This is a genomic window from Sphingobium sp. (assembly GCF_035511395.1).
Taxonomy (GTDB): Bacteria; Pseudomonadota; Alphaproteobacteria; order Sphingomonadales; family Sphingomonadaceae; genus Sphingobium.
Genome location: NZ_DATKFP010000176.1, coordinates 1 through 53,010, shown reverse-complemented (window position 1 = coordinate 53,010; position 53,010 = coordinate 1). Strand labels below are relative to the sequence as shown.

General features: G+C 64.2%; 56 protein-coding genes. 23 read left to right on the top strand and 33 right to left on the bottom strand.

What is annotated here, in order from left to right:
* The 5 genes from VMR39_RS12020 to VMR39_RS12000 form a co-directional block, all read left to right on the top strand.
* A partial coding sequence (locus VMR39_RS12020) for a His/Gly/Thr/Pro-type tRNA ligase C-terminal domain-containing protein (RefSeq protein ID WP_325416206.1) occupies nt 1-264 on the top strand: 264 nt, incomplete at its 5' end.
* Nucleotides 265-394: 130 nt separating this feature from the next.
* Nucleotides 395-928: a translation initiation factor IF-3 gene (gene infC, locus VMR39_RS12015; protein WP_325416204.1), complete on the top strand. Its 534-nt coding sequence runs from the start codon at nt 395-397 to the stop codon at nt 926-928.
* A gap of 498 nt (nt 929-1,426) precedes the next feature.
* Nucleotides 1,427-1,822, top strand: coding sequence for a hypothetical protein (locus tag VMR39_RS12010; protein ID WP_325416202.1), 396 nt, complete (start codon nt 1,427-1,429; stop codon nt 1,820-1,822).
* Between the two features lie 254 nt (nt 1,823-2,076).
* Nucleotides 2,077-3,369: a class I SAM-dependent methyltransferase gene (locus tag VMR39_RS12005; RefSeq protein ID WP_325416200.1), complete on the top strand. Its 1,293-nt coding sequence runs from the start codon at nt 2,077-2,079 to the stop codon at nt 3,367-3,369.
* Nucleotides 3,370-3,519: 150 nt separating this feature from the next.
* A complete protein-coding gene (locus tag VMR39_RS12000; RefSeq protein ID WP_325416199.1) occupies nt 3,520-5,307 on the top strand; it encodes an ABC transporter transmembrane domain-containing protein in 1,788 nt (595 codons plus the stop codon).
* 32 nt (nt 5,308-5,339) lie between these two features.
* Here VMR39_RS12000 and VMR39_RS11995 read toward each other — a convergent pair whose 3' ends face one another.
* The 5 genes from VMR39_RS11995 to VMR39_RS11975 form a co-directional block, all read right to left on the bottom strand.
* Entirely contained in the window at nt 5,340-5,663 is a 324-nt protein-coding gene (locus VMR39_RS11995) for a PilZ domain-containing protein (protein ID WP_325416198.1), read from the bottom strand.
* A gap of 166 nt (nt 5,664-5,829) precedes the next feature.
* Nucleotides 5,830-6,252 carry a biopolymer transporter ExbD gene (locus tag VMR39_RS11990; protein ID WP_325416197.1) on the bottom strand — a complete coding sequence of 141 codons (423 nt, stop codon included), beginning with the start codon at nt 6,250-6,252 and terminating at the stop codon, nt 5,830-5,832.
* Between the two features lie 24 nt (nt 6,253-6,276).
* Nucleotides 6,277-6,765: a biopolymer transporter ExbD gene (locus VMR39_RS11985; RefSeq protein ID WP_325416196.1), complete on the bottom strand. Its 489-nt coding sequence runs from the start codon at nt 6,763-6,765 to the stop codon at nt 6,277-6,279.
* Between the two features lie 114 nt (nt 6,766-6,879).
* A complete protein-coding gene (locus tag VMR39_RS11980) occupies nt 6,880-7,635 on the bottom strand; it encodes a MotA/TolQ/ExbB proton channel family protein (RefSeq protein WP_325416210.1) in 756 nt (251 codons plus the stop codon).
* 71 nt (nt 7,636-7,706) lie between these two features.
* Nucleotides 7,707-8,369 carry a TonB family protein gene (locus VMR39_RS11975; protein WP_325416195.1) on the bottom strand — a complete coding sequence of 221 codons (663 nt, stop codon included), beginning with the start codon at nt 8,367-8,369 and terminating at the stop codon, nt 7,707-7,709.
* 255 nt (nt 8,370-8,624) lie between these two features.
* On the opposite strand from VMR39_RS11975, the gene VMR39_RS11970 reads away from it, so the two are divergent.
* Entirely contained in the window at nt 8,625-9,509 is an 885-nt protein-coding gene (locus VMR39_RS11970) for a hypothetical protein (RefSeq protein ID WP_325416194.1), read from the top strand.
* Between the two features lie 80 nt (nt 9,510-9,589).
* Entirely contained in the window at nt 9,590-10,894 is a 1,305-nt protein-coding gene (locus tag VMR39_RS11965; protein ID WP_325416193.1) for a homoserine dehydrogenase, read from the top strand.
* 7 nt (nt 10,895-10,901) lie between these two features.
* On the opposite strand, the gene VMR39_RS11960 is transcribed toward VMR39_RS11965, so the two are convergent.
* Entirely contained in the window at nt 10,902-11,312 is a 411-nt protein-coding gene (locus VMR39_RS11960) for a hypothetical protein (protein ID WP_325416192.1), read from the bottom strand.
* A 131-nt stretch (nt 11,313-11,443) separates the two neighbouring features.
* On the opposite strand from VMR39_RS11960, the gene glpX reads away from it, so the two are divergent.
* A complete protein-coding gene (gene glpX / locus VMR39_RS11955; RefSeq protein WP_325416191.1) occupies nt 11,444-12,430 on the top strand; it encodes a class II fructose-bisphosphatase in 987 nt (328 codons plus the stop codon).
* Between the two features lie 53 nt (nt 12,431-12,483).
* Here glpX and VMR39_RS11950 read toward each other — a convergent pair whose 3' ends face one another.
* From VMR39_RS11950 to VMR39_RS11915, 8 genes are all read right to left on the bottom strand, one after another.
* Nucleotides 12,484-12,861, bottom strand: a complete 378-nt coding sequence (locus VMR39_RS11950) for a MerC domain-containing protein (RefSeq protein ID WP_325416190.1) — start codon at nt 12,859-12,861, stop codon at nt 12,484-12,486.
* A gap of 87 nt (nt 12,862-12,948) precedes the next feature.
* Nucleotides 12,949-14,733, bottom strand: a complete 1,785-nt coding sequence (locus VMR39_RS11945; protein WP_325416189.1) for a diguanylate cyclase — start codon at nt 14,731-14,733, stop codon at nt 12,949-12,951.
* A 37-nt stretch (nt 14,734-14,770) separates the two neighbouring features.
* Nucleotides 14,771-16,270, bottom strand: a complete 1,500-nt coding sequence (locus tag VMR39_RS11940; protein WP_325416188.1) for a glycerol kinase — start codon at nt 16,268-16,270, stop codon at nt 14,771-14,773.
* Nucleotides 16,270-17,778, bottom strand: a complete 1,509-nt coding sequence (locus tag VMR39_RS11935; protein WP_325416187.1) for a glycerol-3-phosphate dehydrogenase — start codon at nt 17,776-17,778, stop codon at nt 16,270-16,272. The genes VMR39_RS11940 and VMR39_RS11935 overlap by 1 nt, the downstream gene beginning before the upstream one ends.
* Before the next feature lie 107 nt (nt 17,779-17,885).
* Nucleotides 17,886-18,491 carry a hypothetical protein gene (locus tag VMR39_RS11930; RefSeq protein ID WP_325416186.1) on the bottom strand — a complete coding sequence of 202 codons (606 nt, stop codon included), beginning with the start codon at nt 18,489-18,491 and terminating at the stop codon, nt 17,886-17,888.
* A gap of 122 nt (nt 18,492-18,613) precedes the next feature.
* The gene (clpS, locus tag VMR39_RS11925; protein WP_325416185.1) at nt 18,614-19,024 is read right to left on the bottom strand and encodes an ATP-dependent Clp protease adapter ClpS; all 411 of its coding nucleotides are present in this window, start codon (nt 19,022-19,024) and stop codon (nt 18,614-18,616) included.
* A gap of 118 nt (nt 19,025-19,142) precedes the next feature.
* Nucleotides 19,143-20,057, bottom strand: a complete 915-nt coding sequence (locus VMR39_RS11920) for a phasin family protein (protein WP_325416183.1) — start codon at nt 20,055-20,057, stop codon at nt 19,143-19,145.
* A 141-nt stretch (nt 20,058-20,198) separates the two neighbouring features.
* Nucleotides 20,199-21,938: a class I poly(R)-hydroxyalkanoic acid synthase gene (locus VMR39_RS11915; protein ID WP_325416182.1), complete on the bottom strand. Its 1,740-nt coding sequence runs from the start codon at nt 21,936-21,938 to the stop codon at nt 20,199-20,201.
* Nucleotides 21,939-22,081: 143 nt separating this feature from the next.
* On the opposite strand from VMR39_RS11915, the gene VMR39_RS11910 reads away from it, so the two are divergent.
* The 3 genes from VMR39_RS11910 (at nt 22,082) to VMR39_RS11900 (ending at nt 24,574) form a co-directional block, all read left to right on the top strand.
* The gene (locus VMR39_RS11910; protein ID WP_325416180.1) at nt 22,082-23,290 is read left to right on the top strand and encodes an LL-diaminopimelate aminotransferase; all 1,209 of its coding nucleotides are present in this window, start codon (nt 22,082-22,084) and stop codon (nt 23,288-23,290) included.
* 226 nt (nt 23,291-23,516) lie between these two features.
* Nucleotides 23,517-23,999, top strand: a complete 483-nt coding sequence (locus VMR39_RS11905; protein ID WP_325416179.1) for a DUF2721 domain-containing protein — start codon at nt 23,517-23,519, stop codon at nt 23,997-23,999.
* Nucleotides 23,996-24,574, top strand: coding sequence for a (2Fe-2S)-binding protein (locus VMR39_RS11900; RefSeq protein WP_325416177.1), 579 nt, complete (start codon nt 23,996-23,998; stop codon nt 24,572-24,574). Before VMR39_RS11905 ends, VMR39_RS11900 begins: the two co-directional genes overlap by 4 nt.
* Before the next feature lie 70 nt (nt 24,575-24,644).
* Here VMR39_RS11900 and VMR39_RS11895 read toward each other — a convergent pair whose 3' ends face one another.
* From VMR39_RS11895 to VMR39_RS11885, 3 genes are all read right to left on the bottom strand, one after another.
* Nucleotides 24,645-25,454: a class III extradiol ring-cleavage dioxygenase gene (locus tag VMR39_RS11895; RefSeq protein WP_325416176.1), complete on the bottom strand. Its 810-nt coding sequence runs from the start codon at nt 25,452-25,454 to the stop codon at nt 24,645-24,647.
* Between the two features lie 258 nt (nt 25,455-25,712).
* Nucleotides 25,713-28,274: an HWE histidine kinase domain-containing protein gene (locus tag VMR39_RS11890; RefSeq protein WP_325416175.1), complete on the bottom strand. Its 2,562-nt coding sequence runs from the start codon at nt 28,272-28,274 to the stop codon at nt 25,713-25,715.
* A complete protein-coding gene (locus tag VMR39_RS11885) occupies nt 28,267-28,806 on the bottom strand; it encodes a biliverdin-producing heme oxygenase (RefSeq protein ID WP_414712501.1) in 540 nt (179 codons plus the stop codon). Before VMR39_RS11885 ends, VMR39_RS11890 begins: the two co-directional genes overlap by 8 nt.
* Before the next feature lie 248 nt (nt 28,807-29,054).
* On the opposite strand from VMR39_RS11885, the gene VMR39_RS11880 reads away from it, so the two are divergent.
* The 3 genes from VMR39_RS11880 to VMR39_RS11870 all read left to right on the top strand — a co-directional run bounded on the left by VMR39_RS11880 (nt 29,055) and on the right by VMR39_RS11870 (nt 31,490).
* Entirely contained in the window at nt 29,055-30,032 is a 978-nt protein-coding gene (locus VMR39_RS11880; protein WP_325416174.1) for an RcnB family protein, read from the top strand.
* A gap of 128 nt (nt 30,033-30,160) precedes the next feature.
* A complete protein-coding gene (locus VMR39_RS11875; RefSeq protein ID WP_325416173.1) occupies nt 30,161-30,835 on the top strand; it encodes a 2OG-Fe(II) oxygenase in 675 nt (224 codons plus the stop codon).
* A gap of 184 nt (nt 30,836-31,019) precedes the next feature.
* Nucleotides 31,020-31,490 (top strand): RcnB family protein, encoded by a 471-nt coding sequence (locus tag VMR39_RS11870; protein ID WP_325416172.1) that lies wholly within the window; start codon nt 31,020-31,022, stop codon nt 31,488-31,490.
* A 204-nt stretch (nt 31,491-31,694) separates the two neighbouring features.
* Here VMR39_RS11870 and VMR39_RS11865 read toward each other — a convergent pair whose 3' ends face one another.
* Nucleotides 31,695-33,275: a lysine--tRNA ligase gene (locus tag VMR39_RS11865; protein WP_325416170.1), complete on the bottom strand. Its 1,581-nt coding sequence runs from the start codon at nt 33,273-33,275 to the stop codon at nt 31,695-31,697.
* Between the two features lie 127 nt (nt 33,276-33,402).
* Between VMR39_RS11865 and VMR39_RS11860 the strand changes: the two genes are divergently transcribed.
* From VMR39_RS11860 to VMR39_RS11845, 4 genes are read left to right on the top strand one after another with little or no spacing between them, the layout of a single operon-like run.
* The gene (locus tag VMR39_RS11860; RefSeq protein WP_325416169.1) at nt 33,403-33,762 is read left to right on the top strand and encodes a PilZ domain-containing protein; all 360 of its coding nucleotides are present in this window, start codon (nt 33,403-33,405) and stop codon (nt 33,760-33,762) included.
* Between the two features lie 41 nt (nt 33,763-33,803).
* Nucleotides 33,804-36,557 (top strand): ATP-dependent DNA helicase, encoded by a 2,754-nt coding sequence (locus VMR39_RS11855; RefSeq protein WP_325416168.1) that lies wholly within the window; start codon nt 33,804-33,806, stop codon nt 36,555-36,557.
* Nucleotides 36,554-37,096: a histidine phosphatase family protein gene (locus tag VMR39_RS11850; RefSeq protein WP_325416167.1), complete on the top strand. Its 543-nt coding sequence runs from the start codon at nt 36,554-36,556 to the stop codon at nt 37,094-37,096. The genes VMR39_RS11855 and VMR39_RS11850 overlap by 4 nt, the downstream gene beginning before the upstream one ends.
* Entirely contained in the window at nt 37,097-37,618 is a 522-nt protein-coding gene (locus tag VMR39_RS11845; protein WP_325416166.1) for a GNAT family N-acetyltransferase, read from the top strand.
* Nucleotides 37,619-37,624: 6 nt separating this feature from the next.
* Here the strand turns inward: VMR39_RS11845 and VMR39_RS11840 are convergent, their stop codons facing one another.
* The 5 genes from VMR39_RS11840 to rpmF form a co-directional block, all read right to left on the bottom strand.
* Complete coding sequence (locus VMR39_RS11840) at nt 37,625-37,972, bottom strand: MerR family transcriptional regulator (protein ID WP_325416165.1); 348 nt, start codon at nt 37,970-37,972, stop codon at nt 37,625-37,627.
* 87 nt (nt 37,973-38,059) lie between these two features.
* On the bottom strand, nt 38,060-38,344 hold the full coding sequence (gene ihfA, locus VMR39_RS11835; protein WP_179044278.1) for an integration host factor subunit alpha: 285 nt from the start codon (nt 38,342-38,344) through the stop codon (nt 38,060-38,062).
* A gap of 98 nt (nt 38,345-38,442) precedes the next feature.
* Nucleotides 38,443-39,411, bottom strand: coding sequence for a beta-ketoacyl-ACP synthase III (locus VMR39_RS11830; RefSeq protein ID WP_325416164.1), 969 nt, complete (start codon nt 39,409-39,411; stop codon nt 38,443-38,445).
* A complete protein-coding gene (gene plsX, locus VMR39_RS11825; RefSeq protein WP_325416207.1) occupies nt 39,408-40,433 on the bottom strand; it encodes a phosphate acyltransferase PlsX in 1,026 nt (341 codons plus the stop codon). The genes VMR39_RS11830 and plsX overlap by 4 nt, the downstream gene beginning before the upstream one ends.
* 68 nt (nt 40,434-40,501) lie before the next feature.
* Complete coding sequence (rpmF, locus tag VMR39_RS11820; protein WP_298401966.1) at nt 40,502-40,681, bottom strand: 50S ribosomal protein L32; 180 nt, start codon at nt 40,679-40,681, stop codon at nt 40,502-40,504.
* Nucleotides 40,682-40,966: 285 nt separating this feature from the next.
* On the opposite strand from rpmF, the gene VMR39_RS11815 reads away from it, so the two are divergent.
* Complete coding sequence (locus tag VMR39_RS11815) at nt 40,967-41,395, top strand: MAPEG family protein (RefSeq protein WP_325416161.1); 429 nt, start codon at nt 40,967-40,969, stop codon at nt 41,393-41,395.
* A 39-nt stretch (nt 41,396-41,434) separates the two neighbouring features.
* Here VMR39_RS11815 and VMR39_RS11810 read toward each other — a convergent pair whose 3' ends face one another.
* From VMR39_RS11810 to VMR39_RS11790, 5 genes are all read right to left on the bottom strand, one after another.
* The gene (locus tag VMR39_RS11810; protein WP_325416160.1) at nt 41,435-42,094 is read right to left on the bottom strand and encodes an MBL fold metallo-hydrolase; all 660 of its coding nucleotides are present in this window, start codon (nt 42,092-42,094) and stop codon (nt 41,435-41,437) included.
* A gap of 154 nt (nt 42,095-42,248) precedes the next feature.
* On the bottom strand, nt 42,249-42,677 hold the full coding sequence (locus VMR39_RS11805) for an Rrf2 family transcriptional regulator (protein WP_325416158.1): 429 nt from the start codon (nt 42,675-42,677) through the stop codon (nt 42,249-42,251).
* Nucleotides 42,678-42,742: 65 nt separating this feature from the next.
* The gene (locus VMR39_RS11800; protein WP_325416157.1) at nt 42,743-43,786 is read right to left on the bottom strand and encodes a glycerophosphodiester phosphodiesterase; all 1,044 of its coding nucleotides are present in this window, start codon (nt 43,784-43,786) and stop codon (nt 42,743-42,745) included.
* Nucleotides 43,783-44,139, bottom strand: coding sequence for an ArsC family reductase (locus VMR39_RS11795; RefSeq protein ID WP_155182656.1), 357 nt, complete (start codon nt 44,137-44,139; stop codon nt 43,783-43,785). Before VMR39_RS11795 ends, VMR39_RS11800 begins: the two co-directional genes overlap by 4 nt.
* Before the next feature lie 15 nt (nt 44,140-44,154).
* Nucleotides 44,155-44,535: a RidA family protein gene (locus VMR39_RS11790; protein WP_325416156.1), complete on the bottom strand. Its 381-nt coding sequence runs from the start codon at nt 44,533-44,535 to the stop codon at nt 44,155-44,157.
* 137 nt (nt 44,536-44,672) lie between these two features.
* Between VMR39_RS11790 and VMR39_RS11785 the strand changes: the two genes are divergently transcribed.
* Both VMR39_RS11785 and VMR39_RS11780 read left to right on the top strand, forming a co-directional pair.
* Entirely contained in the window at nt 44,673-44,972 is a 300-nt protein-coding gene (locus VMR39_RS11785; RefSeq protein ID WP_325416154.1) for a hypothetical protein, read from the top strand.
* A gap of 242 nt (nt 44,973-45,214) precedes the next feature.
* Nucleotides 45,215-45,817 carry a thermonuclease family protein gene (locus VMR39_RS11780; RefSeq protein WP_325416153.1) on the top strand — a complete coding sequence of 201 codons (603 nt, stop codon included), beginning with the start codon at nt 45,215-45,217 and terminating at the stop codon, nt 45,815-45,817.
* A 1-nt stretch (nt 45,818) separates the two neighbouring features.
* Here the strand turns inward: VMR39_RS11780 and VMR39_RS11775 are convergent, their stop codons facing one another.
* From VMR39_RS11775 to VMR39_RS11760, 4 genes are all read right to left on the bottom strand, one after another.
* Complete coding sequence (locus tag VMR39_RS11775) at nt 45,819-46,403, bottom strand: glycine zipper 2TM domain-containing protein (RefSeq protein ID WP_325416152.1); 585 nt, start codon at nt 46,401-46,403, stop codon at nt 45,819-45,821.
* 421 nt (nt 46,404-46,824) lie between these two features.
* Entirely contained in the window at nt 46,825-46,986 is a 162-nt protein-coding gene (locus VMR39_RS11770) for a hypothetical protein (RefSeq protein ID WP_325416151.1), read from the bottom strand.
* A gap of 80 nt (nt 46,987-47,066) precedes the next feature.
* Nucleotides 47,067-47,306, bottom strand: a complete 240-nt coding sequence (locus VMR39_RS11765) for a hypothetical protein (protein ID WP_325416150.1) — start codon at nt 47,304-47,306, stop codon at nt 47,067-47,069.
* 124 nt (nt 47,307-47,430) lie between these two features.
* Nucleotides 47,431-48,480 carry a ribonucleotide-diphosphate reductase subunit beta gene (locus VMR39_RS11760; RefSeq protein ID WP_325416149.1) on the bottom strand — a complete coding sequence of 350 codons (1,050 nt, stop codon included), beginning with the start codon at nt 48,478-48,480 and terminating at the stop codon, nt 47,431-47,433.
* A 102-nt stretch (nt 48,481-48,582) separates the two neighbouring features.
* On the opposite strand from VMR39_RS11760, the gene VMR39_RS11755 reads away from it, so the two are divergent.
* The gene (locus tag VMR39_RS11755) at nt 48,583-48,846 is read left to right on the top strand and encodes a DUF2171 domain-containing protein (RefSeq protein ID WP_325416148.1); all 264 of its coding nucleotides are present in this window, start codon (nt 48,583-48,585) and stop codon (nt 48,844-48,846) included.
* Between the two features lie 46 nt (nt 48,847-48,892).
* On the opposite strand, the gene VMR39_RS11750 is transcribed toward VMR39_RS11755, so the two are convergent.
* Nucleotides 48,893-50,836, bottom strand: coding sequence for a ribonucleoside-diphosphate reductase subunit alpha (locus tag VMR39_RS11750; RefSeq protein WP_325416147.1), 1,944 nt, complete (start codon nt 50,834-50,836; stop codon nt 48,893-48,895).
* Between the two features lie 676 nt (nt 50,837-51,512).
* On the opposite strand from VMR39_RS11750, the gene VMR39_RS11745 reads away from it, so the two are divergent.
* Nucleotides 51,513-53,010 (top strand): fumarate hydratase (locus VMR39_RS11745; protein ID WP_325416146.1); only part of this gene is annotated, 1,498 nt, incomplete at its 3' end.

The following is a 53,010-nucleotide window of genomic DNA, read 5'->3' as shown; positions in this document are numbered from 1 at the left end:
GACGACTACGCCAAGGCGGCGGTGGAAAAGCTGCGCGCCGCCGGCATCCGCGCCGAACTCGACGTCCGCAACGAGAAGATCAACTACAAGGTGCGCGAGCATAGCCTTGGAAAGGTGCCGAATCTTCTGGTCGTGGGCCGCCGCGAGGCGGATGAGGGCACGGTGGCGCTGCGCGAACTGGGCAAGGAAGGGCAGAGCGTGATTTCGCTCGATGATGTGATCACCCGTCTTGCAAATGAGGCCAAGGCACCCGATATGCAGTGAGGCAGAAATGCCGCAAGGGTGCGTGATTCCGTTACGACGGAGGTACGCACCCCTTTCGGCTTTTCGTAAAAGCCGCTAAGAGCCGTCCGTTTTTGAAACGACCGTAGGAGATACCGCTATACGTCCCCCGATGATGCGCCGCCCGCTGGCGCCGCCGCCGAAGTCCGGCCCCCGCTATAATGAGTTCATCAACGTGCCCAAAGTGCGCGTGATCGATGACGACGGCGAAAATCTGGGTGTGATGTTTACGCAGGAGGCGATCGAGCAGGCCTATGAGGTCGGTCTCGACCTCGTGGAAGTCTCGCCGAACGCCGATCCGCCGGTCTGCAAGTTCCTGGACATCGGCAAGTTCAAGTACGAAGCCCAGAAAAAGGCGAATATCGCCCGCAAGACCCAGAAGACGCAGGAACTCAAAGAGATCAAGATGCGTCCGAACATTGACGATCATGACTATGATACGAAGATGAAGAAGGTCCATGATTTCATCGGCGACGGCGACAAGGTGAAGATCACCCTGCGCTTCCGTGGCCGCGAACTCAGCCACCAGCAACTGGGCATGAACCTGCTCCAGCGCGTGGCGGAAAATGTTCAGGAAATCGCCAAGGTCGAAGCCTATCCGCGCATGGAAGGCCGCCAGATGCTGATGGTGCTGGCGCCAAAATAAGCGCGACGCCGCATTGATAAGCTATGCTCGTCGGGCGGAGTCTGGATACAGGCTCTGCCCGATGGCATTTGAGGGGCGGGAAGCGTCCATTTGGAGACACCCAACATCCATTCGGGCTGAGCCCGTCGAAGCCGCCTTCTTTCTTTCAAGCCTTGTGTTTTGAAGAGAAAGTAAGGCCCTTCGACAAGCTCAGGGCGAAGGATCTTGGGGAAACTTGCCAGCCTGCCGGTCGCATTCGCGTCGCGCGGCTGTGGCGTTCATAGCGCGCGATCGACGCGCAAGTGTCGCACAGCCGTCGCGGCGGCGGCGCGAACCTGTCGCGTTCCTGTCGCGTTCCTGTCGCAATTTCTGCGAATCGCCCCGAAATTGCCCTGCGACATCGTGAACTTCGGGCCGTCGCGTCGACGCGACGGGAAAACAGCATCCTGCCGCAACACCGACTCGCCTCGTCCCTCCTGCCCTTGTCGGACGAGGACCGTCCTCCTAGCCGCCTTCAGCATGAAGAATTTGCGCCTTTCCCTCACCGCTGCCGCGCTGGCCGCCGCCTTCCCCGCCACCGCCCATGCCGAAGGGCTGGGTGCGGAAATCAATTATGGCCGCGCGGACGGCCACTGGGGGACGGAGATCGGCGCGGGCTATGCGATGGGCATTGCCGGTTTCAGCCTGACGCCGGGCGGCGGCGTCTATTTGCGCGACGGCGACACCAAACTCTATGGCCGGGTCGAGGCCGCCTATACCCTGCCGATGTCGGCCACGATCGGCGCGGGCGTGCGCTTCAGCGGCGACAATACCCGTCCCTATGCGACGCTCGCGATGCCGCTCATCCCCAAGCTGCGCGCCAAGGCCAATGTCGGCCCCAAATATTATGCGGTCGGCCTGACCCTCGGCTATTGAGGCTTTTCTCGACCGTCAGGATCGCAGGGGCTTGAAGTCCCCGCTCCGCAGCGGACCGGGATGGCGCCGGCGGATCGTGCAGGATGCGTCGCCCGTCCCGGTCCTTCGTCCTGATCCCGACCCACGGCGGGTCGCGGAAATTATACGGGTTATCGGCGTTCCCCGCGTCAGCAATTGACCCCCATGACGGGCGTCATATGCCTGACACAGGAGGCCGGGCATAAGTCCGCCTTTTCAGAAGGAATGCGTTTTCCGTGACATCCCGCGAACTGACCGGTTTTCTTCCCCTGAGCGAGACGCAGGCCGGCGAGGATGACCTTCGCCGCCGCCTGTCCGACATGGCCTGGCGCATCGGTTTCGGCGCCATCGGCTGGCCCTGGCTGCTCGCCAGCCTGTCGGGTGGGCGCAAGGCGGACAAGCGCGCGCTGCTGGACGAACTCGGCCTTGCCCATGACGCCCTGCCCCATCTGGGCAGTTGGAAAGCTGATGTCGGTTTCCTGCGCCATATCGTGCGGGAAATCGCCCGTCTGCGGCCGACCCATGTCGTAGAACTGGGCGCCGGCGCTTCCTCGCTGGTCGCGGCGCGTGCGCTGCAATTGCATGGCGGAGGGCGGCTGCACAGTTTCGACCAGCATGGCGGTTTCGTCGACGCGACGCGTCAGTGGCTGGCCGACAATCGCCTCGACGTCGATATCCGCCATGCGCCGCTGACCCATGAAAGTACCGACTGGCCCGGTCGCTGGTATGCGATCGACAATCTGCCCGATCAGATCGACCTCATCATCATCGACGGTCCGCCCTGGAGCGTACATCCGCTGGTGCGCGGCGCGGCCGACAGCCTGTTCGCCCGCCTCTCCCCCAATGGCGTGGTGTTGCTGGACGATGCCGCGCGGCCCGGCGAGCGGCTGGTGGCGCGGCGCTGGCGGCAGCGCTGGCCGCATATCGACTTCCGCCTGATGAAGGACGGAACCAAGGGGACGCTGGTCGGTCGTCGGCGCGACGTGCGCGTGCCGGTCGCCAATGACAATGAGGCTGGCCGCACCCTGCGCCATATGGGCCGCGCCGCTGCCATCGCCGCTTTGATCGCGACGGGCTGGATTGCCCGTGGTGAGCTGGGCGAATTTCCGCAGGCCGCGCAGGCGAGCAGCTTCCTCGACGAAGCCGCCGCCTCGCGCCGGGCCGGGCTGCTGCGACAGTCCATGGCGTCGCAGGTCGAAAGCGCGACGCTTAACCCGCAGGAGATAGAGCGGACGACCGGCATCGTCCTGCCCACCCTGCCCGCCGACTGGCGCGTCACCGATGTCCAGCTCTTCCCCACGCCCGACAGCCCGGCCATCGCCATGTCGCTCGAAACCGGGCGCGGCGAACATCTTTCCTTTTTTGCCGACCACGCCGAAACCCCGGCGGAGGGCAAGCCATTGCTGGCAGAACGGGCCGGCGTGGTAAGCGCCTATTGGGAGGTCGGCGACATGGCCTATGCCCTGACCGGGGGCGCGGCGCCGCGGCGCATCATGGAACTGGCGGGTACGATCGCGCCGGCGGGCTGAACGCCCCCGTTTCGGGCAGGCCATTGAGGCGAACGGGGCGCCCTGCTGGAGCGGTGAACGGATCGTTCACCGCTCTATTTTTCTTTGTTTCCCGCATTCTGCTAGCCGTCGGCTGTTCCAGCCGACTTCAGAATGCTCTAAGCGCCGCGCATGGAGGACATCGCACCCGCTTCGCCGCCTGGCTCCAGGCGCCCCGCCCTTGGCAGCCTGGCGATGCTCTGGCGCTTTGCCCGGCGCTATCCGGCCCGGATCGCAGGCGCGCTCACGGCGCTGATCGTCTCGTCGGCCGCGACCCTCGCCATCCCTAATGGCTTCCGGCTGGTCATCGACAAGGGCTTCATGGGCGGCGGCGACATCAGCCGCTGGTTCGAATATCTGCTGATAATCGTGGTGGTGCTCGCTCTCGCTAGCGCACTGCGCTTCTATTTCGTGTCGTGGCTCGGTGAACGCGTCGTCGCCGACGTCCGCAGCGCGACGCAGTGTAACCTGTTGCGTCAGGCGCCCCTCTTCTTCGAGGAGAACCGGCCTTCCGAAATCGCATCGCGCATGACCGCCGATACCGCGATCGTCGAACAGGTGGTCGGTTCCACCGTTTCGGTTGCGCTGCGCAATCTCGTGACGGCGATCGGCGGTCTCGTCTATCTTTTCACGCTGGCGCCCAAGCTTGCGGGTCTGTTGCTGCTGGGGATTCCAGCCATCCTGCTGGTGCTGCTGGGCCTTGCGAGGCGTGTGCGCAAATTGTCCCGCGACAGCCAGGATAGACTGGCCGACATCGGCAGCCTCACCACAGAAGTGCTGGGCGCGATGAAGATTGTCCAAGCTTTCGGCCAGGAAGCACGGGAGGCGGCGCGCTTTCAGGTGAGCGTGGAAAAGGGATTCGCCACGGCGCGGACGCGTATAGTGCTGCGCGCCGTGATGACCGCGCTCGCCTTCGCCCTGGTGTTTGGATCGATCACCGGTGTCATGTGGCTGGGTGCGATCGATGTTGCTGCCGGTCGCCTTTCCGGGGGGAGCATCGCCGCCTTCGTCCTGACCGGTGGACTTGTCGCCGGCGCTTTTGGTTCGTTGTCGGAAAGCTGGGGCGACCTGTTGCGTGGCGCCGGTGCTGCAAGCCGACTGGACGAATTGATGCAGGCCGAGCCCGGCATCGTCCCTCCGGCCCAGCCGACCGTTTTGCCGGTGACAACGCAAGGTGCCCGGCTCACTTTCGACGATGTCCATTTCCATTATCCGACCCGACCGGACCAGGCTGCGCTCAACGGCGTGACACTTGACATTGCACCCGGCGAAATGGTTGCCGTGGTCGGTCCGTCGGGTGCGGGCAAGTCCACGTTGATCCAGCTCGCGATGCGCTTCTACGATCCCGAACGAGGCACTGTACGGCTGAACGGCATTCCCCTGCCGAATGTCGATCCGGCCAGTGCACGCGCGATGATGGCGATGGTGCCGCAGGACAGCGTCATCTTCGCCGCGTCGGCCCGTGACAACCTCCGCTATGGTCGGTGGGACGCCAGCGACGATGCGATCTGGGATGCCGCACGAGCCGCCAATGCCGAAAGCTTCCTGCGCGCTTTGCCGGAAGGGCTGGATAGCTATCTTGGCGAAGGCGGTGCGCGCTTGTCGGGCGGGCAGCGCCAGCGCCTGTCGATCGCCCGCGCGCTCCTTCGTAACGCGCCGATCCTGCTGCTCGACGAGGCGACTTCGGCGCTCGATGCCGAATCCGAGCGGCTGGTGCAGGATGCGCTGGGTCGACTGATGGCGGGCCGCACGACGATCGTGATCGCGCATCGCCTTGCGACGGTGCGCGTCGCCGATCGAATCATCGTGCTGGATGAGGGGCGGATCGTGGAGCAGGGGGATCACGCCACGTTGGTTGCCACTGGCGGCCTTTACGCCCGCCTCGCCAGCCTCCAGTTCCAGGACAATTCCGCCGCCTGACAGGTTAGGCGGCGCCGCGGAGCGGCGAAATTCTATGCCTCCGCCGCGGCCAGACGTACGATATGATCAAGAATGGCCGCATGGAGTTGCCGCTCGAAAGTACAGCCGGCTTCATGTCCACGCGTCCACTGCACGCGCGCACGCCGTCCTTCGAAGCCGGGCAACATGATCCATAACTCGTTGCCGACATTCAGCTTCATGAAACTCTGAAGGCGAAAGCCACTGACGGAAAGATCCGCAATCTGGCTGCTGAACCATGTTTCGCCGGGCCGCCGAACCTTGACCCCGATCTGGACATCGCGTCGCTCAGCGAGGCGTTGCCGGCGAATTTGTTCAAGATATGGTTCCGCGCCCATGATCCCATGATGGGACAACAGGGTAAGGAAACAGTTAAGCGATCGTGACCGGTAAAAAAAGGGGCCGCCAATGGCGACCCCTGCAAACCCAGCATTAGAAAATCTGTTCCTGCCGCCCTGCGGAAGGGGGAAGTCCTGAAAGCGCGGACCGGCCGGAATTCAGATCTTAGAAGCTGCCATATTGTTCGTTACCGACGAAACCCAGCTTGGTGACGCCCGCACGCTTGATCTCCGCCAGCACTTCGTCAACGACGACATAGCGGGTTGCTGCGTTCGGCTGGAACTGCAGTTCCGGCTCGACCGGCAGGCGCAGCGACTGCTGCAGATACTGACGCAGGGTCAGCAGATCGATCGGCGCACCGTTCCAGGTAATCACGCCGCTCGGGTCGATCGCGACCTTGTTCTTGACCGGGTCGATCACGCTGTCCGTAGGCGGCGCGTTCTGCGGCAGGTCGATCTTCACCGCGTGGGTCTGGATCGGAATGGTGATGATGAACATGATGAGGAGAACGAGCATGACGTCGATCAACGGCGTCGTGTTCATTTCCATCATCGGCTCGCCATCATCGGAGCCCATGCTCATTGCCATAGCGAAATCTCCTTAATCAGCCGATCAGAGGCGGGTCGTCGACGTGCCGGGTTCCGGCTCGGAGATGAAGCCCACCTTCGGGAAACCGGCGCGCTGCATCGTGTAGATGGTGCCGCCGATGCAACGATAGGGGGTATTGATGTCGCCGCGGATATGCACTTCGGGCAGATCCTCGGGCGTCATGTTTTCAACGCCGCCAGCCTTCTTGATGTCTGCTTCGAGCTTTGCGACCGCACGGTCGAGCAGTTCGCTCGAACTCACCGGGGCCATGCCCCAGAAAACCGCGCAAGCGCCGTCGGAACCCGTGGTGACCGAAAGGGACACATTTTCGGGCTTGGTCGTGGTCGGCTCGAACGCCACCTTGGGAAGCTGCAGATCGACCGTCTGGACGACGACCGGGACCGCGATGAGAAAGATGATGAGCAACACCAGCATGACGTCGACGAGCGGCGTCGTGTTGATGTCGGACAAGGGCTTGTCGTCACCGCCGCCGGGGCCAACACTCATTGCCATTGATACTATCCTAACCTTGGTGTCGATGGTGCCCCGCTGAGCGAGACCCACGTCCGGCGGGAAACCGGGCGGTCGCAGCCGCCACCCGGTTCCCGAGCCGGATTATTAAGGCAATCAGGCCTTGGTCGGTGCAACAGCCGGCTTGGCAGCCGAAGCGGCCGGGGCAGCAGCAACGGTCGGCTTCACGGCGCCGTCCGAAACCAGATAGGCCAGCAGGTCGACGGTGAAACCGTTCAGCTGCTCGGCGATCGACTTGTTACGGCGCTGCAGGAAGTTGTAGGCGAGCACCGCGGGAACGGCCACGGCCAGACCCAGGGCGGTCATGATCAGAGCTTCACCGACCGGGCCGGCGACGGCGTCGATCGAAGCCTGACCGGCAGCGCCGATCTTGATCAGAGCGCGGTAGATACCGATAACCGTACCGAACAGACCGATGAACGGCGAGGTCGAACCAACGGTCGCGAGGAAGGCCAGGCCGCCGTTCAGCGACGAGTTGATCGCGGCTTCCGAACGAGCCAGCGAGCCGTGCAGCCAGTCATGCGCTTCGACCGGATCCTTCAGCTTGCTATGCTCTTCCTGAGCCTTGATGCCGTCGTCGACGATCTGCTTGTAGGCCGAGTTCTTGTCGAGCTTGGCCGAAGCTTCCTTCAGCGACGCGGCGCGCCAGAAGGTCGCACGGATCTTCTTGCCCTGGTTGATCACCTTCTGCTGTTCGATCAGCTTGGTGAAAAGAATGTAGAAAGTGCCGACCGACATACCGCAAAGGATGATGAAGACGGTCCAGGCGATGGTGCCGCCCTGCTCCAGGGCTTCCATCAGACCATAGGGGTTTTCCGGCTTCGGAGCCGCAGCTGCGAGATACATCAACATGTTCAAGACTTCCCTCTCAATGAGATCAAGCTAGGGACAGGCGGCGCCGGGCGCGCGCCTTCCCGATAGGATTATTCCGGCAGACGCCAGGTGATACGCCCGTTGTAGGTGTCAGGCATATCCTGACCATCGGAACCCTTGGCCGGCTTGAACCGCGCACGACGCGGGAGCAGGCGGCAGGTCGCCTCGTCGAGGTCGGCATGGCCGGTCGACTGGGTGATGGTGCAGTTGGTGACACGTCCATCAGCGCCGATTTCCAGACGGAAACCAGCCGTACCCGAACGTTCTTCGCGCTGCGCGCGGCTCGGGTAGTCGGCGTCGCTGAGCCAGCTGCCAGGTGCGCCACGCGGCGTAGCGCGTGTTGCAGCCTGAGCCGGCGGCGGCGGAGCCGGCGGCGGCGGCGGCGGTGCGGCGACCGGAACCGGGTTGAACACCGGCGGCGGCGTCCGAACCGTCTGGATCGGCGGCGCGGGAGCCGGGGTCTGAACGATCGGCGGCGGAGCGACGACCGGCGGCGGCTCGACCGGCTGGTCTGGCGGCGGCGGCGGCGGCTCCTCGTCCGGTGGCGGCGGTTCCTCCTTGACGTCGATCACGTTCAGCTGTTCCGCCGCCTTTTTGACATATTTCATGCCAAGACCGGTGACGAAGGCATAGCCGAGAACAGCGTGAATCAGGGCGACGATGACGATCGATATCGTGCGACTCGATCCTTGCGAGTGGTCAGCATAGGCCATTCGGCAACGACACTCCTTAACTCATCTTACCAGTGGTTTATACAAATCAGCCAAAAACGACCCAAGCTGCCCGGGAGCTATCCCGGCCACCTTTGGCCCCTGTCCGTCCAATTGCTACCGAGCGAACTCCTATCGCGGCGCATCGTGGCACGCAAACGCTTTATCGATATCCTCATTTGCGGTTACCATTTCATATCAGAATGACTTGCCTGTGACATCCTTGCCACGGGCCAAAACCATAGGACGAAGTTGAGCATGAAATCCTCCACCCTGCTGCGCACCCTTGGCACCGCCTGCCTCATTTCCGCCGCATATTCCGCGGTTTTCCCAGCATTTGCACAGGGTGACCAAATGGTAACGCAATCATCGACTGCGCGATCAGGGCAACCCGCAGGCTTGTCCTATGCCGACATTGTGGACCTGGCCGACCACGCGCCGTTGGTGGCCATTGTGCGGATTCGCAACATCATCAAGATCAAGGCCGAGCAGGCTGGAGCGGTCCCGCAGGGCCATCAACGGGTCTATATTGAAGCCGAAGTGAGCGGCCTGATTCGCGGCGAGGGTGGAATCAGCCCGACCGTGACCTATCTTTACGACTCCCCCCTCGACCGGCGCGGCAAGCTGCCCAAGCTCAAGAAGGCCGAGATGATCGTCTTCGCCCGAGGCGGCGGTCGACCCGGAGAAATCCAGCTCGTCGCACCGGATGCGCTGATCCCCGCCTTCCCTTCCGAAATATCACGGGTGAAGCAGATACTTTCGGCGCTCGTCGCACCGGATGCCCCGCCGACAATTCTCGGCCTTGGCGATGCCTTCCATGTGGCAGGCACGATTGCCGGCGAGGGCGAAACGCAGATTTTCCTGCGCACCGAAAATGGCGATCCCGTTTCGCTGTCGATCCTGCGCCGGCCTGGACAGGCGCCGCGCTGGGCCGTCGCGCTCGGCGAGATTGTCGATGAAGCGGCCCGCCCGCCCGAGCCGGGCAGCCTGCTCTGGTATCGTCTGGCCTGCGGTTTGCCGTTCACCTTGTCGCCGCGTTCGACACGCAGCCTGTCGGTCCAGGACGCCGAAGCCGCGCGCGCCGACTATAAGCTGGTGATCGATGCACTCGGTCCGTGCGAGCGCACGCGAACGACGGGCTGATTCGCGCTTTTCCTTTGGACAGGGACGCAGAGGCGGCTATCAGCGCGGCTCTTGAAAAGCCGGAAGGGAAGATAGCCGCCATGACCAATCTGCACCGCCATGCCCCGCTGCGCGTCGCGCTCGTCGGCCTCGGCACGGTGGGCGGCGGCGTCATTAGGCTGCTGGAAAAGAATGGCGACCTGATTGCGCGGCGGGCCGGCTGCCCGATTCAGATCGTCGCCATTTCCGCGCGCGACCGGAACAAGGATCGCGGCGTCGACCTGTCATCCTATGAATGGGTCGATGACATGACGACGCTCGCGACGCGCGACGATGTCGACGTGGTTGTGGAACTGATCGGCGGGTCGGACGGCCCCGCCCTCACGCTCGCCCGCCAGTGCCTGACCGTCGGCAAGCCCTTCGTCACCGCGAACAAGGCGATGCTGGCGCATCATGGCCTCGACCTCGCCCGGCTCGCCGAAAAGGGCGGCATAGCGCTCAAATATGAAGCCGCGGTGGCGGGCGGCATCCCGGTCATCAAGGGGATGCGCGAAGGCGCCGCCGCCAACGAGATCAGCGGGGTCTTCGGCATCCTCAACGGCACCTGCAACTACATCCTGACCACGATGGAGAAGGAAGGCCGGGGCTTCGACGAGGTTCTGAAGGAAGCGCAGGAACTGGGCTATGCCGAGGCAGATCCCAGTTTCGACATCGACGGCGTCGATGCTGCGCACAAGTTGACCATTCTCGCCAGCCTGGCCTTCGGCACGGAACTGGATTTCGACACGGTCGCCACCACCGGCATCCGCCATATCATTGCCGCAGACATCGCCGAAGCCGCCGCGCTCGGCTATCGCATCCGCTTGGTCGGGATGGCGCAAAATGGTCCCGATGGCCTGTTCCAGCGCGTCCATCCGATGCTGGTCCCGCTCAACCACCCGCTCGCCCATGTCGACGGGTCGCTGAACGCCGTGGTGGCGGAAGGCAATTTCGTCGGTCGCCTCTTCTTCCAGGGGCGCGGCGCGGGCGATGGCCCGACGGCGTCGGCGGTGGTTGCCGACCTGATCGACGTGGCGCGCGACGAATATGGCGACGCCTTCGCCATGCCGGTCGCCGCGCTCACGCCGCAAAAGACGGCCGACGCCGGCGCGCGGATCGGCCGCACCTATCTGCGTTTCAAGGTGAAGGACCAGCCCGGCGTTCTGGCGGAGATCGCCGCCGCCACGCGCGATGCGGGCGTGTCGATCGAAAGCATGATCCAGCGCGGCGCGCATCATGAAGATGGCGTGCTGGTCGTGATCGTCACCCATGCGAGCGAAGAGCGTGCCGTGCGCGACACGCTGGAGCGGTTGGCCGGATCGGACAGTCTGCTCGATACGCCTATGGTCATGCACATTCTCGACTGAGGCGCCTTTAGTGCTGCCCGGTGCCGTTGAAGCGTTCGGGCAGCGCAGCCGGCGGGGCGAGGTCGGCATCCGGATCGATTATGGCGGTCGCCGCCTTCACCAGCGCACCGACCGCCTGAAAGACGGGAAGGCCGCCCGCGCATCCCGCCCCCTGCCCGCCGACGACGCCACAACTGCCCTGCCTCACCGGCGAAGCCGACGCGCGCGGTGCATCGCCCTTCACGATCCCGCCGTCCGCTGGCTCGCGGGGCAGAGGTAGCCGCTCTTTCGCATTGCGCTCGGCCCGATTGCCACAAACGACAATCGCGCCGCCGCTGCGGTCGCAGGGTTTCACCACCTGCGTTCTGGCGCGATAGACCGCCATCGGATCGTCCGCTTCCGCCGCCCAGGCAGCGCCGGGCAACAGCGGAATGAACATGAGAGGCAGACCCGCGATTTTCATCGGCTGAAGAGGAAATCATCCAATGATGGCGGCATGATGGCGACGCTCGACAAGGGCGGGCGCAGAGCTTATCGCCCTTGGTCAAAGCAAAAGGGAAGAGGAACAAGATGGTGCAGGGAAGTTCGATTCTCGACCGTGTCCTGGTGTTAGAGATGGTCCGCGTCACCGAAGCCGCCGCGATCGCCGCGTCGAAGCTGATCGGCCGCGGCGACGAAAAAGCGGCCGATGCCGCCGCCGTCGAAGCCATGCGGCTTGCCTTCAACGATCTCTACATGGACGGCACCGTCGTCATCGGCGAGGGCGAGCGCGATGAAGCGCCGATGCTCTATATCGGCGAGAAGGTCGGCAACGCGATCGGCACCGGCCCCAGGATCGACATTGCGCTCGATCCACTGGAAGGCACGACGATCACCGCCAAGGCGGGTCCAAATGCGCTTGCCGTCCTGGCCATTTCCGAGGAGGGCGGCCTGCTCAACGCGCCCGACGTCTATATGGAGAAGCTGGCGATCGGCCCCGGCTATCCCGATGGCGTGATCGACCTCAACAGGTCGGTGAAGGAGAATGTCGAGGCGGTCGCGGCCGCGAAAGGGGTCGATCCGCATGAACTCATCGTCTGCGTGCTTGATCGACCGCGGCACGAAAAGCTGATCGCCGAACTGCGCACGATCGGGTGCGGCATCATGCTGATACCCGATGGCGACGTGGCAGGCGTGATTGCCACCAGCGACCCGGAAACCACGATCGACATCTATATGGGATCGGGCGGCGCACCGGAGGGCGTGCTGGCCTGCGCCGCGCTGCGCTGCGTCGGCGGCCAGTTCAAGGGGCGGCTCCTCTTCCGCAACGAGGATGAGAAGGCGCGCGCGCGCAAATGGGGCATCACAGATCTGGACCGGGTCTACGACCTCAAGGAACTAGCCAGAGGCGACTGCATCTTTGCAGCAACGGGCGTGACCGACGGCTCGCTACTCGATGGGGTGAAGCGCCTGCCCGGCGGGAAGCTGACCACCGAGAGCGTGGTGATGCGTGCCAGTACCGGCACGGTCCGCTGGGTCAAGGGCGAGCACCGGACCGATCATCGTCGCGGCAACTGATACGATCGATGGCCCATCGAAAAGGGAGCCGGAAGCGCCCCCTTTTTGATGCCCTATCGACCAGCACGATGGTTGAGGTCGTGGCCCAGCGCCAATATGCCAACACCAATCAAAGTATAGAGGCTTTCCTGCGGACCATGATCCATGGTGAGAGCGCCGACCATCACACCCAACCCTAATGATCCGATCGCGGCGGGCATCATGAAGCCGTGCATGATTGCGCCATGCCCCAGCGCTATCGCGCCCAGCAGGATGGCAAGGCCCAGCCCTACCTCATGGAAGAGCGGACTTTCGAAAATACCGCCAGCCGATGCAAGCAGACCAAGCACCACGGCGGTAACGAAGCAATGCGCCACACAAAGACCCGATAACGCAATCGCGATGCGATCGAGTCGTCCGGTAAACAGGGCATGGCGAAGGCTTTGCGGCATGATCGCTGCTACATAAGCCAGGCAGCTATAAGTTACAACATAACATCCGGAATATTTAAACGCGGATCATCCCCCGGTGCCAGCCTTTCAGGCCGCCAGCCGCAGGCAGTTCCGTCCGCTATGCTTGGCGCGATAGAGCGCCTTGTCCGCCGCCTCCAGCATGGCCGACCGGGTCGCATGGCCGTCCAGTTCGACAAGGCCTCCGCTGAAGGTGATGGCGATGGCTTCGGCGTTGTCGTTGAACTCGATCGGCATTGCCAGCCGCGCGCGCAGTCTCTCGCACGACATGCTCGACCGATGGATATCGCTGTCGACGAACAATATGGCAAATTCCTCCCCGCCCAGTCGACCGATGCTGTCGCCACCGCGCAGGCCGGGGCGCAATCGTTCGACGAAGCCGCTCAGCACCCGGTCGCCGGCGACATGGCCATAGCGATCATTGACCGACTTGAAATGATCGATGTCGATTAACAAAAGACTCGATTGCGCACCGTTCGCCACGCGCAGCATTTCGGCGTCCAGCTTGTCCAGAAAGGCCCGACGGCTATCGGCCCCGGTTAGCGAATCGCGCGCGGCAACCTGTTGCAACGCCCGTTGTCGTGCCTTGTGCCGCGAAATGTCGCGGATCATGCCGACGACTCCGCTGGGCTGACCATGGCCATCCACCACCGCCCGGCTGACCATCTCGCACCAGTCGAGGTCGCTGAGCGACTGGAGCGGACGGAACTCGACCTTATGTGCTGCGCCGGGCTGCGCCAGCGCCTTATGATGCGATGCGATAACCGAAGCCCGGTCGCGCGGATCGACCAGATCGGCGGCGGCCTGCCCCACCAGCAGGTCAGGCGCGCAGCCGATCTGCTCCAAGGCCGAGGGCGAAGCATATCCGATCACTCCCTCCACACTGATGTCGAGCACGACATCGCCGCTATGCTCGGCGATAGCGCGGAAGCGGGATTCGCTTTCCTGCAACATCAGGAACAGCCTCCGCCGGCCGTTGAGTTCGGCGGCGACTGGCATCGACAGCAGGAAACTGAGCGCCAGATAGAATTGCAGCGCCTGTACCCGCTCGCCGATTGGAACCGGGATCATCATAAGCGGCCCCACGCCCGACAGAGTCGCCGTGCCACCGATAATGGCGAGGATGATGATCGAAGCAGCAGCCCCCATATGGCCGCCGCGGAAAGCGATCAGCACCATCGGCAACAGCGGCGCGAACAGCATCGGATAGCTGGCCCAATAGAAGACATGGGCCGTCACCAAGCTGAAGAACCCCAGAAGCACCGACACCTCGATCTTCACCGCGCGAGGTGTGTCGCGCATCCAGCGGCCGAACTCACCTTGCAACAGGATCAGCAGGATCGGGGTGCAGATCAGGCCGCCCAGGGCATGACCAGTGTACCATTGCAGCCAGGACGCTGCGAAGCCGACCGGCGACAGCAAGGCGGCGACCGACGCGGCGGCAAGCCCCGTGATCACATCGGCGACGCCGCACAAGGCAAGGATGAAGACGACCAACGGCCGAACCGATCCGGTCACCGCACGATCGCCTAGATGATGCCGGCAGATGACCGCGACGATCAACGACTCGCAGACATTGATCAATGCCATGGGTATGGCGGCCATGGCCCCCATGCCGAACAGGCCGGTGGCGAGCGCGCTGGCGATGGCGCAAGCGAGGATGGCACGCGGCCAATAGGCGGAGCGTGATGTCAGCAATTCCGCCATGAGAAAGGCGTTCGCGCCCCAGATGAAGGCAAGCCCGCCTTCGAACCGCGAAGCCAGCAGGGCGACCGATGCCGCAACGAAATAGACGCTGCCCGTCAGCAACGGTGCGAACAGGGACTTGGGATGGCGAAGGACAAGCCGCGGCATGATGCCACGGCGATACAATGCCAACCTTAACATTTACTCACAGCGCAGCAGAACCAGCCAAGCCGCGCGACGTCACCACGTCTGCGACCACCTGTTGCCAAGCGGCCAGCCTCCGTTCTCGCACCCCATCCGGCAGGGTGGGCACGAAAGACATGAGCGGCGACTGCTTCGCCGCAGCGGCTGCCAACGTCGGGTAAAAACCCGCACCCACGCTGGCCAGCATCGCTGCGCCCCGCGCCGTCGTCTCGACATCGGCGGGACGCTCCACCGGCAGGCGCAGCATGTCCGCCAGATCCTGCGCGATCCAGTCATTGGCACTCATTCCGCCATCAATCCGCAGGTGGTGCCAGGGCGCTTCGTCAGCGGCGAAGGCGGCGGCCAGGTCATGCACCTGATGCGCCATCGATTCGAGAGCAGCACGCACGATATGCGCCCTACCAGTGCCATGGGTCAGCCCATGGATGCTGCCCGTCACCGCCGGCTGCCAATAGGGTGCGCCCAGCCCCGACAGGGCCGGCAACAGCACAACGCCGCCATTGTCTGACACCGACCGGGCGATGGCATCGGTATCGGCCGCAGCCGCGATCAGGCCCAGCCGGTCGCGCAGCCACTGGATCAGGCTTCCCGCGACGAAGATCGCCCCTTCCAGCGCATAGTGACGAACCCCGTTCACCTGGCATAGCACCGTCGCCAACAGGCGATGCGACGATACGGGCAGGCTGCTCCCGGTAGAAGCGAGGATGAAGGCGCCCGTGCCTAATGTCGCCTTGACCGAACCGGGATCCAAGCAGCCCTGCCCGATGGTCGCGGCCTGCTGGTCGCCGGCAAGTCCCTTGATCGGGATCGCGCCACCTAGAAGATCTGGGATGGTGATCCCAAAGTCGCCGATATTGTCGACAATAGCGGGCAATGCCTGTTGCGGCACATCGAAGAGCGCACACAGTTCCGCGTCCCAGCCCGCCCCGTCCAACGCCATCAACTGGGTTCGACTGGCATTGCTGGCGTCGGTGATATGACGGCCGCCTGTCAGCTTCCACACCAGCCAGCTTTCGACCGTTCCTAACGCCAGCCCATCGCGGGCGGCCGCGATTTCCGGTACATTTTCAATCAGCCAGCGCATCTTGGTGGCGGAGAAATAGGGATCGACCACAAGGCCAGTGCGCGACTGAATCAACGCTTCATGGCCTTCGGCGCGCAGGGCATCGCACCGGTCGGCGGTACGGCGGTCCTGCCAGACGATGGCACGCGACAATGGCTCTCCGGTGCGCCGGTCCCAGGCAACGACCGTCTCGCGCTGGTTGGTGATGCCGATCGCCGCGATTCGATCCGCGCTGCCGGCATGGGCGACCATCTCGCGCGCGCAGGTCAGGGTGCGTTCCCATATCTCTTTCGGATCATGTTCGACCCAGCCGGGCTGTGGATAATATTGCGTCAGTTCCCGCTGCGCCATCGCGCCGCGCACGCCATCGGCGGTGTAGAGAATGGCGCGGGTGGAGGTGGTGCCTTCGTCCAGCACCAGAATCATGCGCTCGCTCATCACCTCTCCTCCAGCCAGGCATCGAGCGCGGCGACCTGTTCCCTGTTCAGGCGTAGGCCCAATTTGGTCCGGCGCCAGATGATGTCCTCGCTCGTCCGCGCCCATTCCCGATGGACCAGATAGGCGACCTCCGCCTCGGTCAAACCAGAGCCGAAATGAACGCCGAGTTGGACAAGTCCACGCGCATCGCCCAGCCAGTCGCGCGCCCGCGTGCCATAGGCACGTCCGATCCGGTCTGCCGTCGCCGTGTCGAGAAAGGGATAGTCGCACGCCAGCCCGGCGATCAGGTCGTTGAGGCCCGTCATCGCGAAATCGCCGCCCGGCAACGGCGCGCCGGCCGTCCAGTCGCCGCCCTGCAATGCCGGAAGATGCGGCTGGAGTAATGCCACTGCCTCGGCCGCGAGATGACGATAGGTGGTGATCTTGCCGCCCAATATATGGAGCAAGGGCGCGTGCCCCTCCCCACCTGCCTCCAGTTCCAGCCGATAGCCGCGCGTCGCCGCCTCCGGCCGGGCCGATCCGTCATCGATCAGGGGGCGGACGCCGGCATAGGACCAGACCACATCCGCTGGCTTGATGACGCGGGCGAAATAGCGGTTCGCCGACTCGCAGAGATAGGCCACCTCTTCCTCGCTCGCAGAGACATGATCCAGCCCGCCCGCATGATCCCGGTCGGTGGTGCCTATCAGGGTGAAATCGCGCTCATAGGGAATGGCAAAGAAAATGCGGCCGTCGGGCAGCTGAAAGAAATAGGCGAAGCTGTGATCGAAGACGCGCGGCACGACGATATGCGATCCCCGCACCAGCCGCATCTGCCTATCGCTCCGTCCATGGGCGAGACGCATGAGGTCCAGCGCCGCAGGACCGGCCGCATTGACCAGCGCACGGGCGCGGAATTGCCTTGAACCGCCATCGGCCGTCCGCGTTTCGATCGCCCAATGATCGTCTGTCCGCGCGAGGCCCGTCACCGCCGTGCGCGTATGCAGTTCTGCCCCCCGGTCCGCGGCATCCCGCGCATTGAGGATCACGAGCCGCGCATCGTCGACCCAACCATCGGAATAGCAATAGGCAGGTCCGAAACCGCGCTGGAGCGGCACGCCGGCCGCATGATGACACAAATCGATCGCCTCGGTCGCCGGCAATGCGCGCCGTCCGCCGATATGATCATAGATGAACAGGCCAAGGCGCAGCATCCAGCGCGGCCGCAGCCCCCTTGTCCAGGGCAGTACGAAGCGCATCGGATGGATGATATGCGGCGCGATCCGCCAGAGCCGCTCCCGCTCCGACAGCGCCTCGCACACTAGCGCAAACTCGCCATGTTCCAGATAGCGCAGGCCGCCATGGATAAGCTTGGTCGAGGCGGACGATGTTCCCTGCGCCAGGTCGCCGCGCTCCAGCAGCAACACTTTGGCGCCGCGCCCGACGGCATCGCGGGCAATGCCGCAGCCATTCACGCCGCCGCCGATGACGGCCAGATCATGGATGGCGGCTTGATTTTCCTCGCTCACCTGCAAAGCTGTAAGCCGCCACGCAAGTCATGGAAAGCATCAACGAAATGCCGGCGGAGAGAAACCTCTCCGCAGGCTCCCTCACCTGTCCGGAGGTGACGAAGAGGTCACGCCAGACCGTCGACCACCAGCCCGCTATTGCTGCTGTCGGCGCTGCTCGCCGCGCCGCCATAGAGCGACTGCGACATGCTCGACCGCAGATTTTCCAGGAAGGCGATGATCGAATCCAGTTGCTCGGTCGCGCTGGTCGCGTCGGTGCTGTTGGTCGAACTGCTGTCGTCATCCTCGGACAACGCCGAGGGCGGCGGTCCCGGCGGCGGGCCGCGCATCAAGCCGGTACCGCCGATGCCACCCATGCTTTCGACGCTCATGCCGCCGCCGTCGCTACCATCGGCCGTTTGCACCGATCCGCCTGGCCCCTGAGCGAAGAAGCTCTGCAATGTCGCCGCCTGATCCTCCGTCAGCGTGCCGGCCGACACCTGATCATCGATCAGGGAATCGATCCGGTCCTTCATCTCGGACGGATCGAGCCGAGAACTGCCGTCGCCGGCCGATATGGTCAGTGCGCTGCCGATCGAGTCCAGTGCAGTTTCAAGGGTGTCGCCGTCCACTTCGGATAGCGAACCCGCCTCCACGGCGGCGTCGATCTTGCGATCCATGGACACGCGCGGCGAAGGTGGCATCGCCATGGTATAATTGGATATGTTCGTCATGCTTGAAGTCCCCACTTCATGTTAGCGGGGACACCATGCGCAAAATTTCTGAAAAAACCTTATATTTCAATGATGTAATTTGCTGAAATATAAAGGCTACAATGTTGTCGGGGCAGCCGCCGTCAGGCCTTTTCCAGCGTGCATTGCAATGGATGCTGGTTCTGCCGGGCGAAATCCATCACCTGGTTCACCTTCGTCTCGGCCACTTCATAACTGAAGATGCCGCAGACACCGACGCCGCGTTGATGGACGTGAAGCATCACGCGGGTCGCTTCTTCCATATCCATCCGGAAGAAACTTTGCAGGACATGCACGACGAATTCCATCGGCGTATAGTCATCGTTGAGCATCAACACCTTGTAGAGCGACGGCTTCTTGGTGCGCGCGCGCGTGCGGGTGGCGACGCCGACATTCGGGCCGCCCGGGCCTTCGCCCTGATCGTCCTGATCCCGGCCCGCCATCTTCACGGACCACGCCGATGCGGTGGTGACACTGTTCATGATGCAAAGGAATATGGCGATTCGGTCGGCCATGGCAAGGGGGCCACATGGTCGTTCGCCGTGTCCGGCATCCCGATCATGACAGAAAGGGCGCCACTTTCCGCAGAAAGGGGCGCCCTTCTTGCTATGATCCGGACCGGATCGCGGCGCGTCAGGCGGCCAGCGTCTTCACCTTGTCGGTGACCAGGGTGACGCGGGCGGTCAGCGGCTGGGCGACGTCGCCGGCCAGCTTCATCAGCGCTTCGCTGTTCTTGGCGGCTTCCTTGGTGAACTCGTCGAAGCTGGTCGAGAACAGCTGGCTCTGGAGCTGGAAGAATTCGGTCGGGGTCTTCGCCGACGAGAAGCTCTTGAACGAAGCGGTGGCCTTCTCGAAGCTCTTGCGGCTGTAGTCGACGGCTTCCTGGCCCAGCGTCTCGATGCCCTTGGCAGCGATCTTGCCCGACTCAACCAGAGCTTCGACATTGCCCTTGGCGATGTCGCTCAGTTCCTCGATGGCCTTGGTCGACTTTTCGACATGGGCCTTGGTCTTCTCGTTGAAGTCCGAATAGGCGGTTTCGAACTTGGCCTTGGTTTCTTCGGCGAATTTCTTACCGGTTTCGATGACGTCGTTCATAATCTTCGTTCCTTCTGTGGCGGGCAGCGGCTGGGTCGCAGTGGGCTTGGCCTTGGGCAGGCTCTCTATGATTTTCGGTTCGGCCTTGACCGGCTCGATGATCGGTTCGGGAGCGACCGGTTCGGCCATGGGCTTTTCCGCCACCGGTTCCGGCTCGGGCGCCGCATCGACCGCTGTCGTCGCAGCGACGATGGCGACCGGGTCAGCGGGCTTGGCCTTGCTCTGGGGATTGGCGTCGATCGGCTTCACCTTTGCGGCTTGCGGATTGGTATCGATCGGCTTGACGCTGGATGCCGCCGCCTTCTTCGGCGCAGGCTTGGGCGCGGGCGTCTTTTTCACAGGTTCGCCTCCGATCGCCGCTTCGGCCGCTTTCAGCGCCTCGCTCGCCGACAATGTCGTCGATGCGGCTTTGGCGCGCGGTGTGCTCCTCGAGGTCTTCGGGGTTTCGGCCATGACCATCCTCCGTTTGTTGCACTGCACAATATGCTTTTCCGGAGGCTCGCGCAAGAGTTATTGTGCAGTGCAACAAATTTGCCACGAGCAGCCTGTCGCAAAGAAATCGCGGTTCGTCTCAACGAGAAAAAACCAGCGGTTTTATCGGGTCTTCACGTAGCGGCCTGGCGCATCCTCGATCGTCTTGAGCTTACCCTTACCCGGCGTGCGCGCGCCCTTGACCGGCACTATTCGCGAATCGAGTCGTTCGAGCCAGGCGCGCCAGTCGGGCCACCAGCTGCCCTTTGTTTCCTTCGCGGCTGCAAGGAAATCGTCCAGCGTAGGATGCACGTCGTCGCAGGCCCAATATTGATATTTCACCGCCGCGGGCGGGTTGACCACGCCGGCGATATGGCCAGAGCCGGCGAGCAGGAAGCGGGTCGGACCGGAGAGATTTTCGGTCAGCTTCCAGACGCTTTCCAGCGGGGCGATATGGTCTTCCCGGCCGGCCTGGACATAGGCGGGGGTCTGGATCTTCGTCAGGTCGATCGGCACTCCGTCGACGCTGATCGCGCCCGGCACCACCAGCAGATTGTCGCGATAGAGCTGGGTCAGATAGTCGCGGTGCCAGCGCGCGGGCAAGTTGGTAGTGTCGCCATTCCAGTAGAGCAGGTCGAAGGGCGGGTAATCCATGCCGAGCAGGTAATTATTGACGACATAGTTCCAGATCAGGTCGCGCCCGCGCAGCAGGTTGAAGGTCGCGGCCATGTAACGCCCGTCGAGGAATCCCTTCGACGACAGCTGATCCACCATCTTCATCTGGTCGTCGTCGACGAACAGGGTGAGGTCGCCGGCCTGGCTGAAATCCACCTGCGCGGTGAAGAAGGTCGCGCTCGCCACCTTGTCCGCTTCCCCCCGCGCAGCGAGCAGCGCCAGCGTCGCCGCCAGCGTGGTGCCAGCCACGCAATAGCCGATCGTGTGGACGCTCTTCACCTTCAGCAGGTCGCGCACCGTGTCGATCGCGTCGATCTGCCCCTTCAGGATATAGTCGTCCCAGACCATGTCCTTCATCGATGCGTCGGCCGACTTCCACGACACCAGAAAAACGCTGATCCCCTGATCCACCGCCCATTTGACGAAGCTCTTTTCGGGCGAGAGATCGAGAATGTAGAAACGGTTGATCCAGGGCGGGAAGATGATGAGGGGCGTTTCCAGCACCGTTTCCGTCGACGGCGCATAATGGATCAGCTGGTAGAGCGGCGTTTCATGGATCACCTTGCCCGGCGTCGCGGCGATGTTGCGCCCCAGTTCGAACTGGGTGCCGTCGGTATGGGTAAGCTGGCCCTTCTCCATATCGGCCAGCATATGCTTCAGGCCCTTGACCAGATTCTCGCCGCCGCTCTCGATCGTCTTCGCCACCACCTGCGGATTGGTGAAAGGAAAGTTGCTGGGGGAGATCGCATCGAGCAGGCCGGTGGTCGCGAACCGCAACTTGGCCTTCTGCTTGGGGTCCACGCCGTCGACCGCGTCGGCGAGCTTGAGCAGATAGTCGGAGAGCAGCAGATAGCTCTGCCGGATCAGGTCGTAGAAGGGATGCTCGGTCCATGCTGGATCGGAAAAACGCCGGTCCTTGCGCGCGGCAGGGCTGGTCGCCGGAACGTCGCCCGGCCGGTCGCGCAGCAGGCCGCCCGAATCGAGGAACCGCTGCCACAGCGCCATGCCTTCATCGGCAAAGCCGGTCTGGATGCGAGCGACGATTTCCGGATCGAAGGGTAGTGTCTGGCCAATGGTGCCCGCTGCCTGCTCCAGCATCAATTGCTGGGCGCGGCCGATCACCTGCGTCCATTGCTGCATCTCTTGCAGGGTGGGGAGATGTGGCTCCAGGACATCGCTTCTGTGCATGGCCACCTTCCTCCTCCTGGCATCATCGGTGCGCGCGGCTTTCACTGGCGCGTCGTCCCTCGGCCGGTTATAGCCAGATTGTGACACGCACATGGCGCGTCGCGCACTATTCCCTACCGCGAGCTTTCAGGAAAGCCCCAATAATGTCCGAAGAATTTTACCGCATGAAGCGTCTGCCGCCCTATGTCATCGCCGAAGTGAACGCGATGCGGGCCGCCGCGCGGGCCGCGGGAGAGGACATTATCGACCTTGGCATGGGCAATCCCGACCTGCCGCCGCCCGACCATGTCATCGCGAAACTGATCGAGGTGGCGCAGAAGCCGAGCGCCCATGGCTATTCCCAGTCGCGCGGCATCCCCGGCCTTCGCAAGGCGCAGGCCAATTATTACGGTCGCCGTTTCGGCGTGGACATCGACCCCGAAACCGAAGTGGTCGTGACCATGGGGTCGAAGGAAGGTCTCGCCAGCCTCGCCACCGCGATCACCGAGCCGGGCGACGTGGTGCTGGCGCCCAATCCCAGCTATCCGATCCATACGTTCGGCTTCATCATCGCGGGCGCGACGATCCGATCGGTGCCGACGACGCCGGACGAGAATTATTTCCGTTCGCTCGACCGGGCCATGGCCTTCACCGTGCCGCGTCCGTCGATCCTGGTGGTCAACTATCCGTCCAACCCGACCGCCGAGACGGTCGACCTCGCCTTCTACGAGCGCCTCGTCGCCTGGGCGAAGGAGAACAAGGTCTGGATCCTGTCGGACCTTGCCTATTCGGAGCTGTATTTCGACGGCAACCCGACGCCCTCGATCCTACAGGTTCCGGGTGCCAAGGATGTCGCGATCGAGTTCACCTCGCTCAGCAAGACCTACTCCATGGCCGGCTGGCGCATGGGCTTCGCGGTCGGCAACAAGAAGCTGATCGCGGCGATGACGCGGGTGAAATCCTATCTCGACTATGGCGCCTTCACGCCGATCCAGGCGGCCGCCTGCGCCGCGCTCAACGGCCCGCAGGACATCGTCGAGAAGAACCGACAGCTTTACCACAAGCGCCGCGACGTGCTGGTGGAAAGCTTCGGCCGGGCGGGCTGGGACATCCCGCCGGCGCGCGCGTCGATGTTCTGCTGGGCGCCGCTGCCGCCTGCGCTCAAGGACATGGGGAGCCTTGAATTCTCCAAGCAGTTGCTGACCCATGCCAAGGTCGCGGTCGCGCCGGGCGTGGGCTATGGCGAGGATGGCGAGGGCTTCGTCCGCATCGCCATGGTCGAGAATGAGCAGCGGCTGCGGCAGGCCGCCCGCAACATCAAGCAGTATCTGAAATCCATGGGGGTCAACACACCAGCCAAGGGCGCGGCCTGAACTATCGGCCAGACCGGACGGGTGGACGCTGCGGCTGCATCGCGGCGCTGCCCGTCATGTTGGTGTTGATGGTGCTGCTAATCGGGTCCACCTACGGCGATTGTTTCGATGATCCTCCATGTATCGCCGGAAAACAGCAGGCAGTGCATCTGTTGTGGATCACACCCCTCGCTGGCATCGCCACTTTCTTCCTGATGCGCTGGTTGATAGGGAAGAGGAAATGACGATGATCCCCGCCCTCCCCCAGGTCAGCCAGGTCGCGCAGACGATCCAGCTGGCGCTGGCCCCGGTCTTCCTGCTTGCGGGCATCGGCGCGTTCCTGAACGTATGCGTTCATCGCCTCGCCCGGGTCATCGACCGCGCCCGCGCAGTGGAGGAATGGATCCTGACCTCGCGCGGCAAGGAACATGACCGTATGGTGAGCGAGATCCGCGTGCTCGACAGGCGGATGAGCGTCGTCAACGGCGCGATCTTCCTGTCGGTCGCATCGGCCTGCGCCGTCTGTCTGGTCGTCATCCTGCTGTTCGCCGGCAATCTGTTCAACGCTCATCTTGGCACGCCGATCGCTATCCTCTTCAGCCTGGCGATGCTGTTGCAGGCGGCGGCCTTCGCCACCTTCATCCAGGAAATCCGGCTCGCGTCGCGGACCATCCATATCCGCAACGAGGTGCTGTATCACAAGGTCGAGGAAGACGAGGCGGCGGCATGACCCGCTTCACCGTCAACGACCGGCCGGTCCAGTATCGCATGGACCCGGAAACGCCGCTGCTCTGGGCGCTGCGCGACGCGTCGAACCTGACCGGCACCAAATATGGCTGCGGCACGGGCGACTGCGGCGCCTGCACGGTCGATATCGACGGGGAAGCAGTGCGGTCCTGCCAGGTGACGATCGGCAAGACCGAGGGGCGGTTCGTCACCACGATCGAGGCGCTGTCGCCCGATCGTGGTCATCCGCTGCAACAGGCCTTCGCGGCGGACAATGTCTCCCAATGCGGTTACTGCATCCCCGGCATGATCATGGCGGCGTCGGTGCTGCTACGCCGGACCAGCGATCCCAGCGACGAGGAAATCGACGCGGCGATCACCAATATCTGCCGCTGCGGCATCTATCCCCGGCTGCGCGGCGCGATCCAGCGGGCAGGCCGGATCATGCGCGGCGAGGAACAGGTCGGAGAAGAACAGGTCATTGGCGCGCCGCCACCGGGCATCACCCCCGAAGCGGCGGCGAAGACCGTGCCGGCGCTGGGCCGGCCCACTGCTCAGAAGGATAAACGCGCCGATTGACGCGCCCACCTTCCTGATTTTGTGGTCGCATCTTGCGAGCCGTGGGCTGTTGCAGCCGACTTCAAAATGCTCAGCCGAACCGATAGCCCGACACGGTCCAGCCCATCACGCTGCTGCGATGGGTGCAGGTCGCTTCGTCATCGCCGCCCGCGCCGAGGGCCACCATCAGCGGCAGCAGATGCTCCTCGCGCGGGTGGGAGAAATGCGCGTGCGGCAGCGCGTCCCAGGCGGCGACACGGGTGGCGCGGCTCTGCGCGTCCGGATCGGTAACGGCGGCAGTCAGCGCATAGTCCCAGGCGGTCGAGGGTGCGATCGCCTGCGGGCCGCGCACGCGCAGATTGTGGAAGCTCATGCCCGATCCAACGATCAGCACGCCTTCATCGCGCAGCGGGGCGAGCGCCCGGCCCGCCGCGATATGGGCGGCGGGATCGAGGTCGCGGCGCAGCGAAAGCTGGGCAAGCGGAATATCGGCATCGGGCAGCGCAACCTTCATCGGAATGAAGACGCCATGGTCCCAGCCGCGCGCCGTTTCCTCGCCAGCGGCCAAGCCGGCTTCGCGCAGCAGGCCGGCGGCGCGGCGGGCCAGATCGGGCGCACCGGGCGCATCCCAGCGCAGGTCATAGGTATGCGGCGGGAAGCCGTAATAGTCGAACAGCAGCGACGGCCGCTCGCCCGTGTGGACGGTGAAGTCGACCTCTTCCCAATGGCCGGAGACGAGCAGGATCGCCTTGGGGCGTTCGGGCAGGTCGTCGATCAGGCGCGCCAGATGATCCTGCATCGGATGCCAGACGGGATCGCTGTGCGGCCGGTCAGGATCGGACGGGTCCATGAAGAAACAAGGCCCGCCGCCATGGGGGATGAAGAAGGTCGGTTGTGTCATGATCGTCTCGATGTAGGAAATCGCGGGCTTAACTTCGCATGTTTCCCGCAGATTCTGATATTTTGTTGCGTGGTTCCGGTCCTATCGGAAAGCGCCACCAGCCGGGCCGGAGCAGGCGAGACGCGTCATGGCAGGCGATCCTACCATGGGCATCCCGAATAGGACAGGAAGAGGGGAATGTTGCATGGCGGCTACATCGGGATGCAGCCGCCTTACAGCAATCGGACAAGTGGAAACTGTCCGTTTCGCCGTCCGGATTTAGCCCACCCGGTCGATCACCGGCGCCAGCGCCTGCGCCAGCGTCGCGCCCGAATAGGGCTTCTTGACCAAGGTGACCCCCTCATAGCGGGCGGGCAGTTCCAGCCCGTCGCCATAGCCGGTGGCGAAGAGGAAGGGGATGCCGCGTTCCGCCAGCAAGTCCGCGACCGGCAGGCTGGTTTCATTGCCAAGGTTGAAGTCGAGCACGGCAAGGTCGACCGGCTGGATCGCGATCGCTTCCCGTGCGCGGCCGACGCTGGCCGCCGTCATCACTTCAGCGCCGAGGTCGCGCAAAGCATCCTCGCCATCCATGGCGATGATCATATTATCCTCGACCAGCAGGACATGGCGCCCCTTGAGTAGGCTGGGCGTGACCGGCGCGGCGGGTTTGGCCCGTTCGCGCCCGCTACTGTCGGGCAAGACCGACACGACATGGCGCGAGGGGATGCAGAAATTCGCTTCTATGCCAGCGAGCCGATAGTTGATCTCGGCATGGCCGCCCAGATCATAGGGGATGGAGCGTTCGATCACGGTCGAGCCAAAGCCCCGGCGCGTCGGCGCGACCACCGGTGGACCGCCCATCTCCGTCCAGTCGAGCAGCAGGCTGCCATCCTCGTCCACCCGCCAGTCGATCGCCACCGATCCATTGTCCGACAGCGCGCCATATTTGGCGGCGTTGGTCAGCATTTCATGGATCACCAGCGCAAGAACGGTAAAGCAGCCGGGTGTGAGCAGTACATTGGGACCGGTCAGGCGCACCCGGTCGCTGCGTTCGCCCAGATAGGCGCCCGCCTCCACCTCGATCAGGTCGTAGAGCCGCGCGGGACTCCAGCGGTCGGCGGTGATCTGGTCATGGGCGCGGGCAAGCGCGTGGACGCGGCTTTCGAGCGTGCCGATAAATTCCTCGACCGAGCGCGCGCTGTCGCGGGTCTGCGACAACAGGCCGCGGATCAGCGAGAGGATGTTGCGCACGCGGTGGTTGAGTTCCGCGATAAGCAGTTCCTGTTTCTCATGCGCCCGCTGCCGTTCCGCATCGGCGGAATCGGAGAGGCGCAGGATCACCTCCAGCAGCGCGGTGCGCAGCGCTTCGGCGACGCGCAGTTCGGCAGGGGTGAAGGGCAAGGCCAAACCCTGCACCAGTTCCGACCATTGTTCGAAACTCTTGCGCGGGGTCAGGCGCGGACCGTTCGGCCCATATTCGATGTCCTTGTCCTGCTTGCCCGCCCAGCGCACCGACCGCAGCTGTTCAGCGCGGAACAGCACGACATAGTCGCGCGGGCGGCGTGACAGCGGGATGGCAAGGATGCCCGACGCGCGATCGGCATAGACGGCCGCTTCGGGCAGGACGCGTGTCAGGCTGTCGGTCGTATAGATCTGGCTGGCGGCGACGCGGTTCAGCATCGATACGATCGCGGCGAAGGCCGGCTCGTCGGGGGTCAGGCCCGAAAAGGTCATCTGCCCGTCGATATAGACGCCGACGCCATCGGCCGGGATGGTGTCGAAGATGATGTCGCCCAGCCAGCGCGCGTTGGACAGCAGGTCATGGTCCTGCGCGACCGCCGACAGCAACCGGTCGGCCACCTGACGCGCCTTCCCTTCATAGCTGGCGGTCTCGGCGCGCTCGCGGCTTTCGAGCATCATCGAGAAGATCTGGCCGAACAGTTCGGCGGCGCTGCGCTGAGCGAAGGTCGGCAGGCGCGGGCTGTAATGATGGCAGGCGAACAGGCCCCAGAGCTTGCCCTCGACGATGATCGATATGGAGAGCGAGGCGCCCACGCCCATATTGCCCAGATATTCGATATGGATCGGCGAGACCGCGCGGGTCAGGCAGAGCGACATGTCGAGCGCTGCGCCGGTGGGGTCAAGCGCCGGCACGACCGGCACCGGCTGCGCCTGCACATCGGCGATGATGCGGAAGATGTTGCGAAGATAGAGCGCGCGCGCCTGCGCCGGGATATCGGACGCAGGATAATGGAGGCCAAGGAAACTGTCGACGCCAGGCTTCAGCGCTTCGGCGACCACTTCGCCATCGCCGGCGTCAGCGAAGCGATAGACCATCACCCGGTCGAAGCCGGTGAGCGCCCGCACCTGCCGCGCGCCGTCGCGCAGGAAGGCGGTCATCCCATCGGCCTGCGTGAGGCGGGCGACCATGGAACGGACGGTGCTGCTCGCCTCCATCTCGTCATGGCTGGCCGGCTCGGCCTCGATAACCACGAGCGGGCCGGAGAAATGGACGGCGACGTCGAAGGCGGCACCGCCCTCCATCAGGGGAAGGGAAAAGACGCGTTCGACCGAATCCGGACCGCGCAGCAGGGTGATGCGGTTGCGCAGGGCATGGATCGCCTCAGCCGCGAAAACCTCGCTCAATGGCTGGCCGAGCATATCCTGCGGCGTCACGCCGATGAAGTCAGCGCTGTTCGCCGACACCCGCGAAACCAGCCAGTCGGCGGTCAGCGCGACGAGGAAGCCGAAGGGCTGGACCTTGCCCAGCACATGGATCGGCTCGCGATCGCAGTTACTGAGGTCGACCGCGAAATCGGTCGCGTCGCCGCCATCAGCCATGAGCAGCCGCCCGCGCTTCCTCGCCGGCGGCCGTAAACAGGGCGAAGGCGGCCAGAGCGCCCTGCACGGCGTCCTCCAGCCAGCCTTCGCCGCCTTCCACCGCAGCGCCATCGAGCGCGCGCTGGAAGGATAGCCATTCGCCCTTGCCATGAACGGCGGAGAGATAGGCTTTGGGCAGGCCTTCCTTCACCTGCCGCGACAGCATCGCGCCGCCCAGACGCGAACCTTCGAGCGCGTAGAGCAACCCCCAGCGATAGCCGTCGGCATCGTTGGCCGGCGCTGGCAGCGGAGCGGGCATGGCGGCGTCGAGGTTTTGCAGATCCTTCGCCAGCAGCGGCAAGCGCGGCGCGTCGGGCCGTGCAACCGGCTCGATAGCGCCGACCGCACGGCCGTGGGCAGTCAGGAACGCGCGATAGCTTTGAGGCGAATCGAGCGAAAAATCGGCGAACAGCGCATCTACCCGACGATGGCTTTCCATCGTCGCATCGCGCAGGGCCTGACGGACGCGGCCGGCATCGGGGGATTTCGTCACTCGTCAGTCCTAAAGGGAGTCATGGGACACTGCACTGATCTGGATCAGCTTTTCCACGGAACAGCGGGATTTTCGCTCTGACCGGCGCGGATATCGACCATGGGTAGAATATGCCCCAATGTCCATATTCGGTCCCAGGATTCTTTCTGAACGCTGACGGACGAGTTCAGACTTGTGACACCGCGGTTGCGCTAGACCACCATCATCAGGGGACGGTGTGTCCGCTCCCCGCTTGAGGACGATGGACGATGTTCAGGAAGTTGATGCTGGCAGGCCTGATGGGAGCGACGCTGTTGAGCGGCGTGGCACCGGCCTATGCCCAGGCAGGGCAGGCGCGTGGCGAGCAACGGGGCGATAGTGGCGGGCGCGGTGGGCGCGGTGAACGGATGGGTGAGCGGATGGCGCGGCCCGAAGGCAATGTCGCCGTGTCGCGCGGCAACCGCATGATCCAGCCGCGCGGCGACGGCGGTGGTCAGGGCTGGCAGCAGCGGGGCGATGGCAGCGCACAGCGATGGCAGCAGCAGCGCCGCGACGGCGGCGCTCCGCAGCGCGCTGCGGAGCGCCCCGCCGGCCAGATGGCCCCGCCGCGCCCCGATGCGCGCTGGCGCGGCGATCCGAACCTGCCCGCCAACCGCGCGGTGGAGCAACAGGTGCGCGAACGCCGCGAGCAGCAGCAGCAGCAGCAGCAGAATTGGCGCAACGATCGTCGGGATGACCGGCCGGAACGGCGCAACGACCGGCGCGACGATCGTCAGGACTGGCGGAATGATCGCCGGGACGACCGGCGCGACTGGCGCAACGACCGGCGCGACGATGACCGGCGCTGGTCCGACAATCGGGGCGGCAACTGGAGCGGCACCAACTGGAACAACGGCCGCCGCTTCGACGATCGCACCCGCTGGAGCAACCAGCGGCGCTGGGACAGCGGCTGGCGCAACGATCGCCGCTATGACTGGAACAGCTATCGCAGCCGCTATGGCGACCGCTACCGGGTCGGCCGCTATTATGCCCCGCGCGGCTGGGATTATGGCTATCGGCGCTTTTCGGTCGGGATTTATCTGAACAGCCTGCTCTATTCGAACAGCTACTGGATGGACGATCCCTATAGCTACCGCCTGCCGCCCGCCTACGGCACGCTGCGCTGGATCCGCTACTATGACGACGCACTGCTGGTCGATATCCGCGACGGCTATGTCGTCGACGTGATCAACGATTTCTTCTGGTAGGTGAGCGTGCGCGTGAGCGCACCCAACAAGCTTCCGCTTCCTGAACTGGCCTTCAGGAGTGACTGACCCCGGCGTGGCGACGCGCCGGGGTCTTTTCTTGTGAGGCGCTGCTGTGGCAAAGGACGCGCATGACCGACATGATCGACGACGGCGGGATCGCATCGACCGCCCGCGCGCAATTTGGCGACAGCGTTCGCGCGCGCCTCGACCGCAACCCGATGGTGAGCCGGATCGATGCGCCGAACCTGGAGATATACGGCCGCCAGAATTTCCTGAGCGCGGAAGAATGCGCGGGCCTGCGCGAATTGATCGACGCCAGCGCCAAGCCCTCCTCGCTCTTTTCCGGCAGCGCGAATGCCGAATATCGCACCAGCCACAGCGGCAACCTCAGCCCCTGGAATCCGCTGGTCGAAACCATCACCGCCCGTATCTGCGCGCTCACCGGCCTTCCCGCCAGCCATGGCGAAACGTTGCAGGGGCAGCGTTATACCGAGGGTCAGGAATATAGGGTCCATTGCGACTATTTCCCGGTGACCGCCGATTATTGGCAGCAGATGCGCACGACCGGCGGCCAGCGGACCTGGACGGCGATGATCTATCTGTCGCCGGTCGAGGCGGGTGGCGAGACGCATTTTCCGCAATGCGAATTCATGGTGCCGCCGGTCGAGGGGATGATCCTGATCTGGAACAATATGAACCGCGACGGCGCACCCAATCGCTTCAGCCTGCACGCCGCAAAACCGGTAGAGCGCGGGACCAAATATGTCGTCACGAAATGGTTTCGCGAGCGGCCGTGGGGATGATCTTTCCAAAATGTGCTTTCGCGCATTCCGTCTCCCCTCGATACAATTTGCGACATAAATGACTGGAATCTGACTGGATCATTCCCGCACCGTTCAGGCGGCAGGCTGCATATCTCCCTGTGTTGGCGCAGGAGCCCGGCCTTGCAGACAGGGCACCGCCGCCAAATCGAACGGGAGACAGTTTATGCGTAAGTTCATCATCCTGGGCCTGCTGGCCGCCACCGTCGTTCCGAGCGTCGCTTCGGCGCAGTCCTATGGCGAAGCGCGCCGCAGCGAGCAGCGTGTGCGCGAGGAGCAGCGCGACCTGCGCCAGGCGCAGCGCTATGGCGACCGCCGCGACGTTCGTGACGCGCGCCACGACGTGCGCGACGCCCGTCAGGAGGCGCGCGAGGACTGGCAGGATTATCGTCGCTCGCACCGCGACGTCTATCGCGGCGGGAACTGGCGTGCGCCCTTCCGCTATACCGCCTGGAACCGTGGCGCCCAGCTGCGCCCGACCTATTACAGTTCGCGCTATTATATCGCCGATCCCTATCGCTATCGCCTTCCCCGTCCGGGTGCGAACCTGCAATGGGTGCGCCACTATAACGATGTGCTGCTGGTCAATGTCCGCACCGGCCGCGTGATGGACGTGCATCGCGGCTTCTTCTGGTAAGCCACACCGTCACGAAAAAGGAAAAGGCCCCGATCGGGGCCTTTTCTTGTGCTTGCCGCCCCTTGGCCGCGTCGCCCGTTTCCAGGCGCACGCGGCCGATGATACGCCCTGCGGCGCAGCACCAGTCCGAAAGGGGGGTGGACCGTTTGCGCAAACGCAAAACCGACGCGAATGTTCCCTTTCCGAACCGGTTTTTGCAATAAATCAGGCGGCCAGCGCTTCGGCGATCAGCTTGCGGCTGTTCTCGACGCCGTAGAGAGCGATGAAGCTGCCCATGCGCGGTCCCTGATCGGCGCCCAGCAAGGTCTGGTAGAGCGCCTTGAACCAGTCGCGCAACTCGGCGAAGCCGAACGCCTCCTCCTTGCCGATGGCATAGACGATATTCTGGATGTCTTCCGCCGAAGCATCCGCCGTCAGCGCGGCCAGTTGATCGTCCAGCTGGCGCAGCGCCGCGGCCTCATTGGGTTCGGGCGCACGGCGCTTGAGCGTCGGGGCGACGAAATCGCGATGATAAGCCAGCGCATGGCCGATCAGCGCGTCCAGCTCCGGATAGGTTTCCGCGCTGGCGCCAGGCACATAATTCTGGAGATAGCCCCAGACCTGTTCGCGGCTGGCATCGCCCATCACGCCGACTAGGTTCAGCAACAGGCCGAACGTAACGGGCAGTTCGCCCTGCGGCAGCACACCGTCATGGATATGATGGACCGGGTTGCCGAGCTGCTGCTCGATCGCCTGCTTGGGATAGTTGCCGCGGAACTGCCAATATTCGTCCACCGCGCGCGGGATGACGCCCATGTGCAGTTGCTTCGCCTTCTTCGGCTCGCGATAGGCGTAGAAGGCGAGGCTTTCCTGCGGGCCATAGGTCAGCCATTGTTCGAGGCTGAGGCCGTTGCCCTTGGACTTGGAGATTTTCTCGCCCTTTTCGTCGAGGAACATCTCGTAATTGAAGCCTTCGGGCGGGCGTCCGCCCAGCGCGCGACAGATCTTGGACGATTGCGTGACCGAATCGATCAGATCCTTGCCCGCCATTTCATAGTCGACGCCCAGCGCATACCAGCGCATCGCCCAGTCGACCTTCCATTGCAGCTTCGCGCCGCCGCCCAGGATCGACTGTTCGATCGTTTCGCCTTCATCCTCGAAGCGGACAATGCCGGCCTCCGCGTCGATCACCTCGACCGGCACCTGAAGCACAATGCCGCTCTTCGGCGAAATCGGCAGGACGGGCGAATAGGTTGCCTGCCGTTCCTTGCGCAGGGTCGGCAGCATGATGTCCATGATCGCCTGATAGCGGCGCAGCACCTGACGCAGCGCCTCATCGAAGGCGCCGGCCTTATATTGCTCCGTTGCGGAGACGAATTCATAGTCGAAGCCGAAACTGTCGAGAAATTCGCGCAGCATCGCATTGTTGTGATGCGCGAAGCTTTCGAACTTCTCGAACGGGTCGGGCACCTGCGTCAGCGGCTTGCCCAGATATTCCGCCAGCATCGCCTGGTTCGGGACATTGTCAGGCACTTTGCGGAAACCGTCCAGATCGTCGCTGAACGCCACCAGCCGGGTCGGAATGTCCGACAGCGCGTGGAAGGCGTTGCGGACCATGGTTGTGCGCAGCACTTCGTTGAAGGTGCCGATATGCGGCAGGCCCGAGGGACCATAGCCGGTCTCGAACAGGATATGCCCCTTATCCGGAGCGCCGCCCTGATAGCGTTTCAGGAGCTTGCGGGCTTCCTCATAGGGCCAGGCCTTGGACGCCTGCGCGGCGGTGCGGAGAAGTTCGGACACGGTCATGCGCCAAGCCCCTACCGCCGGACGGCCCGAAAGAAAATGATTTTGGAGGCAAAATGGCTTAAGAATCATTCTCAATTTAAATGTTGTTTAACTTCATGTAACGATAGTCGATAAGATTGGAGGGATTATGCACATCAAGCGCAGCCGCGAACGCATTGTCGTGGACATCCCGATCGTGGTCACCACGGTGCTCGACAGCCTGGACGCCGCGATCGTCGACCTGAGCGAAGGTGGCGCGCAGGTGGTGGGCTGCTCGTTGCCGGCACGCTCGCAATGCCAGCTCGATCTGGACGGCCATATCGTGTTCGGCACGGTGCAATGGTCGGAAGAAGACCGGATGGGCATCCGCTTCCCCTATGAACTGACCGATGGCCCCTTCTACGAACGGCTGGAAATGGCCCGCGCCGCAAAGCGAACGCCGGTCGCCTTCCAGCCGCGCCTGGGCGGAGCAGCGGTTACGGGCGGATTCGGACGCCGCGCCAACTGAAACAGGTTTTCCTTTTGTTCCCGTTCGCCTAAACCGGGCGGGTGATCGATCCAGCCTCATTGCCCGCGCTCCACGCCAGCCATGGCGGCATCTGGTTGCGCGAAGACGACCGCACCCAGGCGCTGGCCAAGGGGCAGGCGATAGCGCGCGCGGCCGAAACGCCGGTGCTGCTGCTGAATGCGCCGCTGACCGGGCAACGGCTGGGCTATCCCGAACTCAACGGCCTCGACCTGCTGGAACTATGGGCCTTCCTGCACCCGGCCCGGTTCCTGGTGCCGACGCCCAAGGGGCTGGCGGAAGCGCTGGGCCTGCCCGCGCCAACGAACGAGGGCGACATCCCTGCCCTGCTGCAACAGGCGACGGCGATTCTGCTGGCGCGGCTCACGACGCCCGAATGGCGGGAGCGCGAGGGCGGCTGGACGGCAGCGCAGGCGCTGCACCGGCTGCGCTGGCCCTGGTCGCCGCTGGTCGCGCCGCGCATTCCGAAGCCCCGCGAGGCCGAACGCTGGCTCTTTTCCAAACTGCCTGAATGGGAGGAGGCGCAGCCCCGCCCTGCCCCACGCACTGTCACCCTGTCCGAAGAGCAGGTCGTTGCCCGGCTCGATGCGCTGACCGGCGCGGGCGCCGAGCCGCGCCCCGGCCAGCGCGCCTATGCCGCCGCCGCCAGTGCCGCCTTCCGTCCGCGCGCCTGGCGCGACCAGCCCAACATGCTGCTGGCCGAAGCCGGGACCGGCATCGGCAAGACGCTGGGCTATCTTGCGCCCGCCTCGCTCTGGGCCGGGGAAGCGCAGGGAACGGTGTGGGTGTCGACCTATACCAAGGCGTTGCAGCGACAGCTGGACCGGGAATCGCTGCGCCTCTTTCCCGATCCCGCAGTGGCGGCGAAGCGCGTGGTGGTGCGCAAGGGTCGGGAAAATTATCTCTGCCTGCTCAATCTGGAAGATGCGTTGCAGGGCGGCTTTTCCGGCCGCGCGGCGATCCTGGCGCAGCTGGTGGCGCGCTGGGCCGCCTTCACCAAGGATGGCGACATGGTCGGCGGCGACCTGCCCGGCTGGCTGCCGACTTTGTTCCGCCGCAACGGATCGACCGCGCTGACCGACCGGCGGGGCGAGTGCATCTACGCCGGCTGCCCGCACTATCGCAAATGCTTCATCGAGCGGTCGGCGCGCGCGTCGGCCGACGCCGACATCGTCATCGCCAATCATGCGCTGGTGATGATCAACGCCGCGCGCGGGCGGGAAACCGGGCAGCGGCCGCAGCGCATCGTCTTCGACGAGGGCCATCATCTGTTCGACGCGGCCGATTCGACCTTCTCCGTCGCGCTGTCGGGGCAGGAGGCGATCGAGCTGCGCCGATGGATCATGGGGCCGGAGGGCGGATCGCGCGGGCGACGGCGAGGTCTCGCCGCGCGCCTGTCGGACCTTGCCAGCTATGACGAGGAAGGCGGACAGGCGATCCGCGCGGCGATCGACGCGGCGCAGGCGCTGCCCGCCGACGAATGGCTGAAGCGGGTGGTCGCGGGCGAACCATTCGGCCCGCTGGAGGCGCTGCTCGCCGCCGTGCGGGGCACGGTCTACACCCGTGCGGAGGCGGCGGGTGAGGCCGATGCCGGCTACGGGCTGGAAACGGAACTGGCCGAACCCGACGGCGCGCTGGTCGAGGCGGCGCAGGAAGCGGCACTGGCCCTCGATGCGCTCATCAAGCCGCTGGTGCGGTTGGCGCGGAGGCTGGAGGCAGTGATCGAGGATGCGCCCGACTGGCTGGACGGCGCGGCGCGGGCGCGGGTGGAAGGCGCGATCGCCTCGCTCGGCTGGCGGCGCGACCTGATCGCGGCCTGGCTGGCGCTGCTGGCGCGGATCGGCGGGCCGGCCGACCCGGACTATGTCGACTGGATGACCGTCGACCGGGTCGAGGGGCGCGAATATGATATCGGCATCCACCGCCACTGGCTCGATCCGACGCGGCCGCTGGCCGAAACGGTGCTGAAGCCCGCGCAGGGCGTGCTGCTGACATCGGCGACGCTGAAGGGTGGCGGTGACTGGAGCAATGCAGAGGCGCGCAGCGGCGCCGTCCACCTGCCCCATGGCGCGGAGCGGTTCGAAGCTGCCAGCCCGTTCGACTATCCCGACCGGGCCGAGGTGCTGATCGTCACCGACATCAAGCGCGGCGACATCGCCGCCCTGTCGGGCGCCTATGCCCGGCTGATCGAGGCGGCGGGCGGTGGGACGCTGGGCCTGTTCACCGCGATCCGGCGGCTGCGCGCGGTCCATGCCCGGATCGCCGACCGGCTGGCGCGCGCGGGCCTGCCGCTCTACGCCCAGCATGTCGATCCGATGGACACGGGTACGCTGGTCGACATCTTTCGCGACGATCCGCGCGCCTCGCTGTTGGGCACCGATGCCCTGCGGGACGGGGTCGACGTGCCGGGCCATTCGCTGCGGCTGGTGGTGATGGAGGGGGTGCCCTGGTCCAAGCCGACCGTGCTGCACGCGGCGCGTAGACTGGCAGGCGGTGGCAATGCCTATGACGACCGGCTGATCCGGGCGCGGCTGGCGCAGGCCTTCGGCCGCCTCATTCGCCGGGCCGAGGATCGCGGCAGTTTCGTCATCCTGTCCGCCGCCATGCCGAGCCGGTTGCTGAGCGCCTTTCCGCCCGGCACGCCGGTCCGTCGACTGACGCTGGACGAGGCGATCATCGCCGTCAGCGCGGGAATCCGCCGCGAAACCCTTGGCGAAGCAGCCGCGTTCGGGCATCAGGGATACGAATCCGGCTTGCCCCGACAGGAGATAGAATGAAACGCCTGACCCTGTTGCGCCATGCCAAATCGGACTGGGACGATCCGGTGGCGCGCGACTTCGACCGGCCCTTGAACCGGCGGGGGGAAAAGGCTGCGTTGCTGATGGGCCAGTTCGCCGCCCGGCGCATCATGGGTTTCGACTATCTGGTCGCATCCCCCGCAGTGCGGGTGACGCAGACGCTGGATATCTTCTTCGAAGGCTATGGCGAGACGCTGGACGCCCATTGGGACCGCCGCATCTACCTCGCCTCTTCCGCAACGCTGCTCGACATCGTGCGTGAACTGCCAGACAGTGCGGAAAATGTTCTGATGGCAGGGCATAATCCGGGGTTCGAGGAACTGATCCTCGACCTGGTGCCGGATAATGGCAGCAGCAAGTTGCGCGAGGATGTGGAGATCAAACTGCCCACCGCCAGCCTGGCGGTAATGGAGTTTGCGATCGACAAGTGGCGTCAGGCAGCGGCCGGTGGAGCAACACTGGCGAGCTTTACCCGCCCGCGCGACCTCGATCCGGCGCTGGGGCCGGGATCGCGCTGAATGACGCCGATCCTCTGGCGCCGCGCCGAACCGGGCGATGCCGCAGCGCTCTCCATATTGGGCGGCGCGACTTTTCTGGCCAGCTTTGCGCATGACCATCCGGGCGCGGCACTGATCGCCCATATCCACGGCGCGCACGGCCTGCCCTATTATGAGGCAGCGCTGGCCGATCCTGATCAGACGATCCTGATCGGCGAGACGCCACTCGGTGCGCCGGTGGGCTATGCGATGGTGACGCCGCCCAACCTGCCGGTGCCGACCGACGCGACGCGCGACGTGGAGTTGAAGCGCATCTATCTGCTTGCAGGATGGCAGGGCGGCGGCCGGGGCGATGCCCTGATGGGACTGGTCGAGGAAGAAGCGCGGCGGCGCGGAGCGGAGCGGTTGCTGCTTGCCGTCTATCCGCAGAATGAACGGGCGCGGCGCTTCTACGAACGCCACGGCTTTGCGCAGATCGGCGACATGGTCTTCATGGTCGGGGACGTGCCGTTCCGCGACCTGATCTACGCAAGGACGCTGTAAGCCGCGTCAGAGCTTGAGGGCCGCGGCCAGCGCGGTGCGGACGGCTTCGAGGCGGGCGAGCAGCTTGTCATCGCGCGGAGGAGCGGCCGGCGCGGTTTCAGGCAGCGCCTCGCCATTGCCGTCGGTCAACGCCTTCTGCGCGCCCTTGACGGTGAAGCCCTCGACATGAAGCAGATGATGGATGCGGCGCGCAAGCACGACGTCGTCGGGCCGATAGTAGCGGCGATTGCCCGAACGCTGGAGCGGCCGCAGCTGGGGAAAGCGCGTTTCCCAATAGCGCAATATATGTTGGGGCAGACCAAGCTCGCCGGCCAGCTCGCTAATGGTAAGGAATGCCCCCTCCGCCTTTTTCATGACAAGGATGTTGCACCCAACCTCCCGGTCAGGTCAACTGTACCAAATCACGAAAAAGGTGGAAAAAGTGGTAGATCGAGGCGTCGATCAGGCCACCCGGTCCCGCATCGTCTGGCTTGCCCGAAAGGTCAGCACCCGGCGCGGCTCGATCGGCACTTCGACCCCCGTTTTCGGATTGCGACCCATGCGCTGCGTCTTGTCACGCAGGACAAATGTGCCAAAACTGGAAATTTTCACATTCTCGCCCCGCTCCAGCGCCGCCGACATATGGTCGAGAATGGATTCGACCAGCGTCGCGGCCTCTGCGCGTGACAGGCCGACATTGCGATTCAGCGTCTCCGCGAGATCCGCGCGCGTCAATGTGCCAGTCATTTCCCTGTTCCCTCTCGCCTGCATAGCGATCACCCCCCGATGATCCGTCCCGAATCTGACTGATTCGCGATGATTCGGCAAGATAGCCGGAAGGGGTGTCAGACGCGCAGGACGCAGGCGCCCCAGGTGAAGCCGCCGCCCATCGCTTCCAGCACGACAAGGTCGCCGGCCTTGATCCTGCCGTCGCGAACGGCCAGGTCGAGCGCCAGCGGCACGGAGGCGGCTGATGTGTTGGCGTGACGGTCCACGGTCATGACGACCCGGTCCGCCGACAGCTTCAGCTTGCGGGCGGTGGCGTCGAGGATGCGGGCATTGGCCTGGTGCGGGACCAGCCAGTCGATGTCGGAGGCCGGCAGGCCGGCCTGCGTCATCACTTCGTTGAGGACCGAGGCAAGGTTGGTGACGGCATGGCGGAACACTTCCTGCCCCTTCATGCGCAGCTTGCCGACGGTCTGCGTCGTCGACGGGCCACCATCGACATAGAGAAGCTGGTTGTGGCGGCCGTCGGCGTGCAGCTTCGACGCCAGGATGCCGCGCTCGCCTGCTTCGCTCTCCTCCGCGCCGAGCACGATCGCGCCCGCGCCGTCGCCGAACAACACGCAGGTGGTGCGGTCTTCCCAGTCGAGGATGCGGCTGAAGGTTTCCGAGCCGATCACGATCGCGCGATTGGCCGCACCCGAGCGGATCATGCTGTCCGCCACGGTGACGGCGTAGAGGAAGCCCGAACAGACGGCGGCGACGTCGAAGGCGACGCAATCGTCGATGCCCAGCGCCGCCTGCACCTTGGTCGCGGCGGCGGGGAAGGTCTGGTCGGGCGTCGCCGTCGCCAGGATGATGAGGTCGATATCCTGTGCGGCGATGCCGGCGGCGGTCAGAGCGGCTTTCGCGGCGTCCGTGGCAAGCGTCGCGGTCGTTTCGCCCTCACCCGCGATATGGCGGGTGCGGATGCCGGTGCGCTCGACGATCCATTCGTCGCTGGTGTCGACGGTCTGCGCCAGTTCCGCATTGGTGACGATGCGTTCGGGCAGGGCCGAACCCGTCCCCAGGAGAATCGAACGGCGGATCACTTGACGGGCAGCTCCAGCTTCGACGCGGCGGCCGACAGGCCCTCTATCCCCGCCATGTCGGCGGCGATGCGGCGCGTGATATCCTCTTCCAGCAGGCGCGCGGCGACATGCACGGCATTGGCCACGCCCTTTTCGTCCGCACTGCCATGGCTTTTAACGACCACGCCGTTGAGGCCCAGGAAGACCGCCCCGTTATGGTTGTTGGGGTCGAGATGATGCTTGAGCATGTACATGGCCGGCTTCGAGATCAGGAAGCCGATCTTCGACCGGATCGAACTGGTGAAAGCCTTGCGCAGCACATCGGTGACGAAGCGGGCGGTGCCCTCCGCCGTCTTGAGCGCGACATTGCCGGAAAAGCCGTCGCACACGATCACGTCGGTGTCGCCGCGGGCGATCTTGTCGCCTTCGGTGAAGCCATCGAACTGGAGAGGCAACGCGTCGGCGGCGCGCAGCACGGCGGCGGCGTCGCGAATCTCGTCGGTGCCCTTGAGTTCCTCGGTGCCGATGTTGAGCAGCCGGACGCGCGGCCGGTCGAGGTCGAGGGCGATGCGGGCATAGGCCGCCCCCATCACCGCGAACTGGACGAGGTTGCGGGCGTCGCACTCGGTATTGGCGCCAAGGTCGAGCATGACGACGTCATTGTCGCCCAGCGTGGGCAGCATCGCCGCCAGCGCAGGACGATCGACGCCCGGCATGGTGCGCAGGGCAACCTTGGCCATCGCCATGAGCGCGCCGGTATTGCCGGCGGACACGGCGGCGCCGGCCTCACCCGCCTTCACGGCGGCGATGGCCTTGGCCATGGAGCTGCTCTTCTTGCGAATCGCGACGCTCGGCTTGTCGGAGCCGTCGACGACCGTGTCGGCGTGGACGATTTCCGACGCCGCCCGCAAATTGGGGTGATGGTCGAGCGCCGCCTTGATCCGCTCCTCGTCGCCGAACAGGGTGAAGCGAAGACCGTCATGACGGCGGCGGGCCAGTGCAGCCCCCGCCATCATCACGCGCACGCCTTCATCCCCGCCCATCGCGTCGATTGCGATTCGCGGTTGGCTGGACACTTTAATTCACCCCTTTGCGGAGTAGAGAGACGGGCTTACGCCCCGACGGCGACGATTTCGCGGCCGTTATAGTGACCGCAGGCGTCGCACAGATTGTGGGGACGCTTCAGTTCACCGCAGTTCGAGCATTCGTTGAACGCTTCAACGCGCAGCGCATCGTGGCTGCGACGCATGCCGCGCTTGGAGGGAGAAGTTTTGCGCTTAGGGACAGCCATGTCGGCACCTTATTCCAAATAACAATCAGGTTGTGCGACTGGCCGGTTTCCACAGGATGCCGACGCCAACGGCGCCGCAGACCCATGCGGCCCGGATGATCGCGAAGCCCTGCGCCTATAGCGGTTTTTGCCGGAGGCGCAAGTCCTTCCTGTCCCCGCCTCTGCCCTTTGGCCCTACCCTTTGGTCCAAGCTCTTCGGCCCAATCTCTTTGACCCAATTTCTTTGACCTTGCCCCCGTCCCATGGCGCTTTAGGCTGTGGCGGCCAGACAACAGGGATTTGACGATGCTGCTGCCGATCACGCTGACCTTTGCCGCAGCCTGCGCGCTGCTCAACATGTGGCTGGCGATTCGCTGCGCCCGATTCCGGATCAAGGACAAGGTGCTGCATGGCGACGCCGGCCACGGGCTGCTGGCGAAGCGGATGCGCGCCCATGCCAATTTCGTCGAATATACGCCGATCGTGCTGATTCTCTTTGCGCTGGTGGAGATGGCGGTGGGCGCATCGCTATGGCTGTGGATCGGCGCGCTGGTCTATGTCGTGGCGCGGGTCGCACATGGATTCGGCATGGATGCGGACAAGCCCACCGCTCTGCGGGCGGGTGGAGCCTTGCTGACATGGGGCGTGATGCTGGCCATCGCGATCACGGCGCTCAGCATCGCCTACACAGCGACGCGGGAGTTCCCCGCACCGCCGACGATGGCAGTGCGTTGATTGGAAAAATGCGCGGACAAGCGCACATTCACAAACCAGCTAACGCGCCAGAACCGAATCCGCGACGAAGGGATTGGTCCGGCGCTCATGGGCGAAATTGCTCATCTGGCCGTGGCCGGGCACGAAGGCGGTGTCGCCGCCCAGCGGCCAGAGCTTGCCAGTGATGGCGTCGACCAGATCCTGATGATTACCGCGCGGGAAGTCCGTGCGACCGATCGAACCCTGGAACAGCACGTCCCCGACCATCGCCAGCTTGCTGGGCGCATGGTGAAAGACGACATGGCCGGGCGTGTGGCCGGGGCAATGGAGCACATCGAAGGTCAGATTGCCGACCGTTACCTGATCGCCGTCGACCAGCCAGCGGTCCGGCTCGAAACTCTCGCCCGGCACGCCCCAGCGCTCGCCGTCCTGCGGCAGGCGGTCGATCCAGAAACGGTCATCCTCATGCGGCCCCTCAATCGGGACATTCAGGTCGCGCGCCAGCACGCCGGCCTGCCCGCAATGGTCGATATGGCCGTGGGTGACGAGGATCTTCTCGATCGTGACGCCATGCTGCGCCGCCGCCTTCCTGAGCACCGGCAGGTCGCCGCCCGGATCGACGAAAGCGCCGCGCATCGTTTCCGTACACCAGAAGAGGGTGCAATTCTGCTGGAGCGGGGTGACGGGGATCAGGACGGCTTTGAGCGGCGGCGTGGTCATAGCCCCGATGTGGCGGACGGGGGAGCCATGCGCAACCCCTCCTCCGTTCGGGCTGAGCCCCTCGAAGCCCTGCTCTTCTCATGCGAACTTTGCGCGTCAAAGAAGAAGTGAAGCTCTTCGACAAGCTCAGGGCGAACGGCTCTTTGCGGTTCTGTCAGGCTGCGTCGTCCGTCACCGCAAAGGGTTCGGCCAGGCTGATGCTGTCAAGCACCTTGGCGGTTTCGTCACGGACGCGCAGCATCACGCGGTGCAGGCGACATTCCGATTCGGGCAGGCAGTTGGTGCAGCTTTCATGGGCGAAGCGGCTGGCGCAGGGGGTCAGCGCCAAAGAACCGCGCGTCAGCCGGACGATGTCGCCATAGCTGATGTCCACCGGCGCCAGCGCCAGCCAATAGCCCCCGTCCCGGCCCCGCTGCGTCGCCACCAGCCCTTCGCGCGACAGTTCGGACAGGATCACGGTCAGGAACTTGGCCGGAATATTCTGCCGCGTCGCGATGTCGTTCAGGGGCACCGGCCCCTGGCGGTATCGATCGGCGAGATGCTGGAGGGCACGGATGGCGTAACGGGTCTTCTGGGACAGCATGAATTCGTTATTCGCCTGCGCGCAGGCTTTGGCAAGTCAAGCGAGGCCGTGGAGAAAGAAGTTTTTCAGGGATTCGCAGAAGAAAGCGCAGCGCGCGCCTGACCCGGAAAATCGCTGAAGATGCCATCCACGCCGTTGGCGGCGATCGCCTGGACGAAGCCGGTGAAATCGCCCCGGCCCTGCGGGTCGTCGGGCCGTTGAAACTGGGCGGGCAGGAAACTGTTTTCCATGCGCAGCGTCCAGACATGGACCTGAAGCCCGGCATCATGGGCGCGGCCGACAAGCGCGCTTGGCCCTTCGGGTGTGATCAGCAACGCCGCCGACGGACCGACGCCATCCGCATAGCTGGCTATGTCGGTCAGCCCCTGTACCGTCAGCATGTCCGCATAGCTGGTGCCGGGCAGGTCGGCGGGGCCGCCTTCCGCATCGACCAGCTGGATGAGGCGCAGGCGCGTGGCGGCACGCAATGCCTTCAGATTGCCGATCTCGAACGACTGGATGAAGACCGGATCATCCGCATTGCCATAGCCGTAGCGGCTCAGCATATCGAGCAGGGCCGCCTGATGCGGCAGGCCGATCTTCGCAAAATAGCTGGGATGCTTGGTTTCGGGATAGATGCCGATGCGCCGGCCGGTTTCAGCCTCCTTGGCGCGGACCAGCTTCAATATCTCCTCGAAGGTCGGGATGAGGTAGAGGTCGTTGAAGCGCTTATTGGCGGGACGCAGGTCGGGCAGCCGTTCACGGGCGCGCAACGTGCGCAGCTCGGCTAGGGTGAAATCCTCGGTGAACCAGCCCGCCATCTCCATACCGTCGATGGTCTTGCTGGTCTTGCGGTCGGCGAATTCGGGATGATCGGCAACGTCGGTGGTGCCGCCGATCTCATTTTCATGCCGGGCGACGAGGACGCCGTCCTTCGTCAGCACCAGATCCGGCTCGATATAATCGGCGCCCTGGTCGATCGCCCGTTCATAGGAAGCGAGCGTATGTTCGGGCCGTTCGCCGCTGGCGCCGCGATGGGCGATCAGGATCGGCTCGGCCTGGACGGTGGAGAGGGGGATGAAGCTCATGAGCAGGATCAACCCGATGCGCAGCAGCCCCCGCCCGATCACGCCTTCACGCCCTGAAGCGCGTTTTCATAGGTCGTCGCCTTGAAACCGACGATGGTTTCGCGGCCGGTGTCGAGAATCGGGCGCTTGATCATCGAGGGGTTGGTGATCATCAGCAGGATCGCCTTGTCCGCGTCGATATGCGCCTTGTCCCCAGCGTCCAGCGCCTTGAAGGTGGTGCCGGAGCGGTTGAGGATGGTTTCCCAGCCATGCTCCATCACCCATTCCTCCAGCTTGGCCTTGTCCACGCCGGCGACCTTATAGTCGTGGAAGCTGTAGGCGACGCGTTCATTGTCCAGCCAGTTGCGGGCCTTCTTGATCGTGTCGCAATTCTTGATGCCGTACATGGTGATCATGATGGTTTGCCCCGATTAGCCTTTGAAGGCGGTGACTTCGATTTCGATCTTCATTTCCGGCTTGATCAGGCCGGCCACGACGCAGCTCGCCGCCGGGCGGATGTCGCCGAACACAGGCGCGGTCGCCTTGCCCAGATCGTCCCAATAGGCCGGGTCGGTGATATAATAGGTGACGCGCACCACGTCGGCGAAGGAGAAGCCGGCGTCTTCGAGCGCCTTGCCAATCACCTTGAGGGCATTGCGCCCCTGCTCCACCACGCTTTCAGGCATGGTCTTGGTTTCCGGGTCGGTGCCGGTGGTGCCGGCGACGAAGCACCAGTCCCCCTGCACGACGGCGCGCGAATAGCCGACCTGCGCCTCGAAGGGCGAGCCGGAGGAAATGAGCTGGCGGGACATGTGGGGATTCCTGTTGCAGTGCGAAAGGATCGCCCGCGCCTTTGCCCCCTTGGCCGGCCCCTGTCCAGCGCTTTCGCCGGAACGGGGCGGCTTGCGGACCGTTGGGAGGGGATCAGCCCTGTCTCAGGAGAATAGCAATGGCGGACCCCATTCCCGATCGAGAACCGGAAGAGAATAGCGAACAGGCCGAAGCCGGCAGCCAGGCGCAGGATGTAGCGGACGATGCGCGCGTCCGGTCGACCGACCTGTCGGAAGACAGCGAGCGCGGTGGACGCAGCAATCCGGCGCAGATCATCCCCGACGATACCGAAGATCTGGTCGAGAAGATGGAGGCGATGGACCGGTCCGGTCGGATCGACATGGATGCTTATGCCGGCGAACCGCAAATGGACGATGAAGAGGATAGTTACGGCGAAAGTGACGACGAGGATGAATAGACTTTAGCGAAGTTTATCATGCCGCGCGCCATATGGCCGAGCGCCTCGCCCATATGGCGCGCCGGGTCGAGATGGGCGGCATGGCGCGCAGATCGGCATAGGCGGCGTCCCGTTCAATCAGGTCGCATGACAGCACGGATCGGCGCGGCAGTGATGCGCGTCGGATCGCAACGTCGCCGGATCGGTGGGAAGCTGGACCAGTCTTAACGGACCATTTGCCTGTCGGTCGCTAGAGCGCCGGCATGGCAAGAATAGGGACTGGGCGGCGGGTACCGTCACGCAAGGAAAAGGTGGCGTTGGCATGGCTGGCGGAGGCGCGGCGCGCTGGCGGCGCGGCACGTTTCCAGCGACCACGGCAGAAAGAGGGGATCGGCGGACCCGCGCTGGTCTACGCTCTCTGCCTGGGATTGCTCATCGGCTGGTATGGACCCGAATGGGCCGGAAGCGTCCACCGGCCCCGGCCCACCGTTCCGGTGCAGAGCCTGCCCGCCGATATACTGTTCGCCGATTTCGGCTTCTGCCATCGCGGCGGCGGAACCAATTGCGTGGTCGATGGCGACACTTTCTGGTTCAAGGGCGAGAAATATCGGATCGCCGACATCGACACGCCCGAAACCCATGGCCCACGCTGCGCGGCGGAAGGCGAACTTGGCGCGCAGGCGACGCGGCGGTTGCAGGCGCTGATGAACGACGGCGCATTTTCGCTGGAGCGCGGAGATCGCGACACCGATCGCTATGGCCGCACCCTGCGCGTCGTGACGCGAAAGGGCGAGTCGATCGGCACCATGCTGGTCGCCGAAGGACTCGCCCGGAACTGGGATGGCAGGCGCCATCCCTGGTGCTGATTTAGCGGCAGTTGACCCCGCCGCGGTCGATCTCGCGGCCGAGCAGCGCACCCGCGCCGCCGCCGATCAGCGTGCCGAGCAGGTTGGACTGGCCCTGCGCGATCTGGTTGCCGAGCAAGCCGCCCAGCGCCGCGCCCACGATCAGGCCGGTCGTGCCGTCCGAGCGGCGGCAATAATAGCGGTTGTCGCCGCCGCGATAGATGCGGGTGTTGCGGTCGACCCTGATCGGGGCATAGCCGCTGCGATAATAGCGGTTGGGCTGGTATGACCGGCCATAGCGCGGATCGGGCCGGTTCCAGTCATAGCTGTAGACCGGGCGGCCGGGGCGGATATTGCCGCGGCGGTCATCGCGCCAGTCGCGACGATCTTTGCGATAGTCACGGTTCGCGCCCCGCACGTCACGGCGATAATCCTGCCGCGCGTCGCGGACATCGCGGCGATAGTCCTTGCGGGCGTCGCGCACGTCGCGGCGATGCTCGCGCGCATCGCGGCCCGGCTGGGCCAGCGCAGGCGTGGCGGCGATGCCGGTCAGGGTCATGGCACCGAGCGACAGGGCGGCGATGGTGCGTTTGAGCGAGAATGTCATGGGTGAGGCTCCTTCCCTCGGAGAAATGCGATTGGCCTTAGAACCCATGTCCTTAGCGAATGTTGCATGAACGGAACAAAACTTGCCGTTCAGCATGTGGACAGACGGTGCGGGCGGCCGAGCGAGGGATGGAAATAGGAAATGTGCGGCTTAACTTCGCACATTTCCCGCATATTCGGACATGATATTTCCTATTACGGTAATATCATTACAAGTCTCAGCCGGAGACGGCAGCGGCTATATATCCCGACCACGCCTTGTAGGACAGGATGTTGGACGTCGGACGGAGAGCAGAATCGGCGCGCGCGGGTGGCGCCCCCCTAGCCTCGCAGCGGGGGGCCATTGCGCGACCTGCGCACTCGACAACGAAATCCGCGCCTCGTCCCAGCCATGACATTGGGCAATGAGCCGCGCTCGCGGTTCAGAGCGCGTTCGCGACGGCTGCGCGTTGGTCGTTGGTGAGGCCATCGGTGGTGAGGCCGTCGGCGGCAGCCGCATTGTCGCTGCCTGCCTTGCTGTCATCGCCCGGCCCGACGATCTGGATCGCGGTCAGGATCACCAGAACCGCCCAGAGCAGGGCCATCCAGCGGCTGGTGAAAAGCGAGCGAAGGCGGACGCCGAAAAGCATGCAGCGGAGAATAGGGCCGCGCGGTTAAGGAAGCCTCACCCCGGCGCGGCGGACAGGCGGGCTTCGGGCGCGGAGAAGGTTATGGCGCTGGTCAGGACGACGCGGTCGAGGCGGGCATGCCCCATGCAGCTATGGCAATGGGCATGGTCGAACGCGACCTCCAATATCCAGTCCTGCGCCTCCACATCCCAAGTCGCCCAGGCATCGCGCGTGACATGGTCGCTGCCGCAGACATTGCAGATATAGGCGTGTCGGGTTGTGGCTTGCTCGGTCATGGGGCGAGCATAAGCGAGGTTTTCGCCATTTTGGCGGGAGACGGGTCCGTTATGGATGTAACGGGTTGCGTCTGGTCAGGAAAAGGCGGCGCCGTTGCACCAGTGCCGCCTTTCGCTTTCTCTCTTACTCCGCCGCGATCCCGGCAGCCTTGAACATGTCGGGGTCGCTGTCGGCGTTGGCCGGTTCGCTGCCCTTGACCTTCTGGCGACGGTCGAAGGCGTCCCAGACGTCGTTCCACTGGCCCCGCGTCGCGCCCTTCGAATACTCGGTCGCGCGGGTTTCGAAGAAGTTGGCATGCTCGACGCCGTTCAGCAGCGGGGTCAGCCAGGGCAGCGGATGCTCGTCGATCATGTAGATGGGCTTCAAACCCAGCTGGCCCAGGCGCCAGTCGGCGATGTAGCGGACATATTTCTTGATGTCCTTGGGCGTCATGCCGGGGACAGGCCCCATTTCGAAGACGAGATCGACGAAGGCGTCCTCGATGCGGACGGTCTTCTGGCACATGTCCATGATGTCGTCCTTGACCGAGGCGGTCAGGCAGTCGCGTTCCTTCACGAAGCTGTGGAACAGCTTGATGATGCCTTCGCAATGGAGCGTTTCGTCGCGGACCGACCAGGTGACGATCTGGCCCATGCCCTTCATCTTGTTGAAGCGCGGGAAGTTCATCAGCATCGCAAAGGAAGCGAAGAGCTGGAGGCCTTCGGTGAAGCCGCCGAACATGGCGAGCGTCTTGGCGATATCCTCGTCCGTGTCGACGCCGAACTGGGCGAGATAGTCATGCTTGTCCTTCATCTCCTTATATTGGAGGAAGGCCGAATATTCGCTTTCGGGCATGCCGATCGTGTCGAGCAGGTGCGAGTAGGCCGCGATATGGACCGTTTCCATGTTGCTGAACGCGGTCAGCATCATCTTGATTTCGGTCGGCTTGAACACGCGGCCATATTTTTCGTGGTAGCAATCCTGCACTTCCACGTCGGCCTGGGTGAAGAAGCGGAAAATCTGGGTCAGCAGGTTGCGCTCATGATCGCTGAGCTTCTGCGCCCAGTCGCGGCAATCCTCGCCCAGCGGCACTTCCTCGGGCAGCCAGTGGAGCTGCTGCTGGCGCTTCCAGAATTCATAGGCCCAGGGATATTCGAAGGGCTTGTAGACCTTGCTGGCTTGAAGAAGGGGCATGGGCGGAACTCCGGGACGAAATCGTTATGAAAGACGGATGGTGGAAACCGAGCCGGCGGCGAGACGTTGAGACATCGCCATTTCCGGCACGGGAGAAACATTGTGGTGGACCTGACCAGCATCAAGGAACATGCCGAAGTGATCGGTGCCGACGGCGTCCATGTCGGCACCGTCGACCATGTCGATGGAGATCGTATCAAGCTGACCAAGAAGGACAGCGGAGCGCTGATCGAGGGCGCGACCGGGAGCCATGAAGGGCATCATCATTATATCAGTCAGGGCCTGATCGCGGAGGTCGAGAGCGACGGCACGGTGCGCCTGAGCGCCAATGCCGACGTCGCGGTGACGTTCGAAGAGGAAGAGTGATGTGGCAGGCGCGTCGGCAACAACCGCCGCGCCTGCTTTCATCCTCTTATTGGCAGGCGAGGCACTCGTCATAGTCGGTGGTCTCGCCGATTTCGAACTTGGGAGCGTCGATCGTGTTGTCGGCTTCCACGCCGCCGGCGAAGCCCGCGCGCTGGACCGACTTGGACCGCAGATAATAGAGCGACTTGATGCCCAGTTCCCAGGCGCGGAAGTGGAGCATGAGCAGATCCCACTTCTCGACGTCCGCCGGGATGAACAGGTTCAGCGACTGGGCCTGATCGATATAGGGCGTGCGGTCGGCCGCGAGTTCGAGCAGCCAGCGCTGGTCGATTTCGAAGCTGGTCTTGAACACGTCCTTTTCTTCCTGGGTCAGGAAGTCGAGATGCTGGACCGAGCCGCCCCGCTCCAGGATCGAGTTCCAGACCGCCGTGCTGTCCTTCGCCTTGGCGACCAGCAGCTTTTCGAGGTACGGATTCTTGACCGCGAAGCTGCCCGACAGCGTCTTGTGCGTGTAGATGTTGGCCGGGATCGGCTCGATACAGGCCGACGTGCCGCCGCAGATGATCGAGATCGACGCGGTGGGCGCGATCGCCATCTTGCAGCTGAACCGTTCCATCACGCCCTGATCGGCGGCGTCGGGGCACGGCCCGCGCTCATGGGCGAGCAGCATCGACGCCTCGTTCACCTTGGCATTGATATGCTTGAAGATGCGCAGGTTCCACGACTTTGCCATGGCGCCTTCGAACGGGATGTTGCGCGCCTGAAGGAAGCTGTGGAAGCCCATGATGCCAAGGCCCACCGACCGTTCGCGGCTGGCGCTGTACTTGGCGCGGGCCATTTCGGGCGGGGCGCGATCGATATAGTCCTGAAGCACATTGTCGAGGAAGCGCATGATGTCTTCCGCGAAGGTCGGGTGATCCTTCCACTCGTCCCAGGTTTCCAGGTTCATCGACGACAGGCAGCAGACGGCGGTGCGGTCGTTGCCCAGATGGTCGCGCCCGGTCGGCAGGGTGATTTCCGAACAGAGGTTCGACGTCGACACCTTGAGGCCCAGGTCGCGATGATGCTTGGGCATCATGCGGTTCACCGTGTCGGAGAAGACGATATAGGGTTCGCCGGTGGCCAGGCGCACTTCGACCAGCTTCTGGAACAGGGCGCGGGCGTTGACGGTGCCGCGCACCGACTGGTCCTTCGGGCTGCGCAGGTTGAATTCGGCGCCGTCGCGGACGGCCTCCATGAACTCGTCGGTCAGCAACACGCCATGGTGCAGGTTCAGCGCCTTGCGGTTGAAGTCTCCGCTAGTCTTGCGGATTTCGAGGAACTCCTCGATCTCCGGGTGGGACACGTCGAGATAGCAGGCGGCCGAACCGCGGCGCAGGCTGCCCTGGCTGATCGCGAGGGTCAGGCTGTCCATCACGCGGACGAAGGGGATGATGCCGCTGGTCTTGCCGTTGAGGCCGACCGGCTCGCCGATGCCGCGCACGCTGCCCCAATAGGTGCCGATGCCGCCGCCGCGCGAGGCGAGCCAGACATTCTCGTTCCAGGTGTTGACGATGCCTTCCAGGCTGTCGTCCACCGAGTTCAGATAGCAGCTGATCGGCAGGCCGCGACCGGTGCCGCCGTTCGACAGCACGGGCGTGGCGGGCATGAACCACAGTTTCGAGATATAGTCATAGACGCGCTGCGCATGATCGGCGTCGTCCGAATAGGCCGCCGCGACGCGCGCGAACAGATCCTGATAGCTTTCGCCGGGCAGCAGATAGCGATCGTTCAGCGTGTCCTTGCCGAATTCGGTGAGCAGCGCGTCGCGCGACGCATCCGTCGTCACGTCGAACCGGCGCGCCAGCACCGTTGAAGAAGAGACCGGGTCGGAGGAGACAGGCTCGGCCGCCTTGGCCGGGGCCGGCTTGTTCGTCTCGATCGCTGCTTCCAACACTTCTTCCATCACCACGTCGCCAGCACCTGTCTGTCCGCTATCCCGAAAATCCATTGCGAGTCCCCGATGTTCCTGTTCCGTTCGAGTCGGTCAAGCCGGGCGCAATCTGAACGCGCATCCTAGCATGAACCGTCCCGCACGGGCACGGAAATGGGCCCAACCGAGGGGATCGCAGGGACAAAACCACCCTTGCACCAGATAAGCATCCAGTGTCACGATCACAATCTGTTGGGTAACCCCCGTTAACCCGATACAAGGGATAGTGCCACAGCCGCTTTTTGACGCAAGAGGGTAAATGACAGTTCGGGGACTCGGTTCGCCGCTAATCCCATCGGATTATGGTGTCGCAACGCGGCGACGCACGGACTTTCCTTTTGTCCCGAAAAGGCAAGAGGGTGGATGGTCCGGAAAAAATAAATTTGCCTTGCCACGCAAATGCGTGGGGGTGTCAGCAAAGCGTAACACAAGATGTTGCGGCAGGCCGGCGCGGAGCGACGGCGAAGCGCCAGCCAACAGGGTTATGATCATGACAAGCCATGCGAATCCGCCGCCCGAATCCGATCGCGACCCGCTTTGTCCCGAAGCTGCGGACGTTCGCCATGCGGGGAGCATCGAATGGGGCGCGAGGAGCCGGGCGCGGCCACTGGACTCATGGGTCCAAAAGCCTATAGCCGCCCCTTGCAAGACCCGCCGTGCAGAGGCGGGCCGCAAGATATAGGGACCAGGGTAGATGACCGTCATCAAGACCGCCGACCTCATCGAGAGCGTCGCCGATGCACTCCAGTTCATCAGCTATTATCATCCAATGGATTATATCCGGGCATTGGGCACCGCCTATGAGGCCGAGGCCAATCCGGCGGCCAAGGACGCCATCGCCCAGATCCTGACCAACAGCCGCATGTGCGCCGAAGGGCATCGCCCGATCTGTCAGGACACCGGCATCGTCAATGTCTTCGTCAAATGGGGCATGGAGTGCCGGCTGGACGATAACAGCCGGTCGATGCAGGAGGTGATCGACGAGGGCGTGCGCAAGGCGTATCTGAACCCCGAGAACCGGCTGCGTGCGTCGATCCTGAAGGATCCCGCCTTTTCGCGCCAGAACACCAAGGACAACACGCCCTGCGTGCTGAATGTCGAGATGGTGCCGGGCAACAAGGTGATCATCGACGTCGCGGCGAAGGGTGGCGGCTCCGAGAACAAGACCAAGTTCAAGATGATGAACCCCAGCGATTCGATCGTCGACTGGGTGTTGGAAATGGTGCCGCAGATGGGCGCGGGCTGGTGCCCGCCGGGCATGCTGGGCATCGGCATCGGCGGCACGGCGGAAAAAGCCGTGGCGCTGGCCAAGGAAAGCCTGATGGACCCGATCGACATGGGCGAGTTGAAGGCCCGCGGTCCGCAGAACAAGATCGAGGAACTGCGGATCGAACTGTTCGACAAGGTCAATGCGCTGGGCATCGGCGCGCAGGGCCTGGGCGGCCTTGCCACCGTGCTCGACATCAAGATCCATGACTATCCCTGTCATGCGGCGGGCAAGCCGGTGGCGATGATCCCCAATTGCGCCGCAACGCGCCACGCGCATTTCACGCTCGACGGCTCCGGCCCCGCCTATCTGGAAGCGCCCAAGCTGTCCGAATGGCCGCAGGTCGACTGGAAGCCGAGCAAGGAAGCGATCCGCGTCGACCTCGACACGCTGACGCCCGAAGTCGTCCAGAGCTGGAAACATGGCGACCGGCTGCTCTTGAACGGCAAGATGCTGACCGGCCGCGACGCCGCGCACAAGCGGATCGCCGACATGCTGGAAAAGGGCGAAGACCTGCCGGTCGATTTCAAGGGCCGCGTCATCTATTATGTCGGCCCGGTCGATCCGGTGCGCGACGAGGTGGTCGGTCCGGCCGGCCCCACCACCGCGACCCGCATGGACAAGTTCATGGACATGATGCTGGAACAGGGGCTGGCCGCCTGCGTCGGCAAGGCCGAGCGTGGCCCGGCGGCGACGGATTCGATCGCCAAGCACAAGAGCGCCTATCTGATGGCAGTCGGCGGCGCGGCCTATCTGGTGTCGCGCGCGATCAAGGCGTCCAAGGTCGTGCGCGCTTACTTCGTGGCAAAGAAGCTGGACGAATTCTCTGAACACCTGCATCGCCGGGGGAAGGTCATACGTCAGCTTGGCACAGTGGTGTCAGTCGGTGAACTCTATGCGCTGCAAGGCGAGCCATTCGCAGAAG

Coding starts and splice junctions, on each gene's coding strand:
- infC (WP_325416204.1), top strand. CDS start 395: ATGATGCGCCGCCCGCTGGCGCCGCCGCCGAAGTCCGGCCCCCGCTAT.
- VMR39_RS12010 (WP_325416202.1), top strand. CDS start 1,427: ATGAAGAATTTGCGCCTTTCCCTCACCGCTGCCGCGCTGGCCGCCGCC.
- VMR39_RS12000 (WP_325416199.1), top strand. CDS start 3,520: ATGGAGGACATCGCACCCGCTTCGCCGCCTGGCTCCAGGCGCCCCGCC.
- VMR39_RS11995 (WP_325416198.1), bottom strand. CDS start 5,663: ATGGGCGCGGAACCATATCTTGAACAAATTCGCCGGCAACGCCTCGCT.
- VMR39_RS11990 (WP_325416197.1), bottom strand. CDS start 6,252: ATGGCAATGAGCATGGGCTCCGATGATGGCGAGCCGATGATGGAAATG.
- VMR39_RS11985 (WP_325416196.1), bottom strand. CDS start 6,765: ATGGCAATGAGTGTTGGCCCCGGCGGCGGTGACGACAAGCCCTTGTCC.
- VMR39_RS11980 (WP_325416210.1), bottom strand. CDS start 7,635: ATGTTGATGTATCTCGCAGCTGCGGCTCCGAAGCCGGAAAACCCCTAT.
- VMR39_RS11975 (WP_325416195.1), bottom strand. CDS start 8,369: ATGGCCTATGCTGACCACTCGCAAGGATCGAGTCGCACGATATCGATC.
- VMR39_RS11970 (WP_325416194.1), top strand. CDS start 8,625: ATGAAATCCTCCACCCTGCTGCGCACCCTTGGCACCGCCTGCCTCATT.
- VMR39_RS11965 (WP_325416193.1), top strand. CDS start 9,590: ATGACCAATCTGCACCGCCATGCCCCGCTGCGCGTCGCGCTCGTCGGC.
- VMR39_RS11960 (WP_325416192.1), bottom strand. CDS start 11,312: ATGTTCATTCCGCTGTTGCCCGGCGCTGCCTGGGCGGCGGAAGCGGAC.
- glpX (WP_325416191.1), top strand. CDS start 11,444: ATGGTGCAGGGAAGTTCGATTCTCGACCGTGTCCTGGTGTTAGAGATG.
- VMR39_RS11950 (WP_325416190.1), bottom strand. CDS start 12,861: ATGCCGCAAAGCCTTCGCCATGCCCTGTTTACCGGACGACTCGATCGC.
- VMR39_RS11945 (WP_325416189.1), bottom strand. CDS start 14,733: ATGCCGCGGCTTGTCCTTCGCCATCCCAAGTCCCTGTTCGCACCGTTG.
- VMR39_RS11940 (WP_325416188.1), bottom strand. CDS start 16,270: ATGAGCGAGCGCATGATTCTGGTGCTGGACGAAGGCACCACCTCCACC.
- VMR39_RS11930 (WP_325416186.1), bottom strand. CDS start 18,491: ATGACGAACATATCCAATTATACCATGGCGATGCCACCTTCGCCGCGC.
- clpS (WP_325416185.1), bottom strand. CDS start 19,024: ATGGCCGACCGAATCGCCATATTCCTTTGCATCATGAACAGTGTCACC.
- VMR39_RS11920 (WP_325416183.1), bottom strand. CDS start 20,057: ATGGCCGAAACCCCGAAGACCTCGAGGAGCACACCGCGCGCCAAAGCC.
- VMR39_RS11915 (WP_325416182.1), bottom strand. CDS start 21,938: ATGCACAGAAGCGATGTCCTGGAGCCACATCTCCCCACCCTGCAAGAG.
- VMR39_RS11910 (WP_325416180.1), top strand. CDS start 22,082: ATGTCCGAAGAATTTTACCGCATGAAGCGTCTGCCGCCCTATGTCATC.
- VMR39_RS11905 (WP_325416179.1), top strand. CDS start 23,517: ATGATCCCCGCCCTCCCCCAGGTCAGCCAGGTCGCGCAGACGATCCAG.
- VMR39_RS11900 (WP_325416177.1), top strand. CDS start 23,996: ATGACCCGCTTCACCGTCAACGACCGGCCGGTCCAGTATCGCATGGAC.
- VMR39_RS11895 (WP_325416176.1), bottom strand. CDS start 25,454: ATGACACAACCGACCTTCTTCATCCCCCATGGCGGCGGGCCTTGTTTC.
- VMR39_RS11890 (WP_325416175.1), bottom strand. CDS start 28,274: ATGGCTGATGGCGGCGACGCGACCGATTTCGCGGTCGACCTCAGTAAC.
- VMR39_RS11880 (WP_325416174.1), top strand. CDS start 29,055: ATGTTCAGGAAGTTGATGCTGGCAGGCCTGATGGGAGCGACGCTGTTG.
- VMR39_RS11875 (WP_325416173.1), top strand. CDS start 30,161: ATGACCGACATGATCGACGACGGCGGGATCGCATCGACCGCCCGCGCG.
- VMR39_RS11870 (WP_325416172.1), top strand. CDS start 31,020: ATGCGTAAGTTCATCATCCTGGGCCTGCTGGCCGCCACCGTCGTTCCG.
- VMR39_RS11865 (WP_325416170.1), bottom strand. CDS start 33,275: ATGACCGTGTCCGAACTTCTCCGCACCGCCGCGCAGGCGTCCAAGGCC.
- VMR39_RS11860 (WP_325416169.1), top strand. CDS start 33,403: ATGCACATCAAGCGCAGCCGCGAACGCATTGTCGTGGACATCCCGATC.
- VMR39_RS11850 (WP_325416167.1), top strand. CDS start 36,554: ATGAAACGCCTGACCCTGTTGCGCCATGCCAAATCGGACTGGGACGAT.
- VMR39_RS11845 (WP_325416166.1), top strand. CDS start 37,097: ATGACGCCGATCCTCTGGCGCCGCGCCGAACCGGGCGATGCCGCAGCG.
- VMR39_RS11840 (WP_325416165.1), bottom strand. CDS start 37,972: ATGAAAAAGGCGGAGGGGGCATTCCTTACCATTAGCGAGCTGGCCGGC.
- ihfA (WP_179044278.1), bottom strand. CDS start 38,344: ATGACTGGCACATTGACGCGCGCGGATCTCGCGGAGACGCTGAATCGC.
- plsX (WP_325416207.1), bottom strand. CDS start 40,433: ATGGGCGGGGATGAAGGCGTGCGCGTGATGATGGCGGGGGCTGCACTG.
- rpmF (WP_298401966.1), bottom strand. CDS start 40,681: ATGGCTGTCCCTAAGCGCAAAACTTCTCCCTCCAAGCGCGGCATGCGT.
- VMR39_RS11815 (WP_325416161.1), top strand. CDS start 40,967: ATGCTGCTGCCGATCACGCTGACCTTTGCCGCAGCCTGCGCGCTGCTC.
- VMR39_RS11810 (WP_325416160.1), bottom strand. CDS start 42,094: ATGACCACGCCGCCGCTCAAAGCCGTCCTGATCCCCGTCACCCCGCTC.
- VMR39_RS11805 (WP_325416158.1), bottom strand. CDS start 42,677: ATGCTGTCCCAGAAGACCCGTTACGCCATCCGTGCCCTCCAGCATCTC.
- VMR39_RS11795 (WP_155182656.1), bottom strand. CDS start 44,139: ATGATCACCATGTACGGCATCAAGAATTGCGACACGATCAAGAAGGCC.
- VMR39_RS11790 (WP_325416156.1), bottom strand. CDS start 44,535: ATGTCCCGCCAGCTCATTTCCTCCGGCTCGCCCTTCGAGGCGCAGGTC.
- VMR39_RS11785 (WP_325416154.1), top strand. CDS start 44,673: ATGGCGGACCCCATTCCCGATCGAGAACCGGAAGAGAATAGCGAACAG.
- VMR39_RS11780 (WP_325416153.1), top strand. CDS start 45,215: ATGGCAAGAATAGGGACTGGGCGGCGGGTACCGTCACGCAAGGAAAAG.
- VMR39_RS11775 (WP_325416152.1), bottom strand. CDS start 46,403: ATGACATTCTCGCTCAAACGCACCATCGCCGCCCTGTCGCTCGGTGCC.
- VMR39_RS11770 (WP_325416151.1), bottom strand. CDS start 46,986: ATGGCCCTGCTCTGGGCGGTTCTGGTGATCCTGACCGCGATCCAGATC.
- VMR39_RS11765 (WP_325416150.1), bottom strand. CDS start 47,306: ATGACCGAGCAAGCCACAACCCGACACGCCTATATCTGCAATGTCTGC.
- VMR39_RS11760 (WP_325416149.1), bottom strand. CDS start 48,480: ATGCCCCTTCTTCAAGCCAGCAAGGTCTACAAGCCCTTCGAATATCCC.
- VMR39_RS11750 (WP_325416147.1), bottom strand. CDS start 50,836: ATGGATTTTCGGGATAGCGGACAGACAGGTGCTGGCGACGTGGTGATG.